The organism is Paraburkholderia sp. 31.1, assembly GCF_014397645.1.
GTDB lineage: Bacteria > Pseudomonadota > Gammaproteobacteria > Burkholderiales > Burkholderiaceae > Paraburkholderia > Paraburkholderia tuberum.
This window is the reverse complement of the sequence record NZ_VZQN01000030.1, coordinates 1-57,671: the sequence shown is the minus strand read 5'-3', so window position 1 is coordinate 57,671 and position 57,671 is coordinate 1. Positions and strand designations below refer to the sequence as shown.

The 57,671-nt window shown below is 62.9% G+C and carries 47 protein-coding genes and 3 pseudogenes; 30 read left to right on the top strand and 20 right to left on the bottom strand.

Going from position 1 to position 57,671, the window contains the following annotated elements:
- Positions 1-13: 13 nt before the first annotated feature.
- The gene (locus F6X37_RS37040; protein WP_262419991.1) at positions 14-145 is read right to left on the bottom strand and encodes a hypothetical protein; all 132 of its coding nucleotides are present in this window, start codon (positions 143-145) and stop codon (positions 14-16) included.
- A gap of 248 nt (positions 146-393) precedes the next feature.
- Positions 394-594 (bottom strand): annotated as a pseudogene (locus tag F6X37_RS22840) (IS6 family transposase); the annotation flags it as partial.
- Positions 595-971: 377 nt separating this feature from the next.
- On the opposite strand from F6X37_RS22840, the gene F6X37_RS22835 reads away from it, so the two are divergent.
- The 8 genes from F6X37_RS22835 (at position 972) to F6X37_RS22800 (ending at position 17,498) form a co-directional block, all read left to right on the top strand.
- Complete coding sequence (locus tag F6X37_RS22835) at positions 972-2,579, top strand: S10 family peptidase (RefSeq protein ID WP_187612865.1); 1,608 nt, start codon at positions 972-974, stop codon at positions 2,577-2,579.
- Between the two features lie 224 nt (positions 2,580-2,803).
- On the top strand, positions 2,804-4,057 hold the full coding sequence (locus F6X37_RS38015) for an alkaline phosphatase family protein (RefSeq protein ID WP_262419996.1): 1,254 nt from the start codon (positions 2,804-2,806) through the stop codon (positions 4,055-4,057).
- Between the two features lie 576 nt (positions 4,058-4,633).
- A complete protein-coding gene (locus F6X37_RS22825; RefSeq protein ID WP_187612864.1) occupies positions 4,634-6,652 on the top strand; it encodes a YrzE family protein in 2,019 nt (672 codons plus the stop codon).
- Positions 6,653-7,396: an OmpW/AlkL family protein gene (locus F6X37_RS22820; RefSeq protein WP_410451396.1), complete on the top strand. Its 744-nt coding sequence runs from the start codon at positions 6,653-6,655 to the stop codon at positions 7,394-7,396.
- Between the two features lie 277 nt (positions 7,397-7,673).
- Positions 7,674-10,898, top strand: coding sequence for an ATP-binding protein (locus F6X37_RS22815; RefSeq protein ID WP_187612862.1), 3,225 nt, complete (start codon positions 7,674-7,676; stop codon positions 10,896-10,898).
- Positions 10,899-11,054: 156 nt separating this feature from the next.
- Complete coding sequence (locus F6X37_RS37655; RefSeq protein WP_187612861.1) at positions 11,055-12,215, top strand: cytochrome P450; 1,161 nt, start codon at positions 11,055-11,057, stop codon at positions 12,213-12,215.
- A 7-nt stretch (positions 12,216-12,222) separates the two neighbouring features.
- Entirely contained in the window at positions 12,223-15,396 is a 3,174-nt protein-coding gene (locus tag F6X37_RS22805) for a Dyp-type peroxidase (protein WP_187612860.1), read from the top strand.
- A gap of 1,061 nt (positions 15,397-16,457) precedes the next feature.
- Positions 16,458-17,498 carry a LuxR C-terminal-related transcriptional regulator gene (locus F6X37_RS22800; protein ID WP_187612859.1) on the top strand — a complete coding sequence of 347 codons (1,041 nt, stop codon included), beginning with the start codon at positions 16,458-16,460 and terminating at the stop codon, positions 17,496-17,498.
- Positions 17,499-17,587: 89 nt separating this feature from the next.
- Here F6X37_RS22800 and F6X37_RS22795 read toward each other — a convergent pair whose 3' ends face one another.
- From F6X37_RS22795 to F6X37_RS22750, 10 genes are all read right to left on the bottom strand, one after another.
- Positions 17,588-19,810, bottom strand: coding sequence for a PASTA domain-containing protein (locus F6X37_RS22795; RefSeq protein ID WP_187612858.1), 2,223 nt, complete (start codon positions 19,808-19,810; stop codon positions 17,588-17,590).
- Positions 19,811-19,872: 62 nt separating this feature from the next.
- The gene (locus tag F6X37_RS22790) at positions 19,873-20,262 is read right to left on the bottom strand and encodes a DUF4280 domain-containing protein (RefSeq protein WP_187612857.1); all 390 of its coding nucleotides are present in this window, start codon (positions 20,260-20,262) and stop codon (positions 19,873-19,875) included.
- Between the two features lie 36 nt (positions 20,263-20,298).
- Positions 20,299-21,663 carry a serine/threonine protein kinase gene (locus F6X37_RS22785; RefSeq protein ID WP_187612856.1) on the bottom strand — a complete coding sequence of 455 codons (1,365 nt, stop codon included), beginning with the start codon at positions 21,661-21,663 and terminating at the stop codon, positions 20,299-20,301.
- 1 nt (position 21,664) lies between these two features.
- On the bottom strand, positions 21,665-22,810 hold the full coding sequence (locus F6X37_RS22780) for a S41 family peptidase (RefSeq protein WP_187612855.1): 1,146 nt from the start codon (positions 22,808-22,810) through the stop codon (positions 21,665-21,667).
- A gap of 13 nt (positions 22,811-22,823) precedes the next feature.
- Positions 22,824-23,297 (bottom strand): hypothetical protein, encoded by a 474-nt coding sequence (locus F6X37_RS22775; RefSeq protein WP_187612854.1) that lies wholly within the window; start codon positions 23,295-23,297, stop codon positions 22,824-22,826.
- Between the two features lie 35 nt (positions 23,298-23,332).
- Entirely contained in the window at positions 23,333-23,950 is a 618-nt protein-coding gene (locus F6X37_RS22770; protein ID WP_187612853.1) for a hypothetical protein, read from the bottom strand.
- A gap of 122 nt (positions 23,951-24,072) precedes the next feature.
- A complete protein-coding gene (locus F6X37_RS22765; protein WP_187612852.1) occupies positions 24,073-25,047 on the bottom strand; it encodes a serine/threonine-protein kinase in 975 nt (324 codons plus the stop codon).
- An 8-nt stretch (positions 25,048-25,055) separates the two neighbouring features.
- Positions 25,056-25,655, bottom strand: coding sequence for an FHA domain-containing protein (locus F6X37_RS22760; protein WP_187612851.1), 600 nt, complete (start codon positions 25,653-25,655; stop codon positions 25,056-25,058).
- A gap of 252 nt (positions 25,656-25,907) precedes the next feature.
- Positions 25,908-27,419, bottom strand: coding sequence for a protein phosphatase 2C domain-containing protein (locus tag F6X37_RS22755; RefSeq protein WP_187612850.1), 1,512 nt, complete (start codon positions 27,417-27,419; stop codon positions 25,908-25,910).
- Positions 27,416-29,056: an FHA domain-containing protein gene (locus F6X37_RS22750; protein ID WP_187612849.1), complete on the bottom strand. Its 1,641-nt coding sequence runs from the start codon at positions 29,054-29,056 to the stop codon at positions 27,416-27,418. Before F6X37_RS22750 ends, F6X37_RS22755 begins: the two co-directional genes overlap by 4 nt.
- Positions 29,057-29,624: 568 nt before the next feature.
- On the opposite strand from F6X37_RS22750, the gene F6X37_RS22745 reads away from it, so the two are divergent.
- From F6X37_RS22745 to F6X37_RS22715, 7 genes are all read left to right on the top strand, one after another.
- A complete protein-coding gene (locus tag F6X37_RS22745) occupies positions 29,625-30,236 on the top strand; it encodes a DUF4255 domain-containing protein (RefSeq protein ID WP_187612848.1) in 612 nt (203 codons plus the stop codon).
- A 93-nt stretch (positions 30,237-30,329) separates the two neighbouring features.
- Entirely contained in the window at positions 30,330-32,261 is a 1,932-nt protein-coding gene (locus tag F6X37_RS22740; protein WP_187612847.1) for a phage tail sheath C-terminal domain-containing protein, read from the top strand.
- Positions 32,262-32,305: 44 nt separating this feature from the next.
- Positions 32,306-33,592 (top strand): phage tail sheath family protein, encoded by a 1,287-nt coding sequence (locus F6X37_RS22735; protein ID WP_187612846.1) that lies wholly within the window; start codon positions 32,306-32,308, stop codon positions 33,590-33,592.
- 48 nt (positions 33,593-33,640) lie between these two features.
- Positions 33,641-34,087 (top strand): phage tail protein, encoded by a 447-nt coding sequence (locus F6X37_RS22730; RefSeq protein ID WP_187612845.1) that lies wholly within the window; start codon positions 33,641-33,643, stop codon positions 34,085-34,087.
- Positions 34,084-34,452: a phage tail assembly protein gene (locus F6X37_RS22725; RefSeq protein ID WP_187612844.1), complete on the top strand. Its 369-nt coding sequence runs from the start codon at positions 34,084-34,086 to the stop codon at positions 34,450-34,452. The genes F6X37_RS22730 and F6X37_RS22725 overlap by 4 nt, the downstream gene beginning before the upstream one ends.
- On the top strand, positions 34,395-34,634 hold the full coding sequence (locus F6X37_RS37650; RefSeq protein WP_316251992.1) for a DUF6760 family protein: 240 nt from the start codon (positions 34,395-34,397) through the stop codon (positions 34,632-34,634). Before F6X37_RS22725 ends, F6X37_RS37650 begins: the two co-directional genes overlap by 58 nt.
- A 4-nt stretch (positions 34,635-34,638) precedes the next feature.
- Positions 34,639-35,091, top strand: coding sequence for a phage tail protein (locus tag F6X37_RS22715; RefSeq protein WP_187612843.1), 453 nt, complete (start codon positions 34,639-34,641; stop codon positions 35,089-35,091).
- Here the strand turns inward: F6X37_RS22715 and F6X37_RS22710 are convergent.
- Both F6X37_RS22710 and F6X37_RS22705 read right to left on the bottom strand, forming a co-directional pair.
- The gene (locus tag F6X37_RS22710; protein ID WP_187612842.1) at positions 35,073-35,408 is read right to left on the bottom strand and encodes a hypothetical protein; all 336 of its coding nucleotides are present in this window, start codon (positions 35,406-35,408) and stop codon (positions 35,073-35,075) included. The genes F6X37_RS22715 and F6X37_RS22710 overlap by 19 nt on opposite strands.
- Positions 35,409-36,388: 980 nt before the next feature.
- Entirely contained in the window at positions 36,389-36,610 is a 222-nt protein-coding gene (locus F6X37_RS22705) for a hypothetical protein (protein ID WP_187612841.1), read from the bottom strand.
- 505 nt (positions 36,611-37,115) lie between these two features.
- Between F6X37_RS22705 and F6X37_RS22700 the strand changes: the two genes are divergently transcribed.
- From F6X37_RS22700 to F6X37_RS22655, 10 genes are read left to right on the top strand one after another with little or no spacing between them, the layout of a single operon-like run.
- Positions 37,116-37,775 carry a hypothetical protein gene (locus F6X37_RS22700; protein ID WP_187612840.1) on the top strand — a complete coding sequence of 220 codons (660 nt, stop codon included), beginning with the start codon at positions 37,116-37,118 and terminating at the stop codon, positions 37,773-37,775.
- Positions 37,766-38,485 carry a CIS tube protein gene (locus tag F6X37_RS22695; protein ID WP_187612839.1) on the top strand — a complete coding sequence of 240 codons (720 nt, stop codon included), beginning with the start codon at positions 37,766-37,768 and terminating at the stop codon, positions 38,483-38,485. The genes F6X37_RS22700 and F6X37_RS22695 overlap by 10 nt, the downstream gene beginning before the upstream one ends.
- The gene (locus tag F6X37_RS22690) at positions 38,482-39,552 is read left to right on the top strand and encodes a phage late control D family protein (RefSeq protein ID WP_187612838.1); all 1,071 of its coding nucleotides are present in this window, start codon (positions 38,482-38,484) and stop codon (positions 39,550-39,552) included. The genes F6X37_RS22695 and F6X37_RS22690 overlap by 4 nt, the downstream gene beginning before the upstream one ends.
- The gene (locus F6X37_RS22685; protein WP_187612837.1) at positions 39,549-40,199 is read left to right on the top strand and encodes a phage baseplate assembly protein V; all 651 of its coding nucleotides are present in this window, start codon (positions 39,549-39,551) and stop codon (positions 40,197-40,199) included. The genes F6X37_RS22690 and F6X37_RS22685 overlap by 4 nt, the downstream gene beginning before the upstream one ends.
- Positions 40,200-40,212: 13 nt before the next feature.
- On the top strand, positions 40,213-40,608 hold the full coding sequence (locus tag F6X37_RS22680) for a GPW/gp25 family protein (RefSeq protein WP_187612836.1): 396 nt from the start codon (positions 40,213-40,215) through the stop codon (positions 40,606-40,608).
- Positions 40,605-43,529: a putative baseplate assembly protein gene (locus tag F6X37_RS37645; protein ID WP_187612835.1), complete on the top strand. Its 2,925-nt coding sequence runs from the start codon at positions 40,605-40,607 to the stop codon at positions 43,527-43,529. Before F6X37_RS22680 ends, F6X37_RS37645 begins: the two co-directional genes overlap by 4 nt.
- A gap of 2 nt (positions 43,530-43,531) precedes the next feature.
- Positions 43,532-44,674 carry a hypothetical protein gene (locus F6X37_RS22670; RefSeq protein WP_187612834.1) on the top strand — a complete coding sequence of 381 codons (1,143 nt, stop codon included), beginning with the start codon at positions 43,532-43,534 and terminating at the stop codon, positions 44,672-44,674.
- Positions 44,667-45,353, top strand: coding sequence for a phage tail protein (locus F6X37_RS22665; protein WP_187612833.1), 687 nt, complete (start codon positions 44,667-44,669; stop codon positions 45,351-45,353). Before F6X37_RS22670 ends, F6X37_RS22665 begins: the two co-directional genes overlap by 8 nt.
- Positions 45,354-45,365: 12 nt before the next feature.
- The gene (locus F6X37_RS22660; RefSeq protein WP_187612832.1) at positions 45,366-46,382 is read left to right on the top strand and encodes a hypothetical protein; all 1,017 of its coding nucleotides are present in this window, start codon (positions 45,366-45,368) and stop codon (positions 46,380-46,382) included.
- The gene (locus F6X37_RS22655) at positions 46,382-48,568 is read left to right on the top strand and encodes an ATP-binding protein (protein ID WP_187612831.1); all 2,187 of its coding nucleotides are present in this window, start codon (positions 46,382-46,384) and stop codon (positions 48,566-48,568) included. The genes F6X37_RS22660 and F6X37_RS22655 overlap by 1 nt, the downstream gene beginning before the upstream one ends.
- A gap of 35 nt (positions 48,569-48,603) precedes the next feature.
- Here the strand turns inward: F6X37_RS22655 and F6X37_RS22650 are convergent, their stop codons facing one another.
- Positions 48,604-49,284, bottom strand: a complete 681-nt coding sequence (locus F6X37_RS22650; RefSeq protein ID WP_187612830.1) for a glycoside hydrolase family 19 protein — start codon at positions 49,282-49,284, stop codon at positions 48,604-48,606.
- A gap of 304 nt (positions 49,285-49,588) precedes the next feature.
- Between F6X37_RS22650 and F6X37_RS22645 the strand changes: the two genes are divergently transcribed.
- From F6X37_RS22645 to F6X37_RS22630, 4 genes and pseudogenes are all read left to right on the top strand, one after another.
- Positions 49,589-50,479, top strand: a complete 891-nt coding sequence (locus F6X37_RS22645) for a DUF4157 domain-containing protein (protein WP_187612829.1) — start codon at positions 49,589-49,591, stop codon at positions 50,477-50,479.
- A 109-nt stretch (positions 50,480-50,588) separates the two neighbouring features.
- Positions 50,589-51,950 carry a hypothetical protein gene (locus tag F6X37_RS22640; RefSeq protein WP_187612828.1) on the top strand — a complete coding sequence of 454 codons (1,362 nt, stop codon included), beginning with the start codon at positions 50,589-50,591 and terminating at the stop codon, positions 51,948-51,950.
- A gap of 324 nt (positions 51,951-52,274) precedes the next feature.
- The gene (locus F6X37_RS22635) at positions 52,275-52,655 is read left to right on the top strand and encodes a hypothetical protein (RefSeq protein WP_187612827.1); all 381 of its coding nucleotides are present in this window, start codon (positions 52,275-52,277) and stop codon (positions 52,653-52,655) included.
- 428 nt (positions 52,656-53,083) lie between these two features.
- Positions 53,084-53,236 (top strand): annotated as a pseudogene (locus F6X37_RS22630) (IS110 family transposase); the annotation flags it as partial.
- A 528-nt stretch (positions 53,237-53,764) separates the two neighbouring features.
- Here F6X37_RS22630 and F6X37_RS22625 read toward each other — a convergent pair.
- From F6X37_RS22625 to F6X37_RS22610, 5 genes and pseudogenes are all read right to left on the bottom strand, one after another.
- The gene (locus tag F6X37_RS22625; protein WP_187612826.1) at positions 53,765-54,019 is read right to left on the bottom strand and encodes a hypothetical protein; all 255 of its coding nucleotides are present in this window, start codon (positions 54,017-54,019) and stop codon (positions 53,765-53,767) included.
- Between the two features lie 70 nt (positions 54,020-54,089).
- Positions 54,090-54,341 carry a hypothetical protein gene (locus F6X37_RS22620; protein WP_187612825.1) on the bottom strand — a complete coding sequence of 84 codons (252 nt, stop codon included), beginning with the start codon at positions 54,339-54,341 and terminating at the stop codon, positions 54,090-54,092.
- Positions 54,342-54,520: 179 nt separating this feature from the next.
- A pseudogene (locus tag F6X37_RS22615) lies at positions 54,521-54,655 on the bottom strand (transposase domain-containing protein); the annotation flags it as partial.
- An 81-nt stretch (positions 54,656-54,736) separates the two neighbouring features.
- Positions 54,737-54,988: a hypothetical protein gene (locus F6X37_RS37020; RefSeq protein ID WP_262419990.1), complete on the bottom strand. Its 252-nt coding sequence runs from the start codon at positions 54,986-54,988 to the stop codon at positions 54,737-54,739.
- Positions 54,989-55,078: 90 nt separating this feature from the next.
- Complete coding sequence (locus F6X37_RS22610) at positions 55,079-55,849, bottom strand: hypothetical protein (protein ID WP_187612824.1); 771 nt, start codon at positions 55,847-55,849, stop codon at positions 55,079-55,081.
- Positions 55,850-56,806: 957 nt separating this feature from the next.
- Here F6X37_RS22610 and F6X37_RS22605 point away from each other — a divergent pair.
- Positions 56,807-57,559, top strand: a complete 753-nt coding sequence (locus F6X37_RS22605) for a hypothetical protein (protein ID WP_187612823.1) — start codon at positions 56,807-56,809, stop codon at positions 57,557-57,559.
- Positions 57,560-57,671 lie beyond the last annotated feature (112 nt).

Sequence of the window (57,671 nt, the reverse complement as noted above, 5' to 3'; positions counted from 1 at the left end):
CTGAAAAGACCTCTCAGTGCTTCTCCAGCGTGGCGATCATGCGCAGCGCTTTGTCCCGCTCGGCTTCGACATTGTTAAGGGACCGACGAAACATACCGGTGTCGCGGTCGTTTTCGTCAGTGACCTTTTGCGCGGACTGCAGCAATTCTTCGGCAGAACGGCCATGTGCGCCCGGAACTGCTTCATCTGGTCCATCTCCGGGACAACAATGCCTTCTATACGGCCAATAGCTGACTCCTCAACTTCTTCTTCGTCGGTTTTCTCCGTGAACCAATATCGATCTTCTCGCGAACGAATTGAAAAAATCCTCGCGGCGACTTTTTTCAACAGTACCCGTCCGACGTGGGCGTTGTTCCGACAGTAGCGCTTAAGGCAGTTTCGGGGCGCGTGGAGGCCTTTGGCGATCATGTGCATCAGTTCGATGCCAGCCAGCAAGATCCGTGAAGCCTGGCATGAGCCGCGGGCGTCGCTTGATCGCCCGATGGTCGTGCTCGACTACGTTGATCAGATATTTGGACTCCAGATCTTGATGGACGCTTCACGACCGGCATTGATCGCTTCGAGCGCGGCGAGAGTGGCGCCGCTCCTGTCGCTCGCCTCAGTGTCGTTGGTATGTAACTAACCCGGAGTACTTTGCGTGCCTGTAAGAATAAGAACGCGGACAAACGATAATTCCCTTGGAATCGACGCGCGATTTCCTATACTTCGCGACATTCCCGAAGAGAAAACTTCAAAAAAATCAAATCCGGATCGTCCCACGTTTACCTGACCGGCAACTTCGAAACCGGCGATTCTCGAATCGCCGCGATCGGGGGGGAAACCCTTCGGATCGCTCAACGCACGTCGTGTCACGGATGAAGCACGAAAAGGGTTCCGGCGCGATCGTGTCGTAACCCGGTATGTGTTCGTGCGCCCGTTTTTCGCTCCTGGCCCAATGCGACTTACCTCGGCAATGAATATGGAGACCTGCGATGAGCACAATTGCAAAGAAGGATGTCTCTCCCGATGAACCCCTGGCGGACACCACCCCTTACGGATACGGTCCAGACGATTCGATCAGCGATGCCACCGAGAATGCCGCGGTCACGCACCACACGCTGAGTCTCAATGGAAAGTCGATTGCGTACACGGCGCGAGCCGGTCACCTTGTGACGACCGATACCTACAGCTCACGGTCAGGCGCGAAACTGTTCTACGTGTCGTTCACCGCCGACGATGCGACGCCATCCACGCGACCTGTGACATTTTTCTACAATGGCGGACCGGGCTCGTCGTCGGTTTTTTTGCTGTTGGGTTCCTTCGGACCGAGGCGGATTAAAACGAGTATGCCGGAGTTCACGCCACCGGCGCCGTACACGCTCGAAAACAATCCGGACAGTCTGCTTGATCTGACGGACCTCGTGTTCATCGATCCCGTCGGCACGGGCTACTCGACCGCGATCGAGCCACACACCAACAAGGATTTCTGGGGCGTCGATGAGGATGCAGGCTGCATCAAGCAGTTCATCAAGCGTTATCTGACGGTGTTCAACAGGTGGAACTCTCCAAAGTATCTGTTTGGCGAGTCATATGGGACACCACGTACCTGTGTGCTCACGTGGATGCTGCACGAGGACGGCGTCGATCTTAACGGGATCGTCCTGCAGTCTTCGATTCTCGATTATTCGCAGGCAGGCAACCCGATTGGCACCTTGCCAACCTATGCGGCCGATGCATGGTTCCACAAAAAAGTAACGACGTCACCCGCTCCGGCGGATCTGCCCGGCTTCATGGAGCAAGTGGAGGCATTCGCGGCCGGGCCCTATGTGGATGCGTTGAACGCCTTCCCCAATGTCGCACCGGACGTCCTTCAGACGATGAGCGACATGCTCGGCATTCCGGCAATGGTCCTGAAATACTGGCAGCTCAATCCATCGATCGGAAACGGTTCGGCGTTCCTGACGAGTCTGATGCTGGACGAAGGGCTGGCCGTCGGCGCTTATGACGGTCGCGTGACGGGCGAAGACACGGGCATTGCGGAGTTCATCGCACCCGACTCCGGCGGGAACGATCCGACAATGGCGGCCGTGAGTGGCGTCTATACGGCGATGTGGAACCTGTATCTCAACGACGAATTGCAATACACATCGGTTTCGCCGTTCATGGACCTGAATGATCTGGCTTTCGAAAACTGGGATTTCAGCCATGTCGATCCAACGGGAGCGCAAAGGGGTGGCGCTGGTCTCTATACCGCTGGAGACCTGGCTGCTGCGATGGCCGTCAATCCTTACCTGAGGGTGTTTTCTGCAAATGGATACTACGATGCGGTGACGCCATTCTTCCAGACGCTGATCAATTTTCAGAACATGCCGCTCGATAGCGCGCAGATCGAGAGCAATCTGACGTTCAATAATTATCCGTCGGGCCATATGGTTTATCTCGACAATGCGTCGCGAACGGCCATGAAGGGAGATCTCGCGTCGTTCTATGGAAATGCGCAGGCGCATATCGAGGCGATCAAAGCAAGAGTCAAGCCTGAGCAGAAGGCCATAACCGGCGCCGTCAGATATCGCAAACGTTCGAGCCGCACGCCATACTGAACCGTTGATAGAACAGTCAGTAGCATCGCCGTGTCGGGTATCGAAATGAGGGCATTGCCATGAACGCGGCATTCACGTCGGTCCAGCATATCGTCGTGCTGTTCTGTGACTTCCAGTCGGCTGCACAGGACGGCACGCTGGCCGCATTCAGCTTCCTCGAGCCGAGCTGAGGTTCGACGTGAAACAGCCAGCATCCCAGCTACGACGTCGCGCTCGGCGAGCAACTGATTGATGACGTCTGCGGATGCTATGACCACGTGCCGCCGCCCGCGAGCGAGGTGCCGCCGGACTCGCTAGCGGGCGAGTTCGGATTCGATTTCAGGCGTTTCGGGGTGCGCGTGCCGACCGTGCTGATATCGCCGTGGATCGAAGCGGGCTCCGTATTCCGTGTGCCCGATGGAGCGATGCCGCTCGATCTGAAAACTGCGCAGATGCTATGGGGCATGTCGGCGCTTACCGCGCGCGATGCGGCGGCCCCGGATCTCAGCGGTGTCTTCACTCGCACGACGCGGCACGCACGACACCATCTCGGCATGCCGATCAATGACGCACCAGCAATAGACGACCACCCGATCAACGTGCTCTGCGGCATTCTGTCGACGCCCGTCATCGATCTGTCGACGAACCGCCTCTACGTGTGCTACTGGTCGAGCGGAAATGGAAACTGGGCCGATGGACGGCACTATCTCGCATCGCTCGATATCGCGACGGGTAAGCACACGCATGCCCCAATTGCTTTCGAGGGCGTGACGTTCGACCCCGGCCACAACTTGCTTTCGCTCCCGTTCAAGTCGTGGGAGCGAAAGCAACGCGCCGTGCTTGCGCTGGTCGACGGTACGGTGCTCGTACCTTTCGGCACAGTTGCCGAAACCGACGAAGAAGCGCGCGGCTGGCTGATTGCGGTAGACACGCGCACGTGGAAACAGACGGCCGCCTGGTGCTCGACGGCGCGTGGGAGCGGAGGAGGGATCTGGATGAGCGGGTGGGGAGCCGCCGTTCAAAGCGACGGCTCCATCTGGATCGTCACGGGCAATGGAGAGTTCGATGGCATCGTCGATTTCGGCGAGAGCGTGGTGCGCCTTCGCAATATATCGCCGTACGCAAACAGGGGGAACGGCAAGTCCGAGGTGACCGGGTGGTGGAACCCATGGACGGATGATGGGCGCCTGGGCAAGAACCCGGGCGGCGAAGCAGTCGCCGCCCGGTTGCCCAGGCGCGTGCCGTCAAATTTTTGCGTGGGCCCCTACCTGGCGAGCCTCGGGATGGAGGCGATGGACGAGACGTGGAGCGATCAGGATCTCGGTGCCTCGGGCATTGTGCTCATCGAGGAACTCGGCATTGCGCTCGTTTCCGGTAAGGATGGCATTCTATACACGGTCCGCCTCGATGAGCCTGGCAATACGAGTCAGGCCGATCTCGCACCGGCTCATGTGGAGGCGCTCCACGCTGTAGAAACGAATTTCATCGATCGGCGATAACGAATCGAATTGCGCTCATCGGGCAGCCGGAGGAAGAAAGATCGACATTGTCGAGCTTCTTCGCTTCGAACGGTCCCGATCGAGAACTGGCTTCGATCGAGTTGCGCTGTTCCGTGCGCTTGAGCGGTCGATTTCGCCCAACACAGAAGAACCGTCCTGGTGTCAGCGACCATCGCCCGATGGTGGCCTCGTTGTTGAACGAATCGCGACATTGCACGACGCCATGGACAGTGAAGAGATATTCACGTTTGCAGCGGCCGAATGTGACATTCCGCCGCCCGAGATCATATTTCTGTCGACGGTCATTTTTTGCCTCTCTTGCGTCTTCGCAGACGATTCACCTATACGCGAAGAAGCGCAGCCATCGTCAACATGAAGACGAGGGGTGCCCGCAAGATTTGCACAAGCGCGTGCGAGTTTGCAAATGACATTGAATGCTTTGAGAGCGACTGCCAGAAACATCGTTCGCTAACTTCGGACAGCCCACGTCACTGGCTGATTGCAACTAGATTAGTCATTTGCAAAACACAGATTTGTGCTCCTATCATAAGCTCGATACGAAGGAATGGCCGCTCGATGCTTTTTGCCGGGCATGCCAGGGAGAACGAGAAAATGACGTCTTCGGTCACGGCTGCGCAAGACACCGGCAGCAGCGTCTTCACGCAGACCGCAGGCGCTCAAGGGCTTCCGCCGCTCGATAAGATCGTGGTGGCGATTCACGGTGTCGGCCGTCAGCCACGAAGCACCACGATACGCGCCGCCGTGCGCCGCTTCGGTGCGCGCAATGAGCCTCCGCTGCCCGTGCTGCCACTCGGATTCTTCAATATCTGCGGTGTCGGTGAAGTGCGTGTCAGCCGCCTCGACGTACCCAGAGATGATGAACTCTCGCGCATCGGATTCGCCGAAGTTTATTGGGCCGATATTCCGCGCGACGTGGTCAAACAGGGTGACACGCTCGAGGAAGTCAAGGCGTGGGGCGAGACGGTGGCGGGACGCGCGCGGGATCTTTATGAAAACGTCGAACGGGAGGCCAAACGCCACGGAAGGCCCGCGCTGCTCACACCCGAGTCATTTTCACTTGCGGCGGGCGTTATCGATGAAATCGTCGAAGCCGTTGACGTCATAGAGAACCTGTTGACCGTGACGAAGAAGATGGGTGTGTTCGAATTCAAACTCGGGCCGTTGCTGCGAGACTATTACGGCGACGTGCAACTGGTGACCGACTTCGAGTATTACCGGAGCACGATCGTCTTTCGCTTTCACGACGTGATCCAACAAATTCTCCTACGGTTTCACAAGGACAACCCGGACTTTAAAGGCGATCCGGAAATCCATATCGTTGCCCACAGCGAAGGCACGGCGATCGCGTTCATTGCGATGCTTCAGGCGCTGTCATCCAATACCATGGAACGCCCTGACGACAGGAACACGAAGATATCGACTGACTGGATCAAATCGGTGCGCGGCTTCATGACCATAGGGTGTCCCATCGACAAGCACCTGTTGCTGTGGCCGAAGCTCTGGCTGAACCTGAAGCTGGAGTCCCAAGACTTCAAGAACCAGGCTGCAGACGCCGAAGTCGTGATGCTCGAGCGTGCGCCAAACGAACGATTGGTGCTGCCTCAGCCGATCAAGTGGCGCAACTACTACGATCTCGGCGATCCCATCGGCTTTCAGCTCGACACGACGCGCGAGTTCCTGCGCGAACACCAATGCGGCGCATTTCAGTTCACTTCTGACGATGACTTCGGATTTTCCCGCTACTGGCTGCCCGGCAAGGCACATACCGAATACTGGAATGACGACGCCGTATTTGGGCATTTCATCGAAAACGTCGTCCTGACCTATCCCGACGCGCCTTTTCGCGCGAAGGCACCGGCGCCGGGCAACAAGCGATTCGTCGGCGTCGTCAGCACGGCGATTCCGTATGTACTCGCTTTCCTGCTTCACATGGGCGCGCTTTTTCTGCTCTTCAGAGCCGTGATGGCATCGCTCGATCTGGACCTCGATACCTATCCCAGGGTCACCTCGTCTGTGTTCGTGCTGAGCGTGCTCCTGATGTGCGTCACGATTGCGGGCCGCATACCGAGGCTCGTCCGCTCGAACGACGCTCGATGGCGGCAGTTCTGTCTGGGGGCTTATCTCTTTGGCGCCTTGTTTTATGTGCTTTTCATTCCCGCGTCCTTCGTCTGGCTGATGGGCGGATTCTTCGGCAGTCTCAACGTCTTGTTGTGCGCGGCGATCCTTAGCCTCAGCGGCTGGGTCGCGCCTGCCAAGCCGTACATGGGCCGCCGCTGTCTTGTCGGCGGCGGCACGCTGGTGCTGGCGCTTGCGATGGTCTATCGGCTGATCCAGGCGCCGTCATCGGAAGCGATGTGGCCCGTCGTGCTCGCGGCGCTCCTGTCGCTGTATTTGTGGCGGCTCGGCGTGATGGTGTTCGATCTCGCATTCATCTGGCATCGCTATATACGGAACTCCGTTGCGCTCGACACGATGAGAGCCTGGCGTGATGCGCACGACGCCGAACCTCGCGGCATGAAGCCGCGTGTGCCGCTGGACCGACCTGCGTCGAGCGCTGCTGGCCATAGCGCGTGAATGGATCAGGAGATGAAATTGGTGGCAAGCCGATATGTTTGCGCATGTGCGGCTTCTCTGGCCATGTCGAGCGCGAGCCATGCGCAGACGGCAGGAAGCTTCTTCGTGACCGCGGGCTGGTTCCATCTCGCGCCGCAAGATAGCAGCACGCCGTTGCGCGTGACGTCAGTGGGCGGCGCACCCGTCGACATTACGGTGCCGAATACGGGCGCGGGCGTGTCGAGCGCCGATACGCTGGGTTTTACAGTAGGGTATTTCGCGACGGACCATATCGCGGCTGAATTCGAGTTCGGCATTCCACCGAAATTCGACGTGAGCGGCACCGGTATGTGGAGTCGCTTCGGCACGGTTGGCAGCGTGAAGCAACGGAGTCCCGCGCTGATCTTCAAGTACTTTTTCTTTGGCGCTCAAGCAAAATTCAGACCGTATCTCGGCATCGGCGTTACGCGAACCTCGTTCAGCGACGCGACGATCACGAACGAGACGTTCGAGGCGATGGCGCTTGGCGGTTCGACGAGCGCCGAGGCGAGCACCGTGTGGGCGCCGGTCTTCAATGTCGGCTTCACGTTCGCGTTTTCGGAGCACTGGTTCGCGGGCGTGTCTGTTTCGTATATCCCGATGAGCACGACAGGCACCTTCACGACGCAGGCGCAAACGCCCGTCGGCGTCGTTACGCGGCGTTCCGAGGCGAAGATAACGCTCGATCCAATCGTGACTTATCTGCGCGTCGGTTACCGATTCTGAAGAACTGGGCGTTTCGCGCGCCGCATCCGATCGCTGCCGATTGTTTTGATCTGGGCTTTGTACTACGCTCAGCGAACGACGAGAACAAGCGGGGCAATACGGGGCGCGCGCAGTGAAAGGGGCGCTGGGCAGTCTGGTTTCCGTCGAAAGGCGGGTTCTTTGTGCGGTAGTCGAAGCTGGCCTTCGTCTCGCGTTTGCGCTTACCTCGCCGCACTTCATCACGGGCAAGCGCTGCGAGTGAGGAGTTCTGATGAGGTGCGCTTGGTGTGGTGGCGCATTGACGTCGTTCGGATGCGATTGCACCGCGGCATTGCGACGCGCCGCCGGTCCGCGATGCGCGTGCTGCGGAGCGGCGCGTCCGCGCCAGGCGAAATTCTGCTCGCAATGCGGCGCGAGCTATGTTGGCCGGGTCGCTTCCGAGGAGACCGTCGAGCGCCGTCAGATCACGTTCGCGTTCTGCGATCTGGTTGGCTCCACCGCACTGTCCGACGAACTCGATCCTGAGGACTACAGGAAAATCATCGTTGCCTATCGCGGCGCGGTCAGCGGGAGCATGACGCAGTTCGGTGGGCGCGTCGAACGCTATCGCGGCGACGGCACCCTCGTCTATTTTGGATATCCCGAAGCGCACGAGGACGACGCGGAACGAGCCGTCTACGCGGCGTTGAAAGTGCTCGAAGCCGTGGGCGCGATCGCGCTGCCGACGCTTCGCCGCCTCGCCGTGCGCATCGGCATTTGCACGGGTCTCGTGGTGGTGGGCGATGTCGAGGATTCCGAGGACCGCGCGGCCATGGGCGATGCGCCCAACCTGGCATCGCGTCTGCAAGGCAGCGCCGAGCCGAATTCGATCATCGTCGACGACTCGACTCGCCGGCTGGCCGGCGAGCTGTTCGAATTCCGTGACTTGGGTCCGCTTCAAATCAAGGGTCTGGCGGCGCCGATGCGCGCCTGGCGCGTCGCCGGCGCCACGCCCGCCGCGGGCCGCTTCGAGGCGCACCGCGCGCCGGCGCTCTCGCCGATGCTCGGGCGCGACGACGAATACCGCGTCCTGTCGGAGTTATGGCAGGCCGCGCGCGGGGGACGCGGACAGATCGCGCTCGTCACGGGCGATGCGGGCATCGGCAAGTCGCGTCTTGCCGCTTCGCTGCTCGACGATGCGCGGCGCGAACCGAGCGAGATCTACCGCTATTTCTGCTTTCCGTACCGGCAGGCGTCGCCGCTTTATCCGTGCATTCAACAACTCGAACGCAGCGCTGAATTCACGGTTTCCGATTCGGGCGACGAGAAACTCCACAAGATCGAGGCCATCCTCCCGGGCATGGCCGTGGACGATCGCACGCTGATCGCCGAGTTGCTGAATCTGCCGGCGCGTGCGTTGAGCAGCCTGAAATCGCTCAGCGCGGCCGCGAAGCGCCGCCGCACGATGCGCGCGCTCGTGAAACTGCTCGAACGCGCGTCGGAACGCAACCCGACACTGGTTGTGTTCGAGGACGTCCAGTGGATCGACGATACGTCGCGCGAGCTGCTGCTGATGATCGCCGCGCGCGTGCCGCGAATGGCCGTCCTGCTCGTCGTGCTGATGCGGCCTTCGACATTCTCCGGCCTCGACGATCACGCCGGCGTGACGCATCTTCCGCTCGGTCCGTTGCCCGCGTCAGTATGTGCGGCTCTGGTGCGGCATATCGCGGCCGATCAGCCGCTGCCCGCCGGAACGGTCAAGGACATTGTCCTGCGGACCGATGGCATTCCGCTTTTCCTGGAGGAAGTGACGCGCGCGACGGTGGACGACGTCACGCGGTCCGAATCCGCCGTCGGCAGCCTCGAAGGAAAGCCCTTGTCGATGCTTCTGCGCGCATCGCTGCAGTCGCGCCTGAACCGGCTCGGCGGCGCGCGCGAAGCGCTCGAGGCCGCTTCCGTCATTGGGCGGGATGTCTCGATGCACTTGCTCGAACTTGTCATCGGGCCGCAAAAGGATCTCGCCGCGGCCCTCGACCGGCTGATCGACTTCGGGCTCGTGCTGAAGCGAAGCGCGCCCGAGCCTGCCTTTACGTTCAAGCACGCGCTGATCCGCGACGCCGCCTACGAGATCATTGGCCGTGACGCTCGGCGTTCGCTTCACGAAAGGGTCGCGCAGGCGCTCGAAGCGCATTTTCCCGACGTGGTGGTGAATCAGCCCGAGATGCTTGCGTGGCACTACACGGAGGCACGCGTCGTCGAGAAGGCCGTCGTCCAATGGCTGGCGGCAGGGCGCAACGCGCTGCGCCGCTCGGCGATGGTCGAGGCGCTCAAGCATCTCAATCGCGGACTGGCGTTGATCGCTCCGATGGAGCGCACGCCGTGGCGCCTGCAGAACGAACTCGCGCTGACGATCTGCGTCGGCATGGCGCAGATCGCTACGCAAGGGTACGCCGTCAAGGGGACGGGGACGACGTTCGCCACGGCGCGCGCGCTGTGTGAGACGCTCGGCGATCCGCCCCCGTTGCTGGCCGTCCTTCACGGCCTGTGGACTCACGCGCTGTTGCGGGCCGACTTCCCGTCGGCGCAGCACCAGGCCGCGGACATCCTGCAACGCGGCGAGTCTCGCGACGATGCCCTCTGGCGTCTGATGGGCTACCGGTTCAGCGGCGTGACGTGCCATCCGCTCGGGCGCTTTGCGGACGCAATCCGCCAGCTCGAAACCGGCCTCACCTTGTACGACCCTGCGCAGCAGGCGCTCTACGGGTCGATCACCGTCGACGATCCGCGCGTCGTCATGCTGACCTACATGTCGTGGTCGCAGATGTGCGCGGGCCGACTCGGCGAAGCGGTCCGCAACAGCCATTGCGCCGTCGCCGAGGCGCGGCGCATGGCGCATGTCTACACGCTCGCACACGCGCTGACAGGCGCGTCGTTCGTCGCACTGACGATCATTTCGCCGCGAGACGGCCTGCGGCGGCTCGATGAGCTTTCCACGGCGCTCACCGACAGCGGTATCGCCTATTACAACGCGGTCGAGGCGATCTTTCGCGGCTATTGCCTCGCGGCGATCGGTGAGCACCCGCGTGCGCTGGCTCTGTTGGAGAGCGGCATGCACGCGTACCGCAACACCGATAGCGTGCTCTATCTGTCTGGCTTCCTACGCATGTCGGCCGAGGCATACGGTTGGGCAGGCGAGATCGATACGGCGATGCGTCTCATCGAAGAAGCTTTCGTGGTTATGCAGGCCACCGATCAGCGCTGGGACGAAGGGGAGATGCATCGCGTGCGGGGCGTGCTCTTTCGCGCCGCAGGCGACGAGGACGTCGCCACGAAAGAGTTCCGGCGCGCGTGCGCGGTGTCCGTCGCGCAGGGCGCGCGGCTGTGGGAATTGCGCGCGCGCTGCGAACTGCTCGCGGCACGCGACGCCCGCGCGAATTCGCAGCCTGAAGCAGTGGAGACGCTTCGGTCGCTGGTCGCTTCGTTCGACGATGAGTTCGACGGGCCCGATCTGCGCCGTGCCCGCGCGATCTCGAAAGCAAGGTAGTAGGAGCGCGCGACATCGCAAGCTTTTGATCGACGTCGACATCAGCTTCGTTCACAACGTCTTGAAGAAGAGGAGATAACGATGCGCTACCTTGGGTTTGGCGCGCGAGCGGACAGCACCGACCGTTCGCAGTGGCGCTCGAGGCCGGAGCGATATGTGCCGAAGTCACAGATCCTCCTTTGGCTCGGCCGCATGCTGATGCCCATTTCGAGCTTCTTCGGTCGTGCGAGCGTCCTGTTGCACGACGACGTCGAGGAGGTGCTGACGCGCAACGACATCTTCGTGGTTCCGTTCGATGTCGAAATGGCGCGGCTCAACGGCGGAGCGACGGAGAGCGGCACGCCGTTCATACTCGGCATGGACAACAAGCAGGCACATGACAACCAACTCAAGACGGTCATGGCGGCGTTCCGCTATTCCGACGCTGCATGCATCGCCAAAATCGCGGCTGACAATGCACAGTTCGTTATCGAGCGTTCGAAGGGCCGCCTCGAAGCTATCGGCCAGTTGATTACGAGGATTCCGCTCGAGATCTGCATCGAATATCTTGGCGTCGAGATTCCCGATCGCGCGACCTTCACAAACGCCGTCATCGTCGTGGGCGGGCATCTTTTCGGCAAGCCGCCGATCGACAGGCAGCCCTTCGTAGACGACATGGCGGGCATTTTGCGCAAGGTAGTCGATCAGGCGATCGACAAGGAGCGCGCCGATCCGAGCGGCGATCGCACGGTCATCGGCCGGCTAATGGCAAAAGGCGTCGACGTCTTCGATGTTCGCGCGATGCTCATGGGGCTCATCGTCGGCTTCGTGCCGACCAATATGCTTGCGGGCGGCAACATGCTCGAAATACTTCTTAACCGGGAAGGCTTTTTCGACGCGGCGCGCGCGGCGGCGCTTGCGGGCGACGACATCCTGCTGTCGTGTTGCCTGTTCGAAGCGCTTCGCTTCATGCCGGTCTATCCCGGGCAATACCGTCGATGCGCTGTCGACTACACGCTTGCCGAAGGCACGCTGCGTGCGAGGCGCATTCGCAAAGACACCTGGGTGCTGGCCTGCACGGAATCGGCGATGTTCGACGGGCGAAAGGTCAGGCGTCCGTTCGACTTCATGCCGGGCCGGCCCGCATCCGATTACATGCATTTCGGCTTCGGCATGCACTGGTGTGTCGGGGCGTTCATTGCGCGGGCGCAGCTCGTCAATACATTCAAGCCATTGTTGCTGCGTCAGGATCTCAGGCGCGCCAATGGTCCCGAAGGGCAATTGAAACGACGTGCAGGCTCCGCCTTCCCGGAAAGTCTGGTCGTCCAGTTCAAGTGAGGATGCTGTGAACCCACACGCTTTCATCAACGTCGTCATTCCATTTGATTGCTGGCATTCCGATGCGGTCAACAAACAGATTAAGGCTCTGACGGAAGAGGGTAATTATCCGCGAGAGGATATTTGCAATGGGTTGGCCAAGGTTCGCGGCCTGCATTTCATGACACTCGTCGTAGCCGAACCGAAATGTCCTGCCGAGTACGACGCGGACCCGGACTTGCCGCCACTCGAGCCGACGAGCACGACTTCTCATCTCGTGATCGAGATCTCGTCGGACTACGGGCGGCAGGCGCTCTTCACCGATCTCGTTGAACACTTCCACGGGCCGTTGCTGAACGTGCTCGATAAGGCGGGCATCAAGACGACGCGCGACAGGCTGCGTGCCTATCTGCTCAAGAAAACGGTCGAGATCAGCGATACGTGGGGCGGTCCGGCAGGGCAGGTATTTAGCGGTTCGCCGGGAATGACTGTGCAGCGGATCATCGACGAACACGCGCTGTCCACGCATCTGAGCGTCGAGATTGATAAGCGGAGCAAGAGCGAGTGCTGGGCTAGGAAGTCGCCGCATCAGCGGATCGACGAGCTACGCCAGATGCTGTGGATCGATGGTGAGCGCAGCTGGAAATGGGCGTTCGTTCCTGATCCCGCGCCGCTGATCGGAAAGGATCCGGATAATACGCGATCCGTCAAGAATCCGCAGGCCTGGAAGGTGGCCGGAACGGTCCTCCAACGGTTCTTGTGGCCGCTCTACGTTCCGTTTCTCCTGCTGTTCGTGATTACCTTTGGCTATGCCTGGGGAAAGTACAACCTGATCCTCGCAATGATGTGGGCGCTCGCCGTGACGGCCGCGTTCATTCTTCTAGTCGGGCTCGTCTTCTTCCTTGCGCTATTGCAGCTTCGTCAACTGGAAGAGACCGATTACGACGACGAGCGCGCGCCCTCGACCGCGCACGATACCGAGTTGCTCGCGGTCGAGAACATCGGAGGACAGAACCACCTCGCTTCCGTGTCACGCATCAAGCCCAGTTGGATGCGCACCGTAACGCTGCGTCTCGCCTTCATCCTGGTTGGCGCGGGCCGCTTCGTCAACGCCCCGGGTTTTCTCGGCAAGAACGGCGTGATTCATTTCGCGCGCTGGATGCGCCTGCCCGGCACCGATCAGTTGATGTTCTGGTCGAACTATGACGGCACCTGGGAATCGTATGTCGCCGATTTCATTGCAGATGCGCCGACGGGCGTCACGGGTATCTGGAGCAATTGCGTTGGCTTTCCGAGGACGCACGGCCTGGTCGGCGGCGGCGCGACGGACCGCAATCGCACGAAGCGATGGGCGCGCCGGCAGCAAACGCCGACGCGTTTCTGGTATGGCGCCTATCGCAATCTGAGCGCGGCGCGTATCCGCACCAACGCCGCGATCCGGCAGGGCATCGCGACGGAGGAGTCGTATCAGGACTGCGAGGACTGGCTTGCGCTATTCGGCTCCGCGCCGCGGCCGGCCAGCGAGTTGCAGATATCGGAGATGTCGACCATTGTCTTCGGCGGAATGTCGAGCATGCGCTATTGTGCGGGCTGGCTCATTTCCCTGAACGGGAAGGACGTCGAGAAATGCAGGAGCTTCGTCGAGCCGATGAGCAAACTCGCGGTGTACGGCGAAGCGCAGGACCATCATGATGTCGCGCTGGTGCTGGGTTTTTCGGCTCGAGGACTCGAGTCCATGGGCATTCCAAATGACGCGATCGAAACCTTTCCGCCCGCGTTCAAGCAAGGTATGCGCACGCCGGAGCGATCACGGGCGCTCGGCGATCTGGGCAGGAACGCGCCGGAGCACTGGCGGTGGGGCGGCGTGGATCGCGAGGCCGATCTGCTGGTGCTCGTCTACGCCCGCGATCGATCGAGCTTCGTCAAGACGTATCGACAGCTCGCTCGCGGCATGTGCGACAACGGCCACCGCGTTGTCTACTACCAGCGCATGACGTTGCGGCAGAGCAAGGATGGTCGGAGTGTTGGCGGCATCCCGCAGAAAGAACCGTTCGGCTTCGCCGACGGTGTATCGCAGCCGATCATTCGCGGTCTGCCGCACTGGACCCGCAAGAATTCCCCCAACGATCTGGTGGATGCCGGCGAGTTCGTTCTGGGCTACCCCGATAATCTTGGGGTGATCTCCCCGTTGCCTTCCATCAAGGCTTCGCATGATCCGAACCGCAAGCTTCCCGACATCGGGTCCGATCCGTTCCGCAAGCGTCCGGAGTTCGCCTCGTATGAGGGAGAAGGCCGGCGCGACATAGGCTCGAACGGCACGTACCTCGTCGTGCGGCAGTACCTGCAGCACCTCGATGCATTCGACGCCTGGTACGAGCGTACTGGCATTCGGGGCGGTGCGCCGAATCTGGCAGAGGGAACGACGACGCATGTTGAAGTCAGCGAGACCGAGGAAGCCGAAGCGGCCGCCCCCGCGGCCGGGAGCCGCAAGTCCTTCGTTCTTCCCGCCTGCGTGGTGCGGTCCGACAACACGAAAGAAGTCCAGCAAGTCCTTTTCGCCAAGTTGCTCGGCCGCTGGCAGGACGGCGCCTCGCTCGTGCGGCATGACAAGCCTCCGGCCGCCGCGAGCGACAAGCCGCCTCGGGTGCCCGACAACGACTTCCTGATGGGCGAAGATCCAGACGGCAGCGCCTGTCCGTTCGGCTCCCACGTGCGCCGGGCAAACCCGCGCGACACACGCTTCCCCGGGTCGGAGGTCGAAATCGCTTCGGTCAATCGCCATCGCCTGCTGCGTGTGGGACGGGTCTTCGGAAAGCTCAATCCGGCCAACCTCACCGAGGTGGACCCGCGGAAGGAAGTGGGCCTGTTCTTCATGTGCCTGAACGGCGATATCGAGCGGCAATTCGAGTTTGTCCAGAAGACCTGGCTGCTCAACCCGAGCGTGCAAGGTTTGCAGGATGAGGTCGATCCGCTCGTGGGACATGGAGAAAACCGGAGCTTCACCATACCGACTCCAGATGGACCGGTATCCCTGCCGGAACTCCCGGATCTGACCAGGTTGATCGGCGGCGGCTACTTCTTCATTCCGGGCAGGACGTTGCTGGATTTTCTCGTGTCGCCGTCTCCGTCGGATGCAGGGCATGCGCAGGTCGCCACGTGTCCGGCGCGCGACGAACCATTGGGCGTCCCGCTGGAAGATTAGAGCGTGGCGAGGCGGGAGGGCCGATGACGCTGCCGCGCGCGGACGCTGGAACAGGAAGATCGCGCGTCCACTCGACGCGGCCGAAGCCACGGTCAAGAAGCATCTCACGACCGTCTTCGGTTTTAATGAGCAACTGCCTTACCAGTCAAGCGGTGTGGATGGATTCATCCCACGGCTTTTCGGTTTCTATCATTCCGATGAGCACGGCGGATACCTCAACTACTCGGTCACAAGCGCTCGTTGGCACGCTAATCCGGTGCTTCGACGCAAAGATCACGCTCAATATAATCGTCAATTACTTGCGCGCGGGCTATCGCTTTTGACGCGACACCTTCTCTACCCGTGAAGGGGGGGACGCGTAATACTCACGGCAAACGTTCCTTGATAATTGCTCATCGAGTTAGTATGTTAAGAGGTGGAGCCTGGGGGCGGTTCTGCCGTGATAAGAGGTGGGGCTAACAGGTGGCGTCATATCACTCGAAAGCGGACACCGTTGAAGAAATGGAATCTGGTGCTTACACAGGTGACCGAGGATTTGCATCTTATTTGATTGAGTCGAATGCACTCAAGTTGCGCGGCTTTACCCGTTGTCAGCAAGGGTTCCTCGTTCGAGCGTCAGTCACCGCGGAAAGTCTCATTAGCCAAGCGAAGAAACAGGCGTCATACCTCCTTGCATCAACCGAGTAATTGATCGAAAAGCGTATAGATTGTCTTGTTTGGCCCGCATCTGCTTTATTCCCGGCAAGGCGCTTCTCGATTTCCGTTCCGCCCCCTTCAAGCCGGCGCTGTTGGGATCGAACCATTCGATCCGCTCGATATTCGCCGCGACCTGGGCCGTCCCGGCATGGAAACCGCGAGGGACACGCCTCGTGAAACGGATCACTCGATCGAAGCACCCGCGTAGAAATGAAGAACCTTTCGCATTTTCCAGACGACGGGATTAGCGTTTCGAAGCGGCGCGGACATTCACTTCGCCGGCAGCCCGTGTAGCTATCGGAAGTGGACGGGCAAGACCCCGCCGCGAGCGGGTGCGCGGCGGAAAAGTTGCGAGACGAAACTGCATGTACATTTTGCTCACCGGACCGTCGGGACTTTTTCGCGAAGGCGTCGAGGCGTTGCTGCGCGGATTCGCTCAGGATGGCGAAGTGTTCGCTTCGAATTGCCTGACCACCAGTTGGCCAAACGATCGCAAGCCGGACTGTGTCGTCATGGACGGCGACTGTCTGCGCCTGTCGAGCGATGAGCTGGAAGCCGCGCGGCGTCATTCTCGCACCACGCCCGTCATCGTCCTGTTGAGCAACGCGCAACGACAGCACGTCGACGAACTGATCGCGGCGGGCGTTTCAGGTTGCGTGGAAAAATCGGCCTCGTCCGAACTCCTTTTCAGTGCGTTGCGCCTCGCCTTCGCGGGCGGTGTTTATCTTCCCCGTTCGTTGGTTGCTGCAAGCTTGCACGAGCCGCTCGCGGCTGCCGGGGCGCAGGCCGACGCCGACGCCCCGCGAGGCCTGCCATATCCTGATCCGCATCTGCACCTTACGCCGCGACAAATCGAAGTGCTGGCGCTGCTCGCGCAAGGGCGCTCCAACAAGGTGATCGCGCGACAACTCGACGTCTCGGAAGCGACCGTCAAGACGCACCTCACGACCATTTTCAAGGCGCTGAACGTTTCTAGCCGTGGCGAAGCGAGCATCGTTGCGGCGCGCATGGAAAGGATCCGCGACGCGCAGGTCGACAACGCGATTAACGGCCACATCACGGTCGGCAGACTGCTCGCCAACATGAAAAGCCGGCACTTCCGCTCGGGACAGGTACTGTTTCGCCAGGGCGACACCAGCACCGAGCTTTTCTACGTCGAGAGGGGCACCGTCAGGTTGAGCGAGCTTGGTATCGACATGGGTGCAGGCACGGTGCTCGGTGAAATCGGACTCTTTTCGCCCGAGCATCGCCGTACGTCCACGGCCGTATGCAAGACCGACTGCGAGATGAGGACGGTCTCTGCACCTGACGCTATCCGCTTCTACTATCAGGAGCCCGAGTTCGCTATTTATCTGATCCAGTTGATCGCGAGCCGGCTCCAGGCTGACAAGGCGAGGCGCGTATAACCGCAGTCCTGGGGCTTGATGCGCGGGTCCGCAAGCTGTAGCCATATCCGGACGGTGAGCCCAGGCGCCGCAACGGCGCATCGCAAAGCTCACTTCCTGCCGTGCCGGTGCATCTGCGCATGATGCCGATGATGGTGCCTGGGCGGCATCACCGACGCGGTGTTCACGCGCGGTTGCAGACGCCGCCGATTTTTCCAGACCAACTGCCCAAGCGGAATCAGCAGCGTGACCCACAGCCATTTCCAGTTCTCGAGGACGAAGCGTCGCACCAGACTCCACGGCGTCACCGTCACGGTTATGTTTTTGTCGAAGGTCTGGACGAGCACGGGCGTCGGCTTACCTTCGATCGGAATCCTGGCGTAGAGCGCTAGTCGCATGCGATGCACGCCCCACCTCTTCGGCGTCACGTACCACGTCCATGTGGTGGGCTTGGTCTCGCTGACCGCTTGCCGGTATGGCTTCTCCGGACCGGGATCGATGCTGAAATCGTCTGGCTGCGCCGTCAGGCTCGCTTCCATGTTGTAGTAGATGCGCACGCGGTCATGCTGGAAGTTTGCCGCCGCGGGATTGTGACGCTTGATGAGCGCCGCGATCGCATCGGCGCTCTGTCGCGCGTCGAGGACGAAGTCGATGCGGCAGGGGCAATCCTCGTCCACGTCAATGTCGGTCGGCACGTTGAACACGGCCGTCGCAAGCGGCATCGAGTCCAGCGCGCGGTCGACCGACGCGAAAGCCGCCTGGGTGGGGTTGTCGGACGGCGGTGCGAGGTTTTCGCCCGTTTCCACGGGCGGCGCGGGCGGATTCGCGGCGCTCTTCGCGGCGGGTTCGCTCCGGATCGCCGTCGAGGTGTCGTTGGCCGCGCTGGTGTTCTCCGTGGAAGTGGATGGCGCTGCGCTCGACGGCGCGAGCGCTGGCTGTGGCGGCGCGGCCGCCACGTCCGCCGCGATCGCTGGTCCGGCTGCCGCTAGCGGTCCAGGCGCTGCGCCTTGCACGGGCGGCTGAGCGTCGGCAAGCGGCGGCGCTTCGCCGGCTTGTTCCGAAAGATTTGGCTGTTCGCCTTCCGCGGGTCCCGGGCCGGCAGCCATGATCGGTTCTTTCTGAGTATCAGCGCCGGAGGGTACCTCGGTTCGCGGCGAAGCCGGCGCGGCGCCTGCCGCGGCCGGTGGCTTGGGCGAGGCGGCCCAGGCCGGCGGTGCGGGCGGCGCGGGCGGCGCGGCCCAGGCCGGTGGTGCGGGCGGCGCGACGGGTGCAAGCGCTGCGGGCGACGCAGGCGGCGGGGGCGGCGCGGCAGGCATTGGCTCTCCAACGGGGGGCGCGGGCATCGCTGGTGCAGGCATCGCGGGTGCCGGCTGAATCCCGATGACCGCCGGCGGGACTACGCTCTTCGGGGCGATGTTGATCGTCACGCTGCCGGCGTTCGGGCTCTGCAGTGCCGGCTTCCCTGCGCCGAGGGCGGGCGACAGCGGCACCGTCTGAGCTGACGGCCTCCGCGGAATGTCATATTGCAGCGGCCGCTTCGTGCGGTCCGCCGCGCCGGCGATACCCGCTTCTATGCCCGGCGACACGTTGCGGGGCCGCCGATCCAGCCGCTCATTGCCGTGCGCCTGTTGTGCGGGCGCGATCGCGTCCTCCGGCTTGTCTAGCGCTCGCATCTCAACGGGCCGCAGGTACACTGACACGCGCGCGCCGGGCTCGACGCGTGTATTGGCAGCCGGCGTCTGATTGATGATCTCGTCCGTGAAGCCCTTGCCCGGATGATCCATCACCGCGAGCGACAGGTGTTGATGCTCGAGCAGTTGTTGGGCTGCCTTTATGCTCATCCCTCGCAGACTGGGCACCAGTATCATCGCGATCTGCGCCGCGCCGGAATGCGCGAGAGCATGCGCCATCGGAGCCTGGAGCGGGGCCGTGCCGAGCGGCATTCCCGATTCGCTCTTGATGGCCGCGTTGGGCGACTGGTGCGCGTGTCCGACTGGCACGCCGGCTTGCGGTTGCGCAGGTGCCAGCGACGGAGGGTGATTTTGCGCAAGAGAGGTCGGTATCGAGGTCGGCTGAACTGCCGTCACTGGATGCTGCTGCATGATCGGACGCGGCTGCGGCGGCATTACCGGATGCGGCTGCTGCCGCATCGCCGAAGGCTGCTGGCAATTCATCGGATTCGGCGGACACGCGGCATGCGCGTCCTGCAGCGCCACGCCGCAGAGCATCGCGAGCGTCAGCAGTGATGCAGCAACGAACGCGTGTCTGGCGCACCGCCAGCCTGACGACGCGGCAAGGAGGTTCCTAAGCCGATCGAAGGTAGTTTGGGCCATGATGTGCCTCCTTGCAGATATTCGAACCAACGCTCAAGCCATCATCCGGCGCCACGCGCGTCTCACGGCACGTTGGTTTTCACTGTCGCCGGATCGATCACCGTCACAACGCCACCCCACATGCACATGCACTGCGAAACATTGTCGAGCGCCGGAATACCGCCGATTAGCACCGTCGGCGCGCCTGCGACCCAGGGCGTTGCGGTCGCGGGGATGCAGGGCATCGGCGTGAACACGCCCAGCTTGGCCGCCGTCGCGGAAATGACGACGGGGTTCGCCGGCGACGAGCACATGCCGAACGTGCCGATGTTCACGAGCGGCACGTGATCCTGAATGGTCGCGGCGGGAGGCCCCTCGGCCATCACGCGGTTCACGGGAAGTACGGTTAGCGATGCGGGCGTGAGCCCGAACGAGCATTGAAGCATCGCGCCCATCGTCGCTTGCTGCGGCATGATCGAGCTCCTCTGGAAATCGCGACAACGAAAACGTCACTGCGGGACATTCGTTGGCTCGTACTTGTAGCCGAGCGTGGCGCAGCGCGGCGCCATCGACTGAACAATGGGAAGCGCGCCGTGAGCCGTGTACGCGTCATAGTCCGCCGCTACCACGCGACGCACGGCCGCCATGCTGGAATCCGCGTCTTCCTCGTTAAGCGCGCGGCGCACCGTGCGCTGCTCGAGCTTCGTCATGCGCTGGAACACGTCGCCGTATTCACGCGCGTTCAACTGCATGTTCTCGTCGTTCTTCACGAGGTTGTGCCTGAACATCTCGATCAGATCGGAGTCGCCTTCCTTCTGCGAGGTGACAAGACTCTCCTCGTTCTGCTTCTTCTTTTCATGCTCGCGGCACAGGTTGTTGTAGTCGTGCGCCGCCGTGCGCACGGCCTCGCGCACCACCTGCGTGTTCACGATCATCGACTGCGCGACGTAGATGCCTGCCGCGATCAGCATGCACGCCGACAGCATCACGTACTTCCATGCGCTGCGCCGGCGATATGCGTCGATCGCTGCGATGAAGTGCAGGCCGCCCTGATAGCGGTCGGCGGGGTTTTTCTGCATCGCGCGGCGCACGATCTCCGCGAGCCGCTTCGGGATCTTCGGGTTGGCCGTGCGCGCGTTCGGCACGGCACTCGCGAGCTGCTGCGCCTGGATCGACTGGAACGAGTCGCCCTGAAACGGCAACTGGCCGGTCAGCATCTGATAGAGCACGACGCCTGCCGAATAAACATCCGAGCGATGATCGATGGTCGCGTTGCCGCTCAATTGCTCGGGGCTCATGTATTCCGGCGTGCCGATCACCTGGCCCTCGCCGGTGCGCGTGAGGCCGGCCGCATCGGACGCGATCCCGAAATCGGTGATGCGCACGCGGCCGCGCGCATCGACGAGCACGTTTGACGGCTTCACGTCGCGATGCACGATGCCCTTCTGGTGCGCGCAGTCGAGCCCGTCCAGCAAGCCCGTGATGATCGAGAGCGCCTGCTTCTCGGGGAGCTTCCTGCCCGGCTGGCTGTCGAGCAGATCGGAAAGAGGCTGGCCGTCGACGAAATCGAGCACGAGGAAATAGTCGCCGTCGAGCTCGAAGTAATCGACCATCTCGACGATGTTCTCGTGATCGAGCTGCGCTTGATGCTTCGCCTCGTCATGAAAGCGCTGCTGAAAGTGGACATTGTTCGTGAGCTCAGGGCGCAGCAGCTTCACGGCGAACCGTCGGGCGCGCATGCCCACAAGCTCGGCGAGATAGACCCGCCCCATGCCGCCTTCGCCGAGCCGCCTGACGATGACATAGCGATCGCGAATCGTCCTGCCAATGAGGCTCGCTTCGGTCGTGTCGCGGCTTTTCCGTGTGTCTAGCATGTCATTGACTCGCAAGCGTGGCGCGCGCGTACGCGGCCGTGTCGGACGAGGGCGGCAGCGCGCGCATTGGCGCGAGACCTCGGTGGTCGAACGCGAGGCCGCGCGGCGTCCGCAGATAACCCGTGGTGAGAATCAGCGCCGAACCGTCGGACAGCTCGACGACGTCCTGCCGCGTGCCCTTTCCTGCGCTCGGCTCGCCGATCGATAGCGCGAGCCCGTTGTCGACGAGCGCGCCGATCAGCACCTCGGCGGCGCTCGCAGTGTGGCCGTCCTGCCACAGAAAGAATGGGCGCGGCGTGAAGTCGGCGAGGCGCGTGCTCGTGTAGGTGTGGGCGCCCGTGCGATCGGTCACGGTGACGATCGGTGCGCCCTGCCTGAGAAACAGCATCGCGGTATCCAGCGCGCCGAAAAAGCTGCCGCCGCCGCAGCCGCGCAGATCGATGACGATCGGCTTGTCCTCGTCCTTGTCCTTGTCCTTGTCCCAGCCAGCGAGCGCCGCCGCGACAAGACTCTTCGTGCTGCCCGTGAAGCTCGGAATCTTGAGCACGTGGAGCACGCCTTCGTCGTATTCCGTGACGCCTGGCTCGTCCAGATGCGCGCGCAGCACACGCACCTGCCGCTGCGCGCCGTCTGTGCCGCTGACGACGAGTTCCACGGGCGTGCCCTCGCGCCCGGTCGCGAGCGCAGCGACGAGCGCGAGCGGCTTGCCGCGCACTCTGGCGCCATCGATCGAGACGAGCCGCTCACCGTCACGGATCCCAGCGCGTTCGGCGGGGCCGCGCGGAGTGGGGTAGCAGATCGTATCGCCGTCGCGCAGCCGCTCCAGCCCCATGCCGATGCCGCCGAAACCGCTTTCGTTCATGTCGCTGTAGCGTGCGTATTCGTCGCGCGTCAGGTGACCCGAATAGGCGTCGTGCGAAGCGAGATACGCGTCGAGCGCGTCCTGCGTCACGCGTTCCGGATCGTTTGTCGCGAACAGATAGCGCGCGGTGATCACGTCGAGCGCGTCGGCATAGAGTTGCGAGGCCTTGGTCAGACGGTCGGGCGCGGGCGCCGCCGATGCCGGGCCCGCGTCCGGCGAGTTTCGTGCAGGGTCGCACGCGCCGACCAGCAGCAGCGCGAACGGCAGGGCGAAGCGCGTCGTCATGTTCATCGCTTTTTCAGCCAGCCTGCGCGAGCGCGAGCAGACGGTTATGGATTTGTTGCTTCAACTGATCCAGTTGCCGTTTCTGCGCTTCGGTGGCCGCCTCGCCGGTCGCGCTACTGGCCGTGATCGCCGCCACCTGCGCGCGATACTGCGCTAGCGCCGCTGCGAGTGCGTCGCGCTGCGCGCGCTTTTTCGCGTTGTCGCTCGCGAGACTCCGGTTCTGCCTCTGCAATTGCGCGAGGCGAGCGTCGAGCTGATCGCTCGTCAGCTCCTTATCGGTGAGATCGTCGCTCAGTCGCTTCATCTGAGTCTGGAGCTGCGTATTCACGTCCACTTCCTGCTGGAGCTGACCCCTCTTGTTCGCGATCCGGCCATCGGTCGCGTTGATATCCGAGTACTGGTCGGCGATGGTGCAGCCGCCCGCCGCGCATAGGAGAGCGAAGAAAAGCGCAGCGTAGGCACGGCGCGTAATGATTGGAGTCTTCATGATCGTGATCCCGGGAAACTGAGAATGCTCTCGGCTCAGACGTTCTGCTTCAGGTTCGCGAGCGCGCTGGCTTGACGCTGGGTGTCTTGCAGGTTTGCTTCCTCACGGCGGATTTCCGCGGCAAGGCTCTCCGAGTGGCTCGCGTGCTGCGCCTGGAAGTTGTGCATGTCGGCGAGCGCCTGCTTTTGCTCGGCGATGGAGGCGTTCGCCTCCTTCAGCGTTTCGTCGATTTTTCTGCGCTGACTGGTGAGCTGGGTCTCGTCATTGGTCTGCACGCTGATCTGACGTGCGGTGAGGGCGGAATGCTGCGAGAATTCGGCGACTTTCTGGCGCAGCGAATCGTTGTACTTCGACATGGTGTCGTTCACGCTTCTCGCGTACGCGAGTCGCGCGTCGAGATCGTTCTCGTGGCCGGCGAGTGCCTCGCGCTCCTTCTTCAGATGCGACGACCATGCATAGCAGCCCGCGGCGCCGACCGCGCCGACGCCGCCGCCCACAGCCGCGCAGGTCGCGTCGCTGCCGCCCGCGAGCTTGCAGATCAGAAACGCGCCGCCCGCACCGCCCGCGCCGCATTCGAGCGCTGCATTCTGTTCGGTGGTGGCGCAGCCCGCGACGAGGGCGCCCAATAAAACGATGCTGCACGATCTGATCATGATTTTTCCCCTACGGATTAAACCTGACTGCCTGACGTAAGATTCTGCCCTCAATGCGAATAACTTCGCAGGACTAAGAGAGCATTCGACTGCTGGTGATGCTTTTCCCAGGATTGCCTCGGCTAGCTAATCATGATGGCCATGGTGCCCAGCACTGCCGCCATGGCGACCGCGAGCGCCGCCGCGATCGCGACCGGTGAGCTCAGCCACTGCCGCACGTGGCCGCGCCAGCCTGGCGGCGCGAAGAGCAGTCGCCTGAATTCCGCGCAGCCGGGCACGCGCCGCGCCGGGTCCTTCTCGAGCGCGCGCATGACGAGATCGCTTACATGCCGCGGAATCGCACGCACGCGCACGCGCGGCGCCACCGGTTTCCTGTTCAGGTGCATGCCCAGCACGGTGGCCCGAGCGGTCGCGTCGTCGTCGTCGCTGGCGTCCCGGCCGCTTTCGACCACGAAGGGCGGTCTGCCGGTGAGCAGTTCGTAGAGCACGCAGCCGACGCTATAGACATCGGAGCGATAGTCGATCGTGCCGGTCGCGCGGATCTGCTCCGGGCTCATGTACGCGGTCGTCCCGACCGACTGTCCCGCGCGTGTGCGCCGACGCTCGCCCGTTGCGAGCGCGACGCCGAAATCGGACAGCAGCGCGTGCTGTCGCGAGACATCGAGCAGCACGTTCGACGGCTTCACATCCCGATGCACCATGCCTTGGCGATGCGCGTAGTCGAGCGCGTCCAGTACCTCGCCGATGAGCGGCAGCGCAACGGCCGCGGGCAGGCGCCGCCCCGGGCGTTCATCGAGCAGAGTGGCGAGCGAGCCTCCCGGCGCGAGATCCATCACGAGGCAAGGCTGGCCGCCGGTGCTGAACACGTCGCGCACCGCGACGATACTCGGATGGCGCAGCACCGCGTGATGGCGGATCTCATCGAGAAAACGCGCGGCGATCTGACTTTCGGACTCGATCGCATCGGCCATCACCTTGACTGCCACGTTCCGTCGGCACCTCTCGTCCCAGGCGAGCCACACGCTCGCCATGCCGCCCGCGCCCAGCTTGCGCTCGATCACGTAAGGTCCTACGCGCTGTCCCTGACGAAAGCTCATGGCAGTAGCTATTCGATTCGTGAGTCGTCACGCGACGGGCGATGCGGTTCGCGCGCCTCGTTCCATTGGGAGGCCTCGCGGCGCGACTGCGGCTCTCGCTGCTGCGGTTCCTCACGACGCTCCTGGCGGATATGGGCGGGCGCGTCCTCGGAGTCGATCTGGCGGAACAGCCATACCGTGTTGCCTGTCTTGATGCGCGCACCGTCTCTTAGCATCACACCCGCGCTTTCGACGAACTGGTCGTCCGCATAGGTGCCGTTTGTGCTGCGGTTGTCGAACAGCTCGTAACGCCCCGCGCGGCAGAGAATCAGCGCGTGCTCGTTGGACAACGTGGCGTCAATCGAGAGCAGCACGTCGCACGGCCGTCCGCCTTCACTTTCCACGGTGCCCTTGCCGATGACGTTGCGGCCTTCATAGAGCACGAAGAGATCGCCCTGGCGCTCCCACGTGAAGGTCACGAGCACGCCCGTGATCTTGCGACGCGAGGATCGACGCGGACTCGGCGACGGACTGGACATCGAGCTTTCGTAGCTGTCTTCCTCGCGCGTGGCGGAAGCGTCGGACGACGTTGTTTCGCCGGCGATGACGGTGTGCTTGTGCGATGACATGGTCGAGCTCCTGGTATCAGAACCGTCGAAAGTGTAGGAGGAAGAGGCTTCGCTCGAGCGCTCGTTCGCGCGGCTCTCGGCGTCGCAGCGCGGACAGCGCGTCCAGCTCGGATCCATCGGATGCCCGTTCGGGCACACCGTTCCCGACCCGCCGGAACCGGAGGACAAGCTGCCTCCCCAGATCTGGCCGAAAATATTCCTGAATGGCTTGTTGCTCATTGCCTGATCTCCGCTGGCTGACGCACTGGCCGTCTAACGGTCTGACGGGTCGATATCGCTTTGACTGGCATCGTTGCGGACGCCGGGCGGCGCCCCAGCGGCGCTTACCTCTGACGACGCGGCCGGTTCTTTCGCACGCGGGGCCTTCGGCGGGGCTTGCGTCGCGGTGTGCTGCACGCGCTTTGCGGGCCGCTTCGGCGCGCCGACGGGAGCGGTCGTTCGAACCATGCTCGTTGCCGCCACCGGTCTGCCGCCGCTCGCCGCGGCTGTTGCGCTCGCTACTCCCACGGTACTGGCCTCGCGCCGGTAATCCGGCACGGCCGGCGTGACAGATGCGACGGACGCGACCGTCGGCCACGCGGCGAGCATCGCATCGCGCTTCCTATCAAGCGCGTCGAGCTTGCGCTCGTAGTCGTCAATGTCGTGCTGCCGCTCGCGTTCGAGCCGGGCGATTTCCGTCTCAAGCGACGCCAGCGCCGTCGCGACGAAAACGGGCACGACCACCGCGCTCACCGCCGCCGGTGCGACAGCCTCCGAAGCCTTCGACCGCATCGTCGATCCCTTCGCGGCGGCTCCGGTAGCCGGACGCTCACCCACATGCACGCCGATCCATCCCGCCCACACCATCGCCGCCGCGGCCGCGCAGAGCGTTGCCAGCGCGAGCGCGCCGCGCATGACCCAGCGCTGCACGGCGGTTCCGCGAGATTCGCCACAACGAAGCACCTGCACCGTTACGTTGTCCTCTCCGCTGTGCTCGAGAGCGATCCGCACCAGACGGTCCGCGATCGCCTGCGGCGCGCCGCCTTCGCGCATCGCGGCGGCGATCGTATCGTCGGCGACATATCCGCACAAGCCGTCGGAGCACAGCATGCAAAGCTCGCCGTGCTGCAGCGTGAGCCAACCGCTCACGTCGACCGGCACGCGCGGTTTCAGGCCGAGCGCACGCTCCAGCACGCTCGCATCCGGATGATTCGCGGCTTCGCTCTCGGCGAGCACGCCCGCGTCGATCATCCGCTGCACGACGCTGTGATCCTTCGTCAGCCGACGCAGCACGCCGCGTCGGTCCAGCAGATACGCGCGGCTGTCGCCGACGTGCGCGAGCATGATCCGCTCGCCTGCCGCGAGCAGCGCGACGACGGTTGCGCCCATGCCCGCCGTCAGAGGATTGGGCATCTGGCCACGCGCGTAAACGGCGGCGTTGGCCGCCTGCAGCGCGTGCTCGAGCACCGCGCCAGCGCTCTGCAGCGAACCCAGGCCTTGCAGTTCGCCCTGCATCACTTGCACCGTGAGGCTCGCCGCCGTCGCGCCGCCCGCATGGCCGCCCATGCCGTCGGAGACGACGAAGATGTCCGCCGCGCTCGCGCGAATCCAGCTCATGCGATCCTGGTTCTCACTGCGCACGTACCCCGTCTCCGAGCGTTGTCCGACCGACCATAGGCACGCATTGGCATGCGTTGCGCCGGACTGTGCGCGGGGACCGTCGACGGCGAGTGCGCCCTCGATGCTGCTCGCTTCGTGCACGGCTCGCTCCCGAACGTGGTTCATGGCACCGGCCGCTCGAAGCGCTCGTCCGAGCGACTGGCTACGCTCGCCTCACCTGCGCGGCGCAGCTCCCATGTCGTATGGCCGAAGCGAATCTGGTCGCCGGGTGAGAGCGTCACTACCTGCTTCACGCGCGCGCCGTTGAGAAAGGTGCCGTTGCTCGAACCGAGATCACGGAGATAGAGCGTCCCCGACTCGAAGCGGATGTTGGCGTGCTTGCGCGACACATGGTAGTCACGCACGATCAGATCATTCGCTTCGTCCCCGCCGATTTGCACATTGGGCTTTTCGATCGCATAGGAATTGATCGCGCCGCGCACCCCTTCGTTGACAAGCAGCGCGGCGGGACGGCCGCGCGAGGGCGGCGGAAACATCATGCCGATGCGGGTGGCCTGGCGTTGCTGCTTCGGCTCGGGCGGACGCGTTTCGTCGGGCGGCGGCACGGGCACATGCTTCCTGCGCAGCGTGTAGGCAAGTGCGGAGAGCGTCGTCGCTAGCCCGATCAGCACGCTGAAGCCGGACTTCACGTCGATCTTCACGGAACCGATCCTGATGGCGCTACCGTGCGCGGAGGATGTCGGGTTCGCGGCTTCCGTCTTCGACGCTGCCTGGTGCACGCTCGCGGGCGCGGCTTGCGCGGCCGACGCAACGGCCGGCGATGGTGAAGGCGACGGTTGAGCAGCGGCCGGCGCGGGCGCGGCAAGCGCGGCGCGAATTGGCATCAGCACGGGCGGCGCACCCGCGGCCGCCGCGTAGACGAGTTGGGCCGATTGCAGCGGCGGCATGCCCGGCGCCGCCTTGTAGTGAAATCTGACGTCGTAGGCCGGTGCGGGCGCGGTGCCGAGATCGTTGCGTAGTGCTTCGACGAGACTCGATGGACTCGTCGCGAGCACGAATGCACCGCTGCTCCTGTTTGCGAGCGTCGCGAGCCCCGACGATGTCTTTTGCGCCGATTGCCCGAACGCGATCGCATCCATCGGCAGGCCGCGCCCCTGCAAGAGCACCGAGAGCACGTCGGAGCGCGTCTGGCTGCCTTCGTCCTTGCCGTCGGTGATGACGATAAGACGCTTCGGCCCTCGCAGCGGCAGATTGGCCAGCGTCGAGGAGCCAATGTTGAGCGCGTCATAAAGGCGTGTCTTGCCGTCGCGTCCGGTTTCGGCGCGGATTGCGTCGACGGCTTCGATGACGGGCGCGGACTCGCTGTAAAAAGGCGTGGGCGCGGGCGTATCGGAGCCGAACGACATCAACGCGATGCGCAGGTCCGGGCGCGGCCGGGCGAGTACGTCCTTCAGCGCGGCCTTGATCGCCGGCACCGCCGAATCCATCGAGCCGCTGCGGTCCACGCACAGCAGCACTGCGGTGGCGAGATCGGGCGGCAGCGCATTGGCCGCTTCGACGGACTGCGCCGGAACCCTGGTCGGGGCCGTGTCCGCACTCGGCAATTGCAGGGTGAAGGCGTCGGCTGAGGGCACCGCGCCCGGCGCGCGCACCGTCACCGTGACGTTGCCCGGTTCCGGCTGGCTGACCGCGACGGCTTGCAGAGGCGCGCCGCACGCGGTGGCGGTCACGAGGCCAAGAGCGAGACCGGAGGCGCCCGAGGACAGCATGCGCAATGCCGATTTGAATAGTCGATGTGACACGATGCCTCCGCTCGTAGCCGGGGTGCGGATAAGTCGGGTGCGCAAGGCCAACGCCTTCGCGCCTGTCTGTGCCTGGGTTCGCCGGGACGGCCGCATCCGTATCAGGACGTGCGATGTTTGATTAAGTACCTGGGTTAACTCAACATTCGCCGCGAGCTTTTCATGCTGCTTGCCAAATGGATCAAGACTGTGTGAAAGCGCAAAAGTACTCAGTTTTTGCGTGTCCCCTTACCATTTCAGGGTTGTGCCATGCCAATGCAGATCGATCTTGGGGGGCGAGTTTTTCAATTGCGGCCTTCTACCCGCGATTTACACACGGGGCGCTCTCTATCGCGATGCGCCGGGATCCCAACATGACCTGCAAGTAGAGATCGAGCACATCGGATAGACGTTGCCGACATCGATACGTCGAGCCTGGCCACGCATCCGCAGCTGCCCGGCATCCGAAGGTGCGTCATCTATCTCTGTAGTGGTCCGTCACCCGTTGGTGTTGAACAGAAAGTTAGGAAGCCGTACTACACGTCATGACGATGTGTGGCACCGGACCAAGCTCAAGCGAGAGGTAAGCATGCTAGACGATCTCGACGAGACACTCGCCGCATTGCTGAAGAGCGAGCTGTCGCCCGGCCTCGCGCATCAGATCCAGGTGAGCTTCGAGGCACCCGACGATCAGTTCCCGCCGCAATCGGTCACGACGCCCGCCATCGACCTGTTTCTTTACGACGTGCGAGAGAACACCGAGTTGCGCAGCCACGAATTTCAATTCGATCGCCGCGAGGACGGCAGCGTGCTGCGCACCATGGCGCCCGTTCGCGTTGACGCTTCCTATCTGATTACCGCGTGGCCGCGTGAAGGTCTCGCGAGTCCGGCGGAGGACGAGCATCGCCTGCTTGGCGAAGTGATGCGCGTGCTGTTGCGGCATCACGTGCTTCCGGAGGAGGTGTTGCACGGCAGCCTGAAGGACAGCGACATGCCGCTGCCCGTCAGCGCTTTGCAGCCGGGGCGCCTGCAAAGCCTGGGCGAGTTCTGGCAGGCGATGGGCGGCAAGCCGAAGGCCGCGATCAACTACACCGTTACGTTGTTAGTCGATGTGGGCAAGGTCAAGAAGATCCAGCTCGTCAAGGAGCCGGTGTTCTACTACGACCCCCGCATGCGCGGCGAGTCGCCGCCCGCGCCCTGAGCGCCGGCGGACGGCTTTCGATCCGCTTCATCTCAGGCTCTTCTCGTTATCGGCGAGTGTCGATTGCAGTATTGACTGAAAGAGGACTGCTCCATGTCAAGCTCTACCTATCAAGCACCGGGCGTATACGTCGAGGAAGTGCCGTCCGCGCAGCAACCGATCGCGGGCGTTGGAACCAACGTGGTCGGCTTCATCGGCGTGATGCCGAGGAAGATCTATATTCCGGTGCCAAACCCGGACTACGACCCGGTGGTCGCGCGCGCCGCGCACGCGATTGCGGCGCTCGTCGAGCGGCGCGTGCAGTTGCAGAAGGCGGGCAAGCTCGATGCGAAGGCGGAGGAGCACATCCAGCCTCAGCAAGATATGGCGACGCAGGTCATGAAGACCGCGCTCGACGCCAAGGATGCCGAGTTGGCGGAAGAGAAGCGCAAACTGGCCGAGGCAGAGGCGGAGGTCACTACGACAAAAACTGCGCTAGACGCCGCCAACACGGCTGCGGAAGAGAAAAAAACGGCGCTCGACAACGCAACCGGCGACAAGAAGGACGCCAGGCAGGCATCGACCGACGCCAATCGCGCACGCAGCGGAGCACAGGATGCGCATCAAAAAGCGCTCGACAAGGCTGACGCACTAAACAAGTCCGTCGACAATATGACCAAGGCGCTGAACGAGGCGCGCGCCGCGTTCGAAGCGGCGTCCGCGCCGACGCCCGCGCCGGCACCGGCTCCCGCTCCCGTGGCTGGCGATCAATCGACGCCGGGCGCGACGGTGGATGAGCCTATCGAAGCGCCACTGGACGACGAAGCGTTCGAGAATCGCGATGTCGATGCGGCCATGATCGCGCCTTCGTTCCTGAGGCCCTACATTCTTCAGGAATTCGAAATCAAGGCCGATCCGTTCGAAACCAAGTTTTGCACCAACTTCACCGAATATACGCAGCGCTTCGGCACGTTCTCCGCGTACAAGGGCGAGCCCGACCAGCCTTATTCGAATCCGGACAAGTGGATTTTCGGACCGTATTTCCCGGGGCACCACGCACTGACGCACGCGGTCAACGGCTTTTTCAAGAATGGCGGGACGAAGGCGTACATCGCGCGCATCGAGGATGCCGCGGACCTGGATAAGGTTCTGGAGAAGTTCAGGTCGATCGACGATCTCGCGATCATCACGGCGCCAGGGCTGCCGCGCAATTCCGACACGTGGGAAGCGCTGATGTCGCACGCCGAGAACCGGGAGAACTGCTTCGCGATCCTCGACGCGCCAGACGTCGTCAACGATGGCAACGACGAGGACCTCTATCTGCAGAATCTGTCGTATTCGAGTACCGATTCGCTTTTGCCGCGCCCGAGCAAAAACGCCGCGTTCTACTTTCCGCACATCGAGGTGGTCGATCCTGCCAAACAGTTGCAGGACTCGGACTCGCAGCGCAAGGTCGGCCCGAAATACCGCGGACGCACGTATGTCGCGCCGAGCGGACATATCGCCGGTATCTATGCGCGCACCGATGAGGAGCGCGGCGTGCACAAGGCGCCGGCCAACTGCGTGGTGCGCGGGGCGCTGGAGGTGAAGTACTACATCAGCAAGCCGATTCAGTCAGAGCTCAATCCGCAAGGGGTCAATGCGCTGCGAATCATGAACAACGCGGTGACGGTGTGGGGCGCGCGCACCATTGGCGGGGACGCCAACGGCGAATGGAAGTACGTACCGGTGCGGCGCCTGTTCCTGTTCCTGCAGAAGTCGATTGAGATGGGCACACAGTGGATCGTCTTCGAGCCGAACGACGAGGCACTGTGGGGCAAGATCCGCCTCAACATCACCGCGTTCCTCACCAATGTGTGGCGCACGGGCGCGCTATTCGGCACGACGCCCGACCAGGCCTTCTACGTCAAATGCGATGCCGAGCTGAATCCGCCCGAAGTGCGCGACGTGGGGCAGGTGATCACGGAGATCGGCGTGGCCATCGTGCGGCCGGCGGAATTCGTGATCTTCCGCATCACACAGTCGACTGGCATCGGGCAGTCGTGAGCCCGGGTGACGAGAACGCGTGGCTATGAACGGCGGGACCGATCATGAAGCTTGAATCGTTGGCTGAGCAGGGCACGCAGTCGCTGCGCACGCCTGGCCTGTACATCGAGTGGCGCTCGCGGGGGCTCGCGGCGCGGCACGGACTGAGCGGCGGCGTGCCCGTGTTCATCGGCTTCGTCGCACCGGGTGCGTTTCCGGCAGATGCGCCGCGCGCGCTCTGGTTCGACCGCTGGGAACGCTTCGCGCGCATCTTCAACGCCGATATCGGCGCGAGCACGTTCCTGATGCACGCGGTGCGCGGCTTTTTCGAGAACGGCGGCGAACGCTGTCTCGTCGTGCCCCTGCAGGCGGCGCGCGGCGACGAAGCCGCGCGCCTGCTCGCGGCGCCGCTCGAGAACGGCGGCTTTCTCGAGGACGTCGAGCAGATCGATCTCGTCTGCGTGCCGGATGCGATGTCGCCGCTGCTCGGCGATTCGCCGAACTCTCGCGACGCGATCCTCGCGGTGCAGACGAGTGCCATGGAGCACTGCGCGCGCATGGGCAATCGATTTGCGGTGCTCGATGCGATGCCCTCGGACGAACAGAGGGGCGACATCGCCGTGGACGAGCGCAAGCGCGCCTCGCTCGATGCCGTCATCAAGCAATGGCAGACGCTGCCCGCGCAGCACGGCGCGCTGTATTTCCCGTGGATCGACACGAATCCGATCGTGAGGTTTGCGGCGAAACAGGATTGGCAGCCGACCGTGCGCGTTCCGCCGTGCGGGCACATCGCGGGCGTCTATGCGCGCTGCGACCGGCGCGAGGGCGTCTTCAGGCCGCCAGCCAACGAAGTGCTCGAAGGCGTGCTCGATCTTGAATTCGATCTGGCGGACACCGATCAGGCCGCGCTCAACCAGGCGGGCATCAATTGCCTGCGCGAGCGGCCGGGTTGGGGTTTGCGCGTGTGGGGCGCGCGCACGCTCTCTAACCGGCCCGAGCTGCGCTACGTCAACGTCACGCGGCTTCTGCTCGCGATCAGGCGCGAGCTTGAATATCACCTGCGCGATCTGATGTTCGAGCCGAACAGCCCCACGCTGTGGAAAGCCGTTTCCGAGAGGCTCGAAGGCTATTTCAGCGATCTGTTTCGCGCGGGCGCGCTCAAGGGCGGCGATCAGGCCGAGGCGTACTTCGTAAAGTGTGACGCGGAAACCAATCCGCGTGAGGAGCGCCTGGCGGGTCGCGTGAGCGCGATGGCGGGGCTCGCGGCCGCGGCGCCCGCGGAGTTCGTCATCGTGCGCATCACGCAGAGCGCCGATGGCGTGAGCGTGGCGGGACCGGAGTTGCAGGTGTGAGTCGGATGGACTTTCAATCAACGCAGGCGGTGTGAAGGAGAGAGGAACATGGCAACCGGAGAACGTAGAGACCCGTTTCGCGGCTTCAAGTTTCGCGTGCAGATCGGCGGTATTCAGAGGGCAGGCTTCAGGGAAGTGTCCGGGCTCGATGCGGCTACGGACTCCATCGACTATCGCGAAGGGGACGACAAGACGCTCACGATACACAAGCTGCCGGGCCTCAAGAAGTTCGCCAATATTACGTTGAAGCGCGGCATCAGCAACGATCTCGACTTGTGGAAATGGCGCAAGCAGGTGATGGACGGCAAGATCAAGGAAGCGCGCCAGAACGGCTCGATCATCCTGATGGACGATGAAGGCAACGACGTCGCGCAATGGGACTTCATCGCGGCATGGCCGACCAAATGGACCGGGCCGGGATTCAACGCCACCGCGAACGAAGTGGCCATCGACACCATCGAGCTCACGCACGAAGGACTGGATCGCACCAAATGAACATGCAGACCGAATTCAGCTTCACGCTGCCGCACGGCTTCGTGGATGCCGACGGCATCGTGCATCGCGAGGGCGTGATGCGCCTGGCCACCGCCAGCGACGAAATCGCGCCGATGAAAGATCCTCGCGTGCAGAGCAATCCCGGCTATCTCGCGGTGATTCTGCTCTCGCGCGTAGTGAAGCGTCTGGGCGACTTGCCGCAGGTCAATCCGCGTGTGATCGAGGAACTGTTCGCCGCTGATTTCGCGCATCTGGAAGATCTGTATCGGCGCATCAACACGAATGGCCATGACAGGCTGACCGTCGTGTGCCCTGGCTGCGAGAAGAGATTCGAGGTGGAGGTCGACCCCACGGGGGAGCGATAGGCTACCGCCCGGAGCAGTTGTACGAGGAGGTAGCCTACCTGGCCTATCACGTTCACTGGCCCCACGCGCAACTGATGACGCTCGATCATCGCGAGCGCCGGCGCTGGGTGAGCGAGGTCGCGAAAATTAACGAACGGATCAACGACGAGGCCGAACGCCGCGAGCGCGATCCATGGGAGTAGTGTCGTGCTGACCAGCAATACCACACCCGATGACTTCTATCTGGCCTTCGCGTATTCGGTGATGATCGATCAGAAAACCATCGCCGGATTCGCTGAAGTGTCGGGACTCGCGATGGAGACGGAAGTCGAGACTTATCGCGAGGGCGGATGGAACAACGGCGAGCATCAACTCGCCGGGCCGACGAAATACAGCTCGCGTATCGTGCTCAAGCGCGGCTTTGGCGACATTCCGTATCTCTGGAATTGGTATCTCGGTGTGATGAAGGGCACCATCCAGCGCCGCGACGTGACTCTCACGATCAACTGCGTGAACGGCGCGCACGGCGACGACAACGCTCCGAATTGGGTATTCCGCAAGGCTTGCCCGGTGAAGTGGACGGGCCCCGAACTGCGCGCGGCGACTTCGGCGATCGCGTTCGAGACGGTCGAACTCGTACATCAGGGATTGATGCTATGAGCGACGATAAAAACTTCGGCGCGTCGCTGTGGCGGCAGCACACGACGACGGCGCTGTCGGCGCAGGCGCGCGATGGCGCGCGGGTATCGTTCGGCGAGGCGCTTCATGCGCGTCATATGCAGTTTTCGCAGCTGCTGATGCGGCGCGCAGGCGAGCGTGGGCAGGGCGCAGGCGTACAGCGCACATTCGTGGTGGCGCGGCGAGTGGCTTCGGTTTCCGGCTCCGGTGGGGATGACGCGAGCGCATCTGCTGTCGCGGATGGGGCGGGCGAACTCGCCACGCGTGCGGCTTCGGATGTAGCCGTCCCGTTGCTGCATGAAGGCTCGGCCGCTGCACGGCAGGACAGCCGATCAGCGAAGGACGAGCGTGCGGTCTCGAAGCATCTGGCTGAGGCGGCTGCCGTCGTGTCAAGACGCGCGCGGGAATCGGGCGGCGATGCCGCGCCTGGTTCGGACCCTGCGGCTTCGCATGAAGTGGCGGCGCGCGGCGCGGAAGTATCAGACCGGTATGCATCTGGCCATGCGGGCCCATCGAGCGCTCCTGTTACGTCCGGATCGCTCGTGCCGCGCGTCCCGGTTTCCTCATCCGGATCGATGCCGTCTGCCGGCATGGTCATGCGTTCGGCACCTGAGACGCACTCCATCAAGCGAACGTCGCCGACGCCGCTTGCTATCGCGCTCGCGGCCGTAGCTCGCATCGGGTCACCGATCGTGCTGCACGCCGCACATGATTTGTCCGGGCGTCCTTGTGCGCCCGAGCATGCGCGTGTCGAAATATCGCCGGATAAGCATGCTCGTCACGATGCGGTGTCTGCTGCAGCGGATAGTTTCATACATGGGCAGATGCAATGTGGCCCGTCGATGCCGGTCGGTGCGCCCGACATCGACGCACACGGCGCGACGGATCGTCTGGCGGACGCGCAAGTCATGCGGCAAGCGGCTATGACGGTCACGCACGAACTACCGATTGCTTCGCTCATACCTGATGCCGCAAGTTGCGCGATCTTGCCGGAAAGTGGTGGTGCAGTGGCGCGTGCATCGACGGGTGGGGCTCCGGTCGAAGGCGCTGTGCGGTCGGCTCAGCGGTTTGGTGCGTCGATCGAGCGTGCCGCGCCGCCCTTCGCGGCTCATCCGCTCGCGCGTGCGGTGCTGTCCGCCTCCGGTTCTACGCAACTCATCGCGGCGGGTCCGCTTTCGCCGATACCAATGGTTTCGAAGCAAGCGCTGTCTTCGTTATCGGCGCCGTCTGCCGGCGTGGATCGGCTGGCTCGCGCGCACGAGGTTGTTGCGGCGACGAATTACATCGCTGATCGCGCTGCGTCGAAGATGCTGACGACGGAAGCACGCGCGCCTTCGAGCCACGCCCAAAAACCGGCAACGCCGCATGCAACCTGCTGCGCCGCCGAGCCGATGCCCGAACATGCGGCATTGGCTTTGCTACGCGCGGTCGTCGCGCCGACGAGCGGCCCTGATGTGTCGAGCGCATCGAATGCGAAGAGCACCAACAGCGTGTCAAACATTGCTCAGGTATCGAGGATAGAAGATGCGTCGAGAACGGCCGCTGCATCGAACACGCCGGGTGTATTGAGAACATCGAGTGCGTCAAGCGGGTCTTCGGCTCGATACGGTGCATTAGAAGCACCTCTGTCGCGCATCTCGATCGCAAGCGCCGCTCACACCGCGGTGGCGCCGCCGCCTCTCGCACGCGCATTCGAACGCTCCGATCGCATCGAAGCGCCGCAAGGCGAAGCCATAGCGCGCCTCGAACCGAAGGCGTTTCCGGTGCGAGATGCCGTCGTCTCGCATCGTTCGCAATCGATCGAACCTCCGGCGGGCGCATCGATCGTCATGAAGGAGACACCGCTTTCGAGCTCGATTCGCGTTGCCGCCGATGCAAGCCGCCAACCGCATCCATCGACGCCGGTTCGTGACACCACGTGGCGGCCGTCGAGCGCCGTCGACGGTCAAACACAACGGCCGCTCACGCACTGGACGACTCATCAGGCAAGTGCGATCGACGGCCAAATGCAACTGCCTCTTACGCACGCCACGGCAACAGGTGCGAACGCCACCGGCCGGGAGGCGCAACTGCTGCTCACGCACTTCGAGGCAACGGACGCGAGCGCGATCGACCACGATCGGCAGCCGCCCCGACACACCCCGTCATTGCCAGCAATCGCATCGCGCGCGATCCACACGAAGCCAGTCGACGGCGCATCACCGCGCAAGCCCGCGATGAACGTCGTGCAACGCACACCAGCGACGAGCGTCACCGTCAAGCCGCAAGCCGCCGTGTGCCAGACGGCCAGATTACCGCTGCGTGTCGCTAGAGAGCCGCGTGACCCACGCGAAACATGCTCCGATGGAGTACCTGTCGCGGCATGGACCGAGCGCGGGATCGCACCGGCAAGCCCTGCGAGTGACCCCGCGCTCATCGACCGCGCCGCCGAGCAGTACGGCGTGATTTCCCCTGTTACGCACGTCACGCGCGACGCTGGCGCCCCAGCGACGGCCAGCACTCCGCCGACCGCGAGCGTCAGCGCCGACACACCAGCAACGGCAGCCGCAGGCTCAGCCGCGAACCCAGGCGCAGACGCCAGCGAAATCGCCGAACAAGCCTGGCAGTTGATCCTCGACAAGCTCGCCATCGAACAGGAACGCCGGGGGTATACATCATGGGCCTAGCGAAGATGGTCATTCAGGTCGAGGTCGGCCAGGGCGAGAAGGACGTGCGCTTCGACGAGCACAGCGAAACCAACATAGAGGTCAAGTTCAACCCGAAGACGCTGTCGGTCTCGCGCTCCGTGAGCTGGCAAAGTCAGAACGCGGCCAAGCGCGACACCCCCGAGCTGCATTACACGAGCGGGGACCCGGCGACGCTCTCGGTCGATCTGTTCTTCGACACCTACGACTCGGACAAGCCCATGGAACAGAAGGACAGCGTGTTCGCCGAAACGAAGAAGTTGCTCGCGCTCGCGGCTGTGGCGGGCGATAAGCATCGTCCGCCCGTGTGCCGCCTGCAATGGGGCACGCAGGCGGTATTCTTCCAGGGCGTGCTCATGCAGATCGATCAGAACTATACGATGTTCACCGAACTCGGCACGCCCGTGCGCGCCACGCTCAAATGCTCGTTCAAGCAATGGCGCTCGAACATCGACGATCGCAAGAAGCAGAATCTCATGTCCGCTGACGTCGCCAAGGTCTGGACCGTCAGGCGCGGGCAGACGCTCGCCAGCATCGCCGCGCAGGAGTATGCCGATGCGAGTCGCTGGCGTGACATCGCGGCGGCCAACGGCATCGACGATCCGCTCGCGCTGGCGCCAGGCTCGACGATCCTGCTGCCGCCGGTGCGCCCGAGCGCCTCGCGCGTCATGAGAGCGGAGGACATCCTGTGAACGCGCGCACCGGCTTCGATACGCTCGCGCCCGAGTTTGGACTGAAGATCAATGGCGCGCCGCTGCCGGAAGCTGCGACGGCCGACCTGATCGACGTGTGCGTGCTCGAGGATGTCGATGCGATGAGCATGTTCACGTTTTCGCTGACCTGCTGCGACACCGCGCAGATGAAAGTGAAGTGGGTCGACGAAGCGATCTTTCGCGAGGGCAATCCCGTCGAGATCGAGATCGGCTATCGCGACCACCGGCAGGTGATCTTCAGCGGCGAGATCACCGGCCTCGAACCGACCTTTCTCGAAAACGCGCCCCCGACGCTCACCGTGCGCGGTTACGACCGGCGTCATCGGTTGATGCGCGAGCGCAAGACGCGCTCGTACACCAACGTGAAGGACAGCGACATCGCCAGTCAACTTGCGGGCGGCGCGGGATTGAAACCGCAAGTCGAGGACTCGAAGGTCACGTTGCCCTACGTGTTCCAGCACAACCAGACGGACCTCGAATTCCTGCTCGCACGCGCGAAACGCATCCATTACGAAGTGGTCGTCGATGACCGTTCGCTGATCTATCGCCCGCGCAAGATCGACGCGAGCGAGACGCTCACGCTGCGGCCCGAGATCGAGCTGCTCGAATTCCGGCCGCGCATGTCGACGATGGGGCAGGTGCAGGAAGTGCTTGTCAAAGGCTGGGACCCGAAGAGCAAGAAGGAAATCGTCGGCCGCTCGGGCGCGGGAGACGAAGCCGGCCTGATGGCGGGCAAGAAGTCGGGACCGTCGAGCGTGGCAAGCATCTTCGGCAGATCGGGCGGCGCGAGCGTGTGCGCGCCTGTGCAGAACCAGGCCGATGCCGATCTGATGGCAAAGCAGCGCTTCGGCGAAATGGCGCTCGGCTATATCCGTGGCGATGGCGTGTGTATCGGCGATCCGCGGATGCGCGCGGGCATCGTCGTGAAAATCGAAGGGCTCGGCGATCGCTTCAGCGGGCTCTATTACGTGACGAGCACCGAGCAGCGCTTTTCGCTCAAGAAAGGCTATCGCGTGCGCTTCGCCGCGCGGAGGAACGCGACATGATGCACGACCAACTTCTGCACAGCCTGCTCGCACACGCTGGCAGCGAAGGGCGCTATTACGGCGTGGTGGTCGGCGTCGTGACGAACAATCAGGATCCGGATGGCATGCATCGCGTCAAGGTGCGCTTTCCGTGGCTCAATCAGGACGACGAGAGCAACTGGGCGCGAGTCGCCACGATGATGGCCGGCAACGGGCGCGGTGCGTATTTTCTGCCCGAAGTAGACGACGAAGTGCTGGTCGCGTTCGAGCATGGCAGCGTCGAACATCCATTCGTGGTCGGCTCGCTGTGGAACGGCAAGGACGTCGCACATGAATCGAACGCCAACGGCAAGAACGACAACCGCGGCTTCAAGTCGAGAAGTGGGCACATCGTGCGCCTGTCCGATGCGGCGGGCGACGAGAAGATCGAGATCATCGACAAGACCGGCAACAACAAGATCACGATCAGCGCATCGGGCAACACCATCGCGATCGAGGCGCGGGGCGATATTTCGATCCGCTCGGCGGCGGGCAAACTCACGCTCCAAGGCATCGGCATCGAGATCGATTCGAAGGCGGACGTCAAGATCAGCGCGATGTCCACGCTCGACATGACATCCACCGGGCCGATGAGCATTTCCGGCGCGCTAGTGAAGATCAACAGCTAAGGAGGGGAAGGACATGCCAGCACAGGTGCTAGGAGTCGGTTGGGAGTTCCCCGTCGCGCTGAGGGACGAACGCATCGGAGTCGCGCGCTATGAGGAGTGCGTGCGGCAATCGATCTTCCTGATCCTTTCGACGGCGAAGGGCGAGCGCGTGATGCGCCCGGACTTCGGCTGCGGCCTGCACGACCTGGTGTTTAGCGTGAATGGGCCATCCACCCAGGGCATGGCGGAGTTTCATGTGCGCGAGGCGCTCGAGAAGTGGGAGCCGCGCATCGACGTGATGCAGGTGCAGGCATCGGGCGTGGGCGGCTACGGCGAGCAGTTGCTAATCGAAATCGACTACCGCGTGCGGCTCACGGACAACCGCTTCAATCTCGTCTATCCGTTCTACCTCGACAGGCCGCTCACGTGACGCTCGCCCATGCACCTTTCGTGACGCAGGAACGCACGGCGGCCGCGATCGACGCCGTGGTCTCGGACGCGTTCGAGCTTCGCGACAGCGGGGACGATGCGAGCGCCGCCGATCCGCTGCGGCATGCGCTCACGCGCGTCTTCGCGCACTACTGCGCGGTGATGACGGAGCGCCTGAACGCGGCGCCCGTCGCGCATCTGGCCGCGTTCGTCGAGATGCTCGACAGCGGACAAAACGGGCGCGAGCCGGCCACGCCCGCGTACGCGCCTCTCGCGTTCAAGGCGGCGCAGGCGGGCGAGGGCGCACCCGTGCCCGTGGTCCCGAAGTTCACCGAAGTCGCTGCGCCGGGCTCGGGCGGGCGGGCGCAGCCGGTCGTGTTCCAGACCACGGCGGATCTCGAAGTGCTGCGTGCGGAGGCCATGCGCGCCGTCTGGGTCGATGCACACGCGGGCACACTCGCCGATGCGAGCGCGGCCGTTTCGCCGCAAGGCCTACGCGATGGCGAATCGCTTGGCACCCATGCGCAGCCCATCGTGCGGGCGATGCACATCGGGCATCGGGCGTTGTTCTGCGCGCCCGATCTCGCCGGCTTCTCGCTCGATGTGCGGATCGCGCGCGCTCAGGTGCCGACAGAACCGCTTTCGCTGCAATGGGGCATGTGCGGGCCAGATGGCTTCGTTCAGTTCGATCCGTCGAGCGATACGACGCACGGCTTCACGAAGAGCGGAACTGTCGTCTTCAGCGCGCCGCCAACGTGGCAGGCGAGCAAGCTGCACGGCGTCGAGAACGGCTGGCTCACGTGCCGTTTGCGCGCCAATGCGAACGCGCCCGGCACCGGCAGCTCGACGATCACCGGCCTCGCGATTTCCGCTGATCGCGCGCTTACGGCAGCCACGCTCGATACCGCACTGTCGAACCGCGTGCCCGTCGATCTGACGCGCGACTTTTATCCGTTTGGCGAGCGGCCGCGCTTTAACGACGTGCTCTATCTGGCGTCGAAGGCGTTCTCCGTGGCGGGCGCGCGCGTCGTGCTCACAATCGAGCTGACGAATCCAGCCGATGCCGCGCCCGGCGCCTCGCCGATTCCGCCCGTGAGCCGTGACGGCGCGCCGCGTGTGAGTTGGGAAGCGCACACCGCAAGCGGCTGGCGCCCGGTCTCCGTCGACGATGCCACGCAGGCCTTCACGAAGAGCGGCACGGTGAGCTTCGCGGTGCCGGCCGACGCGGTTCCGGCGACCATCAACGGCGCCGCCGAAGGCTGGCTGCGCGCCCGGCTCACGTCGGGCAACTATCGCGTGAGCACGACATCGGCGGAAAACTTCGCCGTGCCGATGGACGCGCCGCCTTCGATCGAGCGCATCGGCGTTGCGATGTCGCTGCACGCGGGACCGATGGCGCCGCAAGAGATCATCGTCGAGAACGGGCTGACGTGGGCGCGCCCGGCTTTGGGCGAGACCGGCGAGCGAGCCGCGTTCCAGCCGTTTCGATCGCTCGATCAGACTGCGCGCGCGTTGTACGTCGGACTGCGTGCGCTGCCTGAACAGCTTGCTGGCCGCAATCTGAGCCTGTATGTCGGCATGGCGCAGCACGGCGCGCGCGCGATCTATCGCGACGATGAAGCTTCCGGCCACGGCGCGGACAAGCCGCGCTGGCAAGTATCGAACGCAGAGGGCTGGCGCGACTGCGAATCCATCGATACGACGGGCGGCTTGCGGCATCCGGGCTATGTCCAGGTGAGCATCGCGCACGGCGGCATCGCGCCATGGCACGACACGCTGCTCGACGCCGATCAGGCGCTGCTCTGGCTGCGCGTGCTGTTCGACGCAGCCGACGAGGACGCTCCGCCGATCCGCCGGATCGTGCTCAACGCGGTACCCGCCGTGCAGGCGCTGCGCTTCGAACACGAGCTGCTCGGCTCGGCGACGCAGCGCCCTTCGCAGACGTTTAGAACCGCGCGTGCCCCCGTGGTCGACGGCGAGCTGCGCGTCGAAGTGTGCGAAACCGATACCGGCTCGGCGCGCGACTGGGTGCGCTGGAATCGCGTCGACGATTTCACGGCAAGCGAGCACGACGCGCGCGACTTCGTGCTGGACGGGATGACCGGTACCCTGCGCTTCGGCGATGGCCGGCGCGGGCGGATGCCTCCCGCCGGCGGTAACAACGTACGCATCAGCTACAGCGCGGGAGGCGGCGCGCAGGGCAATCAGCCGCCACTGGCCATCACGCAATTGCACACGACGGTGCCGTATGTCGCTTCGGCGGCGAATTGCGATTGGGCGAGTGGCGGACAGGACGCTCCCGACGATCACGCGGTGCGCCGTGCGTCGCTCGCGCGCCTGCGTCATCGCGGCCGCGCGGTCTGCCGCGACGACTACGCCGATCTCGCACTGCGCGCGTCGCCGGAAGTCGCGCGCTCGGCGTGCATCGGCGGGCGCGACGTGTCGACCGGCGACGCGCGCGGACAGGCGGCGCTCGGCGTCGTCAGCGTAATCGTCGTGCCGCACGGCACGGATCGCGCGCCGCAGCCGACGCTCGCACTGCTCGCGGCGGTGAAGCGCTATCTGGAAGCGCGCGCGCCGGCGGGCGTCGAACTGGTCCTGGCGGGGCCGCTTTACGTGCAAGTCTGCGTCGATGCCGAACTTGCCGTCGCCGATGATGCGTCGCCGGAGCGCGTGCGCGTGGCTTGCGCGGCGCGCTTCGATGCGTATCTGCATCCGTTGAGGGGCGGTGACGCGGGCCACGGCTGGCGCTTCGGCGTCGAGCCGCATGCCTCCGATCTGCTGGCCTGTCTCGATGCGATCGAAGGCATCGAGGCAGTGCGCGCGCTGCGCCTGAGCTTCATCGAGCCCGGACCCGGCGTGCGAGCGCGCGGTGATTTCCTGATCTGCGCGGGCAGTCATTTCATCCAGGCGAGCCGCTGATCATGTCCACGCCCGCAGTCGATACCGGTTTCAGCGCGCCGAAAACGCCTATTGTCGTCGAGCGCGATTACGACACGCTCGTGCATGAAGGCATGGCGTTGGTGCCGGTGCATGCGCCCGAATGGACCGACCACAATCCGTCCGATCCGGGCGTCACGCTGATCGAGTTGCTCGCTTATTTCACAGATGCGCTGTTGTATCGCATCGGCCGCGTCACGCCCGCCGCGAAGCTGCAATTCCTGCGGCTGCTGAAGGGCGCGCCGCATCACGATATCGTGCCGCTCGTCACGCAGCCCGACGGTGTGGTCGATCTCGCCGCCGAACTTTCGCGCGCCATCGGCGACACGGTGAGCGCGCTCTCGCAGATGGAATGCGCGATCACACCCGCAGACTTCGAGCGCTTCGCCCGCGCGGCGGCGGCGCTTGAGTTGCCGGGTCGTGCGATCGGCGCGCGCTGCATCGCGAACGTCAATCTGGGCGGTGAGCGGGTGCATGGAACCGACGCCAGCAGGCAGGCACGCGGACATGTGAGCGTCGTGCTGGCGCTGCCCGCCGATGTGCCCGACGACGTCGCCATGCACGTGCGCGAAAAAGTGAGCCGCGATCTCGCGTCGCGGTCCCTGTTGACGACGCGACTTTCGGTCGTTGCGCCAGCCGTGCTGCATGTGTCGATCGCCTTCGCGGTGGCGCCGTTGCCAGGCGTATCGCTCGACGAGGCGCATGTGAGCATCGACGACGTACTCGCGGGCCGCTTTGGCAACGCGAAGGCGGTGAGCCTCGGCGGCACGCTCCAGCTCGCGTCGATCGCGAGAACAATCGATGCCGCGCCCGGGATCGACTATGTCGAGGACGTCACCGTGCTCGATGCGACGAGCGACCCTCAACTGCAGGCGCGCGGCGTCGGCGTGCAGATAGGCGCAGTGGCGACGATCGGCGTCGACACGGTGCTCGGTGGCCCCGCGCATCTGTCCGATGACGCGTTCGCGCGCTTCGTACGCGATAGCGGCGGCATGCTCGCTTCGGTGCTGCTCAAGCCTTGGGAGCAACTGCGGCTGACGGTGTCGCGCGCACACGTGACGCTCATCGATGCCGGCGTGAACGATCGCGCGCGTCGGATGCGTCATCGGGGAGGCGGCCATGAATGACACCGCTGGGCGCTTGCTGGCCGCGCTCCCCGCGATCTATCGCGGCACCGGCGGCAACCAGTTGCGCGCGCTGCTCACCGCGTTCGAGCGCATGCTGCTCGCGAGTGGCAACGCGAACGAGCCTGCCATCGCCGACGAGATCGACGCGATTCCGAGTCTTTTCGCGCCGCTCGGCGTGAAGCCGAGCGCATGCCGGCAAACCATCAATGGGCCCGCCAGCATCCAGAATGAAGCGTGCCCGCCCGCGCCCGATCGCTTCTTGCCGTGGCTCGCGCAGTGGGTCGCGTTCACGCCGTATCGATATTTCTCTGCAAATGAGCTGCGGCACATCGTGGCCGGCATTGTGCCGCTCTACGGCAGACGCGGCACGCGCGATTACATGGAAAAGCTGCTTGCTCTGTGCTTCGGCGAGATCGGCGAATCGTCGATCGATGAGAACCCGGTGCGTGGGTTCGTCATCGGGCGTTCGCATCTCGGCGTGGATACGGAGCTCGCGGTGAGTGAACCGTACCGGTTTCGCGTCGAGTTCCGCCTTCACGAGCGCGCTTCTGCCGGGGCACATGGCGGGCCGCGTGATCTGGAAGAGCGGGTGCGCGCGGTGGTCGAATTCGCACGACCCGCGCATACGGAATACGAGTTGGTGCTGACCCGCGATCGGCGGGAACCGATCGAAGGCTGAGAGGTACATCAAATGCACAAGAAACAGTTCATCCACAAGAAACCGGCGTACTACCGGGGGCAACTACTGAACGAGGAAGACTTTCGCGACGAGCAGCGCTACCACGCGAACGCGCGCTATCGCCACAACCTCAATCTGCACGGCTGGGGCATAGTGCATGGGCTGGAAGTGAGGCATGCGGGCGGCAATGAGATCGTTGTGTCACCGGGCTTCGCCGTGGACGGACTCGGGCATGAAATCGACCTGAGGCACGAGGAGAAGCTTCAGTTGCCGTCGAATGAAGCGAACGCGGTTCTCGTCGTGAGCCTTCACTATGAGGAAGACGACGTTTCTTCAGCCAGTAATGACGACGGCGAACGCAACACGCGCAAGTGTTATGGCGTGGTGACGGTAGAGCCAGGCGCGGTGGAGGCGGCGGTGATCCTCGCGACCATCGAGCTCGACGACAAGAGCCATGTGAGCGCGCACGCGATCAAGCCAACCAATCGTCGGCACATGAAGACGCTGCTCGCACCGGGCTCCGTCACCGCCGAGTCCCTCGATACGCATCTGAAGCGCGGCTGGCTGCGGATGCCGTTTCGCCCGACACCTCTGCCGGCCGACCAGGAAGCTGCACCGCCGCCATTTCGCGTCGGTCCGACCGAGGCGAGGGCGCATCGCGAGATCGATGAGAAGCCCAACAACAAAGGCGCGGCCGGCACCATGGCGATTTCGCTCGCGCCGGGCGTCACGCGCGTGCTGCGCTTGCGCGTTGCCGGCGAAATCAACGATGCGCGCCTGTCGGTCGAACTGTTTCTCGGCGGGTGGGATGCGAATGCGCGCAAGCACGTTGCGAAGAGTCTCCTCAAAGAGGAGATCAAGAGCGGCCCTTATGACGAGACCTGGCACGTCAAGGAGGGCGACTTGCACCTGGAAACGTCGACGTTGTCGATCGAGATTCGCAGCGAAGCGTATGTGAGAGTCTCGCTCGTGGCAATCGAAGTGACATGTGATCCGTCGCTGTTGCATGTAGCGGCTGGCGGGGGGTGATGGCTGTGTCTTGCTACGAGTCTTCGCTAGAGCATTTGCTTGCGCGACTTGAGCAGATCGACCTCAAGATCCGCTCGCAAGTGGCGCGTTTTCGGTCCGTGCAACGGGAAGACGAGCAATTCCGCGGCCTCTACGTTTCGGAACAGCAGGTTGACGCGCTGCTTGCCGCGCCGCTCGCAATGCCCGCGTGGCTGCTGGATCCGTCGCCCAATGCTGAGCATCACACAGCCATCGCGCGCGGTATCGCCGAGCACGAAAGCGCGACGATCGAAGCGGGCACCGAACTGCGCCTCGCCAGGCTTGCGACGATGTTCTCGCTCGCTCCGCTCGATATCGATATCTTGCTGGTCTGCCTCGCGGCGGAGCTCGACACGCGATACGAAAAGCTCTATGCGTATCTGCAGGACGACGTGACCCGCACGCGTCCGAGCATCGATCTGGTACTTGCGCTTCTCATTCCTGACCCATTGCAGCGGATCGTCGCGCGCGAACATTTCCTCGCCGATGCGCCGTTGCGCTGCTCACGGATCATCGAAGTGTTCGAAGATGCGTCACGGCCGTCGCCGCCGTTCATCGGCAAGCTGCTGCGTATCGATGAGCGCATCGTGTCGTATTTGCTGGGGTCGAATGCACCGGATGCGCGCATCGCGCCTTATCTGCGAAGCGAAGCGCCACGACACGGGCTGGACGAACTCGTGCTTCCGGCATCGACACTACACGGCCTCAAGGCGCTAGCGCATCAGAAGACCCATGACGTGGCCATTGCTGTGCATCTGCAAGGCCCGGCGGGCGCGGGCAAGCTCACGGTCGCTCGCGCGGTTTGCCGCGAACGCGGCGCGCCGTTCCTGTGCGTCGATGCGAGCCTGCTGCTCGCCGATGCGGACGTCAACCTCAACACGCAATTCGCGCTGATCGCCCGTGAAGCGCGCCTCGCGGATGCGGTGCTCTACATCGACGCCTTCGATGCGCTGCTCGCGCATGAACAGCACGCCGCCTTGCGCGCGTGCCTCGCAGCGGTCGAAGCAGTCGCATTGTCGTTCCTCGCTGGCGAAGCCTCGTGGTTGCCGGGCAGTGCATTGCACCGCGCGCGCTTCTTCGCTGTCGTGCTAGCGCGGCCGGACATTCCGGAGCGCGAGCATCTGTGGCGCAAGACTGCGCACGCGCACGGCGCCGCACCCGAGACGCTTGATCTCGAGGGCGTCGCCACCAAATTCCGCTTCACGCCAGGACAGATCGACGATTCATGGCGCTCGGCGATGAGTCTCGCGACATGGCGCGCGAAAGACGCGAAGGGTACAGACCACGGGAGCGGCAGCATCACTTCGCAGGATCTCTACGACGCGTGCCGACTCAATTCGAACCGCGCGCTCGCGGCGCTTGCGCAAAAAATCACGCCGCGCTTCACCTGGAAGGACATCGTGCTGCCCGCTGACCGCATCGTGCAGTTGCGCGAAATCTGCAATCACGTCAAGTACCACAATCGCGTGTTCAACGAATGGGGCTTCGAGCAGAAGCTCGCATCGAGCAAGGGGCTGACGTTCCTGTTCGCGGGGCCGTCGGGAACGGGCAAGACGATGGCGGCTGGCATCATTGCGAATGAGCTGGGGCTCGATCTGTACAAGATCGACCTGTCGCTCGTCATCAGCAAATTCATCGGCGAGACGGAGAAAAATCTCGCGCGCATCTTCGACGAAGCCGAGACCGCCAACGCGATCCTTTTCTTCGACGAAGCAGATTCGCTGTTCGGCAAGCGCAGCGACGTGAAGGATTCGCATGACCGTTACGCGAACATCGAAGTCGGCTACCTTCTGCAGCGGATCGAAGAATACCAGGGCGTCGCGATTCTCGCGAGCAATTTCCGACGCAACATGGACGAGGCGTTCGTGCGCCGCCTGCAATTCACCGTGGACTTTCCGCTGCCGACCGAGAGCGATCGGCAGCGCATGTGGATGGCGATATTGCCGGAGCACACGCCGCGCGATCGGGACCTCGATCTCGCGCTGATTGCGCGCCGCTACAACCTCAGCGGCGGCAACATCCGCAACGTCGCGCTGGCCGCCGCGTTTCTCGCCGCGGACGATGGCGACATGATCCGCATGAGTCATCTGATTTCCGCGACGCAGCGCGAGTATCAGAAGATGGGTAAGCTCGTTGGCGACGGTGCGTTCACTCATGCGTTGACATAGGCATGGTTATGAAGCCCGCCGCCGCCTCCTGGGAGTCACACGACGGCCATGCCGCTCTGCTCGGTGCCGGGCATCGCGTTGAGTGCGTTGCTCGCGAGCTGGAACGCTTCCTGACGGCCGGTCTCGCCCGCATGCGCCGGATTGATTTGCGCTGTGATGGCGGAGAAGTTGTTCGCGTCGGCAAGTTCGTTGCAGCCGTGCGATTGCCAGTACCACGCGGACACCAGCGCGGCGGTGGCGGCGTCATTGCGCACCAGGTCCGGATCGGCGACGAGATCAACGCCGATCGCCTCACCCGCCCGCGCGAAGTTCTCCTTGAACGTCAACTGGATGAGCCCCGAGCCGCGATAGTTCCAGCCGTCGTCCGAAGCGGCGGGGTCGTTGCCATAGCGCCCGCCGTACACGAGGTCGGCGATCTGCTGCTGGCGCTCGGGCGGCACGTGCGTCTCGCCCGCCTGACGTCCGAGGCTCGCGCATTGCCCGGGCGTGAGGGAGCGGAAAGTTGCCTGCAGGCCTTCGACCGAGTAATTGAAATTTTCCGACACGGGCAGCGGCGGAAACCGGCCGCTTTCGTACGCGACTTGCGCGAGAAAGGCAGCCTGGCGTGCGGGAGTGTTGATCTGGAAACGCTCCATCGCGGCTTGCACCGCGTCGAGCCAGAGGTCAGTGCCAACTTCGGAGCTGCCCGTCGCAGCCATGAATGTGATTTTGTCCATGAGGGACTCCATATCGCTGAAGATGAGATCGAATTTCACCGCACGAGCAGCGCCCGTGCTAGTAAACGCGACAGGACAGGTTAGAGTGAAGAGGCTGTTCTATGAGGACCCTGAAGAGCGAGATAAAGCGAGGCGCTGGCGTAATTCGCGGATGGATGGCATTACTGATAATTGCGCGCGCGAGGCAGTTCTTGTATAGAGTTTTAGCAGGTATTTTCCGGCGCGAAAGCGAGCGCAGCGTCGAATGTGATATTTGACACGATCGCTTGATGAATGATGAAAAAGTATTGGATAGGAGTGAAAAATGATGGACCGAGAATCGATTAACAAGAGGCTTTCCGCACTCATCGCGCGGCGCAATGAAACACGCGCGATGAGTGGCGGCAACTCGTTGTCACCGAGTGCGTCCATCGCGCGCGTTGCGGTCGACGCCCTGTCCTGCCGCGTCACCAATGCGTCGTGCGCGGAAGCGCATGCGGGTGCGATCAGCCGCTCGATGAAGATCGACACGGCATCCGCGCAGCGCTCGCTGCTCAAACTGCAAATGCGCTACGGCAATCAGTTTGTCGGGCGCGTGATCGACCGTGCATCGAGCGGCGATAACCAGTCAGGCGACATGGGTGCGATCGAGCGTTCGATCGATTCCTCGCGCGGCGGCGGCAGCGGTATGGATCATTCGACGCGTACTCGCATGGAAACGGCTTTCGGCGTGGACTTCTCGGGCGTGCGCATCCATCACGATGCGAATTCGAACGAGTTGAGCCAGTCGCTCTCGGCGCGTGCGTTCGCGACCGGGCGCGACGTCTACTTCCGGCAAGGCGAATATAACCCGGGCACGTCGGGGGGGCGCGAGCTGCTCGCGCACGAGCTCACGCATGTCGTGCAGCAGACCGGCGGCATCCAGCGCAAGCTGACCGTCAGCCAGCCGAGCGATCCGCATGAGGTGGAAGCGGATCAAATGGCGAATGCGGTGATGAAGCAGGATCAGTCGGGCGAGTTGGACAGTCAGATCGCCGTGCGCGCGGAGGAAGAAATAGGCAGGGACCGGCATCCGACGATGAAAGTCGGTCACGGCACTTTGATGTGCCAACTTGAGGCGCCGGGACCGGAGGACGAGGAAGAAAAGAAGAAGCTTCACGCGAAGCTCGACTCACAGTCGCTTGGGCGCAAGCCAGACGACGAGCTGGCCGGGTGACCGGCGCACCCGCATCCGGGCACCACCGCCGATTTCGCCTGCGCGCGATCCGAAGCAAGCAGCAGTTCAGCGTCAACAGCGTTGCATTCGCCGTATCAGGAGCCGTGCCATGTCCACCGCAACATTCTCATTGCCGACCTCATCGACTTCGCTCAAACCGAGCCCGCTCGCCGAACGCCACCTCACGGGCCGGAGCCGCGCGGTCATGCTGAGCGTGGGTCTCATCGGCATCAACGTTGGCGGCGCGGCGTTCATGCATTACGTCGTGAATGCCACAGGGGCGTCGCTTAGGCTCGTCGTCTCACTCGGGGCGCTGACGACCATGATGGCCGGCACGCCGTTCATCGTCTTTCTGAGCCTGGTCTGGTTCACGCGCTATCGGGAGTTCCAGAACAGCCTGAAAGGCAGTGCGCTTTCGGCGTATCTGCAACGCTTCTGGTCGCAGCGTCTCATCTATTCGCTCGAGTGCGGCGGCGCGTTGCAAGCGTCTCCGCCCGCACCGTGGCCGGCAGCGGCGCAATGGCAGCGCATGGCCGACGAGCGCCTCGACATCTGCGAACGTCTTTTCGCTTGCATCTATCACGAGCAATATGGGTTGATGCCGTTCGTGCCCGCCGTCTTCATCCTGCACGTTGTCGTCTATGCCGCGGCGGGGCTCGTCGGCACGAGCTTTTTCGATGTGCGACCGTGTGCCGCGAGCGAAACCGCCGGCTGCATCTACGGCATCAGCCAGCGCGTGCTGATGGCGTCGTTCGCGGGTTCGTTCATGTTCGTCGTGAGCGATTCCGTGCTCTCCATCCGCCGCAAGTCGCTCAACGTCGCCGACGTCTACTGGTACGCGCTGCGCATTTTTCTCGCGGTTCCGCTCGCGCTGGTCGTCAACAACGTTACGCATCCCGACGTCGCGCGCGCCGCGATGGCCTTCGCGCTGGGGACCCTTCCAGTCGACGCGTTGCTCAAGCTGATACGCCGCTTCGGCTTTCCCCAGATCACAGAAACGGAGAAGAAGGACAACGCGCCCGACAAGCTGCTCACACTCGAAGGCGTGACCTTGCCGATCGTAGCGACCTTCGAGGCCGAAGGCCTGAATTCGGTCGAGCAGGTGGCCGCAGTTGATCCCGTGTTGCTCTCGATTCGCACGGGAATGCCGTTCCGCTACATGCTGCGCCTCGGCTCGCAGGCGATCGTGCGGCGCCATTTTGGCGAGGCGGCATTGAAGCTGATTCCCATCGGACTCGCGGATGTCGTGCCGGTCTATCTGCTGGTGAAGGCGCTGGATTCGACGGCATCGAACGATCTGCCGTGTGTCGCGCGTCCAGACATCGTGCTGAAGGATGCCGCGCAGCGGCTCTTTCCGGATGTCGCCGACGAACAGCGCATGGCCGTGATCGACATGAAGTTCCGGCAGATTGCCGCGGAGGAATATACGCTGATGCTCGTCCGCATCACGCCACTGGATCCATCGCTTTGATTCCACCTATCGTCGTATGTGCGGCGCGATGCGCACCTACGATTCGTTGCGTGAAAAAAGTATTCGATAACGTCGCACTTCTAAATGACATTTCATGCGTGACAAGCCAAATAGTGAATCAGGAGACAGGATCGCGTCCGTGCTGTTAAAAGCGTCGATTCGGCAATCGTTAACGTAACGACGATCAGGTGTTTTTCTATCGTCTCAACCATCGCAATCGTAATAATAAAATCGTTTCGATGGGTAAGTACTTTTGCAGTTTAATCCAGTCAATCTGCCGTGCGCAGCGTGACTCATTGCAACATAGGAAAATTGGAGGTAGAAATGAGTGCATTTTCTGATCGTTGGGCCCAGTGCATGCAAGGCAGTGGGTACCCTGTTCCAACCGTCCAGGATGCAAACGAGGCACTTGATTTTTTGGACAAACTTCACAATGCCTTGGAAAATTCTGGCGGTGCGGAAGTGACCATCGGTGCGTTATTGGCTGCGGGTGCAGTCACAGGGGTCGACGAAGCGGTTCTGGCAACACTCGGTCAGGTGGCGGCGGTCGCGGTTGGAGTTTACATCAGCGCGTGCATTGCCTGCATGGGTTCGGTCGCATTCGACGATCTAAAGGGACTTTTCGCTAGCAATGTGGTTCCGGATTTCGTGATAGCTCAACTAAACAGCCAAGGCGTCGATCTCGGAGGTACGGTCAACGCTTAAGTGGCTGTGTTCAGAAAGCGTCGATCATGCGCTGAAGCACTCGCCAGAAATTAGCGGCAATCAGGTTTAAAGAGTGCTTCGCCAATGCCAATACGACGTTCGTTGGCGCGTGCGAACCGCCACATTGCGCGAGTCGCCGATCGGACGGCCTCTGCGCAACCTCGTTTCAAGGATCAGTCATGGCCGGCACCGATTCGCACGCCAGATGCGAGACCACGATGTTCGCGAATACGGTGCGCATCAGCTGTTTTTTTCGCGGTGCGGTTGAGCCGGTGAAACGAAGTCCTGAGTTAAAGCAGAATCTTCAAGTCGACACGCTGAGAACGATTGCAATCGGAAGGCGTGCATATGGATGCGATGTCCGATTCATCTTCTAACGTCTGTGGTGTTCGTACGATTCAGTCTCGGGACGGGTCCGATGGGCCGATGCCGTCCGGATAGAGACCGAAGCGCAACGGGCTGTTCTGGCGCTGCACCGGATGCGGCAGCAACTGGTGAAATTTCGCGCAATGCAGATCAACAGCCCGCGCAACCGGCTGACCGAATGCGGCGAGGTCATGGGAACGGTTCGGGCCGCGTTGGACCGGACCCACACCCACGATCGTATCGCGGTCCGCGTGAACCCCAGCTCGCGCAAAGGTCGCAGGACGTGAAAGGACGCACGCAGTCGCTTTTCCTGCAGCAGTTGATCGAGAGCGGCATCGCTGCGATTTAGGCAATCTGGCTGCGGCGGGATGTGCTTTCGCAGGTCGGGAGAGGCTTGATGCCGCCACGACAGAGGTGAGTTCGTGCCGGCAGCTGGACCATTATTTCGGCAGAGCCGCTGCGAGCCGTTCATTCGCCCACAATTACGGCAAATCAATCGAATCGAGCAATGTGTCTATGCTTGACCGGAGCGTCGCTTGTGTCACGATGGCGCCCGCCGCAGCGCTTCCAGCGCCCAGTAGGAGCGCCGTACATCCCTCGAAGGCGTCCACACCGAGCCCATCGTAGCTGATCACCTGCTGCGCATTGGCGGAATTGGTCACTAGCAGCATCCCGCGCCACTTGCGCGACCACGCATTGTAGATGCCATCGGCCGTGATTTGTCGCGCCGGTTTTTGGGGGGCTCAGGCCGGGCACATGCCGATCGCCCAGCCGAACGCGGGCTCGTAGCTGTTCGCCTGAGCCTGTTGGTTCAGCAGCGCGACGATCTGGCCCATGGTCGTCGCGGCGTCTTCGGGAGAGGGCGCGGCGAGCTGGAGCGTCTTGTACGATGCACCCTTGTAGGTCAGGCAGACATCCCAGACGGGCAAGTCGGAGAGATTCCCCGACTGGGCCTGCGCGACAGCACTGTCAATATCGATTCCTTCAAGCGGTTCCATGAGCGACTCCTGTTGCTATTGAGCGGTTTTCCTGCCGGTAGTGAATTTAGAGACCAACAAACGACTCGCTTCAGTTCATTCGGACTTCCGAGCCGTCTGTGATGTTGGACTGAACCTGGCTGTAGCCGTCCGAGCGCAGATAGGTCACGTTGCCGTAGATGCCGTCGTCGCTATAGATCTGCAGGGCGCCGGTGGAGGCGTCTGGATCGAGGTAGCCGTTGTAGACGGGCGCCGGCGAGGCGGGGTCGCGCGCGGTATCGAAGATCTGATATTGGGCGCTTGATCCGTGTCCGTTCACGAATGACGCTGAAATGTAGGCCATGGTTGAGTGCTCCTTCAGTGACAGTAGACCGGCGAGGCGCGCCGGAATGGGACAGCGCTCGACGCGTCCGCAGTCCAGTGCGTATCGCGTCGAGGCCTTCACAAATCGAAGCAGGCCGGGTGAAATTGAACGTTCAGGCCAGGCGGGCGCAAGATCAGGATTTCGACTCCGATGCAAGTAAGCGGCCGCCAGTTATGTGGCAGCAATGCCGCGAGGCCGCTCGCGCTATGAGTGGGCAAGCGCGTCAGGATGTCTTTCGGATATGCGCGAGGTTCGTGACCGTTGAGTCGCGCAGAGCGGATGAGGTTCATCACCCTCAGGTCGACTTGGTGCGCCTGACTTTTCCGGTGCGTGACGGTGCGAAACCAGTCGACCCGAAGGACTTTCGTGCTCACTCACGCTGGGCGACGCTCTACATTGAACTGCGGCCTGTCCGGTAGCGCGGGGAAAACTCTCCAGCAGCCGTCGTCATGTCGAAAGAAGAAGAGCGCATGCGAGTTTATCGGATGACAGGATTCGACACACACATAGCGCCTTCTGTCCGAACACGTCCGGCTGAAGACGATGACGTGCACGCTTCGCGTCGTCGTCGGCGCGAGCCATTTGTCTACCTGATAACGCAGGGACTGCTCTTCAACGATTTTCATCTGAAGCCTCGATTGCGGTATTGTGGGCCGCGAGCGGCCTGTTACGCGCTCCCCAATGTCTTGCGCTTCCAGTTGCGGCGACGTTGCGAGTCACTCGTGCGCATCGAGAGCAAGCAGATTCAGGACGATCAGAATGACAGGCCGGTTCTCGGCGATGATCTCGATGCCTAACGTATCTCTCATCCAGCTGCCGATTTTCGTATTGGCGAAGTCCTCCGGATTCGCCGACTTCTTCATGGTGACGCCGAGCTTTCGCGCGTGATAGTGATAGGACGGCAGGCGATGCTGATCCGCGATGCCCTTGAGTCCCCCTTTGATGCCGCAATACGCCCCCAGGGTGCCCACAAGAATGATTCGGTCTGCTTCATCTAGTGAGCGCACGAATGAACACGCGGCCTGCCGCGTTCGCGATTCATTGAGACCGTACTCCGCGAGAACTGATTCGACAGGATCGGCGAGCGGTAGCGCATGGGTATCGAGTTCGGCGGAAACGCCATCGATCTCGATCGAGATGTTGCGCCGGTGCCTGGCACTGCGTAGGCAGTCAATCAGGTAGCGCCGGAAATAACTGCAAATCACGTAGGCGTTGAAGGGCGCGTTTAGAGTAGGCTCGTGCGGCGCGTCGTGATCGGCATCCAGTCTCAGCACGCGCGAAAAGATGAACTGGGCGACGAGTTCGTCTTTGTCTTCGGAAAGCGCCCGCAATTCGGACGGATGATATCCACGCAATGCACGCCGTATGAGGGTATAGATGCAGCCCATCTCCATGCCGGAAAGACTGGTGCGCCTACGCCAGAGATCGGTTAGTGTCGCGGCGTCATCATCGGTTGCGGCGCCGTCCGGGTAGCTCAACGCGGCCATGACGTTCTCCGGAAAATATCAGCGAAGTAGCATGTCGCCAATTGCGCTCGTGCCACGTCGCTCGCGTTGACACCGTGTGAAACGACCAGGGCGATACAGCGTCGCGACCTCGCGATCGAAGAACAGGTGATTGTGCGATTCGTGACAGACGAAGCGCATCGCCAGCAGCTGTTATGGTTGTCACGATCGGCAAGATCACGTTGACGGGTGCAATGCCTGTCGGCGAACAACCGGGCGATATGGAACTCTGTAAGGAAGGTCATGACGTTGCCTGTTTGAGTCGATCCATTTGTGTTTAGCCTGCCCATCGATTGCGGACCCATGGCAGGCCATCGTCCCGACATGGATGCACCAAAGATTCAGCGCACCGTTCGAGACGCTTACAGAGTAGAAGTCCGGAAAACGCGCGCCAATCGGCCAAACGAACTACATCCGACGTCGCAGAGGGCTGACCATGGTGGAGAAGAGGGGGCGCGAATCGCGTTGAACGCGAATTAGCCGAGGGCATTACGCCGGCCGGATGAGGCCGCTCATGCGTGACCGCGGAACGGCGCACCTTGAAGTGCGCGGGCAAAATCACGTCGTCCGTCCGGGACTAGTTCGAACGTCGTAGACCAAACCGCTATGCGGGCGGCTGGACAGTCTTGAGCGGTGCACGTTCGATGGCGCGCATAAGCGAGCCCGTGCCCGTGTGGCTGAGCATCGCATCCGTGACGAATCCTTTGCGCCTGCCGTGCTTCCCGGCGTGCATGAACGACACTCCGGGGACGAGCGCTGATGCACCGATCCGGTAACACATACGACAGAACTAAAAACGACAGGCCTCTGTTTCGATTTTATGGCTGTACGCTCCGTGGGTACGCCCCTTTCTCACGAACCCGTGAAGACGCTGTGGTTCGCGAAATAGCAACGGTCAAATGGGTTTGAGGCAATTGAATCCTGGCAGTGGAGGTTCCTATGAGTTCTGCGTCTTCGGTGGAAGGAAAGAACGGCGGCGCGCCAGACGACGAGACGCCGGGCTCGAGTTTGAAGAATGACATCGCCTGCTGCGAGATGTGCATCTCGCTCGCAGCGCGCACTGGCGTGCGAATTCCTGAATTCATGCTCCGTCCCGTCAAGACCGCGCGTGCAGAACTGGAAGCCGCCAAGGTTAGGTCGAGAACAGAATTTGCGTTCGATAACGCGACGGCGCCTATCGTGGCGCATTCGCCTTGCCCGAACGCGAAAGTCGCGGATGATCTGAGGCATCGTGCGGATGTCGTGTCGCACGCGGGACTTACCGGAAAGCCGATCTCAAGGCCCGATATCGAGGCGCCGTCCGTCGCACGCCAGGCGCATAAAGATTTCACGTGGTCTGCCACGGTCGAGGTACCGTTCTACGATGCGATGAGTCGGATTTCGCATGCGGTCGCGCCAGGCGTTTTCGAGACTGTAGGCGCGGAAGCGCGCAGAGGCGCGCGCCGTGCAACCAGAAACTACTCGATCTCTGTGGTGGCGCTCACGCTGTTCGTACTTAGTGCTTGCGCGAGCACGCCGCTGGGACCGACCGTTCAAGTCATGCCTGGTTCCACCATACCGTTCCGGGTGTTCCAGCAGAACCAGGAGGAATGCAAACAGTACGCGCAATCCCAGGTCGCCGGCCAAGCGGAATCAGCGAATGGGGCTGCAGTGGGCTCTGTGCTCCTCGGGGTTGCGTTAGGGAAACGCTGATTAATGGAACTCGGCGGTCATCGCTCACGTAGCCGAAGACGTTATAGAAGGCAGCTCACAGAACGGACTCACGAGGATGAAGAGGCAGATCGGCTTCGCGGAAGCGGAAATT

Coding starts and splice junctions, on each gene's coding strand:
- F6X37_RS22650 (WP_187612830.1), bottom strand. CDS start 49,284: ATGGACAAAATCACATTCATGGCTGCGACGGGCAGCTCCGAAGTTGGC.
- F6X37_RS22725 (WP_187612844.1), top strand. CDS start 34,084: ATGAACATGCAGACCGAATTCAGCTTCACGCTGCCGCACGGCTTCGTG.
- F6X37_RS22790 (WP_187612857.1), bottom strand. CDS start 20,262: ATGCCGCAGCAAGCGACGATGGGCGCGATGCTTCAATGCTCGTTCGGG.
- F6X37_RS22760 (WP_187612851.1), bottom strand. CDS start 25,655: ATGTCATCGCACAAGCACACCGTCATCGCCGGCGAAACAACGTCGTCC.
- F6X37_RS37020 (WP_262419990.1), bottom strand. CDS start 54,988: ATGAAAATCGTTGAAGAGCAGTCCCTGCGTTATCAGGTAGACAAATGG.
- F6X37_RS22800 (WP_187612859.1), top strand. CDS start 16,458: ATGTACATTTTGCTCACCGGACCGTCGGGACTTTTTCGCGAAGGCGTC.
- F6X37_RS22780 (WP_187612855.1), bottom strand. CDS start 22,810: ATGACGACGCGCTTCGCCCTGCCGTTCGCGCTGCTGCTGGTCGGCGCG.
- F6X37_RS22730 (WP_187612845.1), top strand. CDS start 33,641: ATGGCAACCGGAGAACGTAGAGACCCGTTTCGCGGCTTCAAGTTTCGC.
- F6X37_RS22710 (WP_187612842.1), bottom strand. CDS start 35,408: ATGCAGCAACGGGACGGCTACATCCGAAGCCGCACGCGTGGCGAGTTC.
- F6X37_RS22825 (WP_187612864.1), top strand. CDS start 4,634: ATGCTTTTTGCCGGGCATGCCAGGGAGAACGAGAAAATGACGTCTTCG.
- F6X37_RS22665 (WP_187612833.1), top strand. CDS start 44,667: ATGAATGACACCGCTGGGCGCTTGCTGGCCGCGCTCCCCGCGATCTAT.
- F6X37_RS22740 (WP_187612847.1), top strand. CDS start 30,330: ATGTCAAGCTCTACCTATCAAGCACCGGGCGTATACGTCGAGGAAGTG.
- F6X37_RS22735 (WP_187612846.1), top strand. CDS start 32,306: ATGAAGCTTGAATCGTTGGCTGAGCAGGGCACGCAGTCGCTGCGCACG.
- F6X37_RS22605 (WP_187612823.1), top strand. CDS start 56,807: ATGAGTTCTGCGTCTTCGGTGGAAGGAAAGAACGGCGGCGCGCCAGAC.
- F6X37_RS22700 (WP_187612840.1), top strand. CDS start 37,116: ATGCAACTGCCTCTTACGCACGCCACGGCAACAGGTGCGAACGCCACC.
- F6X37_RS22795 (WP_187612858.1), bottom strand. CDS start 19,810: ATGGCCCAAACTACCTTCGATCGGCTTAGGAACCTCCTTGCCGCGTCG.
- F6X37_RS22660 (WP_187612832.1), top strand. CDS start 45,366: ATGCACAAGAAACAGTTCATCCACAAGAAACCGGCGTACTACCGGGGG.
- F6X37_RS22755 (WP_187612850.1), bottom strand. CDS start 27,419: ATGAACCACGTTCGGGAGCGAGCCGTGCACGAAGCGAGCAGCATCGAG.
- F6X37_RS22645 (WP_187612829.1), top strand. CDS start 49,589: ATGATGGACCGAGAATCGATTAACAAGAGGCTTTCCGCACTCATCGCG.
- F6X37_RS22635 (WP_187612827.1), top strand. CDS start 52,275: ATGAGTGCATTTTCTGATCGTTGGGCCCAGTGCATGCAAGGCAGTGGG.
- F6X37_RS22695 (WP_187612839.1), top strand. CDS start 37,766: ATGGGCCTAGCGAAGATGGTCATTCAGGTCGAGGTCGGCCAGGGCGAG.
- F6X37_RS22705 (WP_187612841.1), bottom strand. CDS start 36,610: ATGTTTGACACGCTGTTGGTGCTCTTCGCATTCGATGCGCTCGACACA.
- F6X37_RS22670 (WP_187612834.1), top strand. CDS start 43,532: ATGTCCACGCCCGCAGTCGATACCGGTTTCAGCGCGCCGAAAACGCCT.
- F6X37_RS22770 (WP_187612853.1), bottom strand. CDS start 23,950: ATGATCAGATCGTGCAGCATCGTTTTATTGGGCGCCCTCGTCGCGGGC.
- F6X37_RS22625 (WP_187612826.1), bottom strand. CDS start 54,019: ATGGAACCGCTTGAAGGAATCGATATTGACAGTGCTGTCGCGCAGGCC.
- F6X37_RS22655 (WP_187612831.1), top strand. CDS start 46,382: ATGGCTGTGTCTTGCTACGAGTCTTCGCTAGAGCATTTGCTTGCGCGA.
- F6X37_RS22640 (WP_187612828.1), top strand. CDS start 50,589: ATGTCCACCGCAACATTCTCATTGCCGACCTCATCGACTTCGCTCAAA.
- F6X37_RS22680 (WP_187612836.1), top strand. CDS start 40,213: ATGCCAGCACAGGTGCTAGGAGTCGGTTGGGAGTTCCCCGTCGCGCTG.
- F6X37_RS22765 (WP_187612852.1), bottom strand. CDS start 25,047: ATGAGCTTTCGTCAGGGACAGCGCGTAGGACCTTACGTGATCGAGCGC.
- F6X37_RS22785 (WP_187612856.1), bottom strand. CDS start 21,663: ATGCTAGACACACGGAAAAGCCGCGACACGACCGAAGCGAGCCTCATT.
- F6X37_RS22620 (WP_187612825.1), bottom strand. CDS start 54,341: ATGGCCTACATTTCAGCGTCATTCGTGAACGGACACGGATCAAGCGCC.
- F6X37_RS22745 (WP_187612848.1), top strand. CDS start 29,625: ATGCTAGACGATCTCGACGAGACACTCGCCGCATTGCTGAAGAGCGAG.
- F6X37_RS22835 (WP_187612865.1), top strand. CDS start 972: ATGAGCACAATTGCAAAGAAGGATGTCTCTCCCGATGAACCCCTGGCG.
- F6X37_RS22685 (WP_187612837.1), top strand. CDS start 39,549: ATGATGCACGACCAACTTCTGCACAGCCTGCTCGCACACGCTGGCAGC.
- F6X37_RS22610 (WP_187612824.1), bottom strand. CDS start 55,849: ATGGCCGCGTTGAGCTACCCGGACGGCGCCGCAACCGATGATGACGCC.
- F6X37_RS22820 (WP_410451396.1), top strand. CDS start 6,653: ATGGATCAGGAGATGAAATTGGTGGCAAGCCGATATGTTTGCGCATGT.
- F6X37_RS22775 (WP_187612854.1), bottom strand. CDS start 23,297: ATGAAGACTCCAATCATTACGCGCCGTGCCTACGCTGCGCTTTTCTTC.